53 protein-coding genes (1 of these 53 running past the window's edge) are annotated in these 56001 nt (G+C 73.2%); 19 read left to right on the top strand and 34 right to left on the bottom strand.

The annotated features are described in order from the left end of the window. Nucleotides 1-57 precede the first annotated feature (57 nt). Complete coding sequence (locus J4709_RS32230) at nt 58-1176, bottom strand: ROK family transcriptional regulator (RefSeq protein ID WP_208246346.1); 1119 nt, start codon at nt 1174-1176, stop codon at nt 58-60. A gap of 148 nt (nt 1177-1324) precedes the next feature. Between J4709_RS32230 and edd the strand changes: the two genes are divergently transcribed. The 4 genes from edd (at nt 1325) to J4709_RS32250 (ending at nt 5258) form a co-directional block, all read left to right on the top strand. Further along, entirely contained in the window at nt 1325-3142 is a 1818-nt protein-coding gene (gene edd, locus J4709_RS32235) for a phosphogluconate dehydratase (RefSeq protein ID WP_208246347.1), read from the top strand. A 50-nt stretch (nt 3143-3192) separates the two neighbouring features. Continuing rightward, nucleotides 3193-4176: a glucokinase gene (gene glk, locus J4709_RS32240; RefSeq protein ID WP_208246349.1), complete on the top strand. Its 984-nt coding sequence runs from the start codon at nt 3193-3195 to the stop codon at nt 4174-4176. Beyond that, nucleotides 4173-4799, top strand: a complete 627-nt coding sequence (eda, locus tag J4709_RS32245) for a bifunctional 4-hydroxy-2-oxoglutarate aldolase/2-dehydro-3-deoxy-phosphogluconate aldolase (RefSeq protein ID WP_208246351.1) — start codon at nt 4173-4175, stop codon at nt 4797-4799. The genes glk and eda overlap by 4 nt, the downstream gene beginning before the upstream one ends. 63 nt (nt 4800-4862) lie before the next feature. Continuing rightward, a complete protein-coding gene (locus tag J4709_RS32250) occupies nt 4863-5258 on the top strand; it encodes a PPOX class F420-dependent oxidoreductase (protein ID WP_208246353.1) in 396 nt (131 codons plus the stop codon). Here the strand turns inward: J4709_RS32250 and J4709_RS32255 are convergent. Beyond that, nucleotides 5234-5413 carry a hypothetical protein gene (locus J4709_RS32255; RefSeq protein ID WP_208246355.1) on the bottom strand — a complete coding sequence of 60 codons (180 nt, stop codon included), beginning with the start codon at nt 5411-5413 and terminating at the stop codon, nt 5234-5236. The genes J4709_RS32250 and J4709_RS32255 overlap by 25 nt on opposite strands. 73 nt (nt 5414-5486) lie before the next feature. Between J4709_RS32255 and J4709_RS32260 the strand changes: the two genes are divergently transcribed. After that, a complete protein-coding gene (locus tag J4709_RS32260; RefSeq protein ID WP_208246357.1) occupies nt 5487-6425 on the top strand; it encodes a LysR family transcriptional regulator in 939 nt (312 codons plus the stop codon). 42 nt (nt 6426-6467) lie between these two features. Here J4709_RS32260 and J4709_RS32265 read toward each other — a convergent pair whose 3' ends face one another. Beyond that, nucleotides 6468-6971 (bottom strand): DUF1707 SHOCT-like domain-containing protein, encoded by a 504-nt coding sequence (locus J4709_RS32265; RefSeq protein WP_307801726.1) that lies wholly within the window; start codon nt 6969-6971, stop codon nt 6468-6470. 4 nt (nt 6972-6975) lie between these two features. Beyond that, entirely contained in the window at nt 6976-7731 is a 756-nt protein-coding gene (locus J4709_RS32270) for a PadR family transcriptional regulator (protein WP_208246359.1), read from the bottom strand. Between the two features lie 209 nt (nt 7732-7940). Here J4709_RS32270 and J4709_RS32275 point away from each other — a divergent pair, with 209 nt between their 5' ends. Further along, nucleotides 7941-9947 carry a bifunctional phosphatase PAP2/O-acyltransferase family protein gene (locus tag J4709_RS32275; protein ID WP_208246361.1) on the top strand — a complete coding sequence of 669 codons (2007 nt, stop codon included), beginning with the start codon at nt 7941-7943 and terminating at the stop codon, nt 9945-9947. Here the strand turns inward: J4709_RS32275 and hpnH are convergent, their stop codons facing one another. From hpnH to hpnC, 6 genes are read right to left on the bottom strand one after another with little or no spacing between them, the layout of a single operon-like run. After that, nucleotides 9948-10952, bottom strand: a complete 1005-nt coding sequence (gene hpnH / locus J4709_RS32280; protein WP_208246363.1) for an adenosyl-hopene transferase HpnH — start codon at nt 10950-10952, stop codon at nt 9948-9950. It abuts the gene before it with no gap. Beyond that, a complete protein-coding gene (shc, locus tag J4709_RS32285) occupies nt 10953-12860 on the bottom strand; it encodes a squalene--hopene cyclase (protein ID WP_208246365.1) in 1908 nt (635 codons plus the stop codon). Continuing rightward, nucleotides 12860-13891, bottom strand: a complete 1032-nt coding sequence (locus J4709_RS32290; RefSeq protein WP_208246367.1) for a polyprenyl synthetase family protein — start codon at nt 13889-13891, stop codon at nt 12860-12862. The genes shc and J4709_RS32290 overlap by 1 nt, the downstream gene beginning before the upstream one ends. Nucleotides 13892-13946: 55 nt before the next feature. Beyond that, entirely contained in the window at nt 13947-15266 is a 1320-nt protein-coding gene (hpnE, locus tag J4709_RS32295; RefSeq protein WP_208246370.1) for a hydroxysqualene dehydroxylase HpnE, read from the bottom strand. After that, nucleotides 15263-16180 (bottom strand): presqualene diphosphate synthase HpnD, encoded by a 918-nt coding sequence (gene hpnD / locus J4709_RS32300; RefSeq protein WP_208246372.1) that lies wholly within the window; start codon nt 16178-16180, stop codon nt 15263-15265. The genes hpnE and hpnD overlap by 4 nt, the downstream gene beginning before the upstream one ends. 3 nt (nt 16181-16183) lie before the next feature. Next, entirely contained in the window at nt 16184-17041 is an 858-nt protein-coding gene (gene hpnC, locus J4709_RS32305; RefSeq protein ID WP_307801728.1) for a squalene synthase HpnC, read from the bottom strand. A 204-nt stretch (nt 17042-17245) separates the two neighbouring features. Here hpnC and J4709_RS32310 point away from each other — a divergent pair, with 204 nt between their 5' ends. After that, the gene (locus tag J4709_RS32310) at nt 17246-17794 is read left to right on the top strand and encodes a hypothetical protein (RefSeq protein WP_208246374.1); all 549 of its coding nucleotides are present in this window, start codon (nt 17246-17248) and stop codon (nt 17792-17794) included. Nucleotides 17795-17880: 86 nt separating this feature from the next. Then, nucleotides 17881-18861 (top strand): DUF2804 domain-containing protein, encoded by a 981-nt coding sequence (locus J4709_RS32315; RefSeq protein ID WP_208246376.1) that lies wholly within the window; start codon nt 17881-17883, stop codon nt 18859-18861. Here the strand turns inward: J4709_RS32315 and J4709_RS32320 are convergent. The 3 genes from J4709_RS32320 to J4709_RS32330 all read right to left on the bottom strand — a co-directional run bounded on the left by J4709_RS32320 (nt 18824) and on the right by J4709_RS32330 (nt 21256). Then, nucleotides 18824-18994: a hypothetical protein gene (locus J4709_RS32320; RefSeq protein ID WP_208246674.1), complete on the bottom strand. Its 171-nt coding sequence runs from the start codon at nt 18992-18994 to the stop codon at nt 18824-18826. The genes J4709_RS32315 and J4709_RS32320 overlap by 38 nt on opposite strands. An 85-nt stretch (nt 18995-19079) precedes the next feature. Then, complete coding sequence (locus J4709_RS32325; protein ID WP_208246378.1) at nt 19080-19691, bottom strand: acyl-CoA-like ligand-binding transcription factor; 612 nt, start codon at nt 19689-19691, stop codon at nt 19080-19082. After that, nucleotides 19688-21256 (bottom strand): MFS transporter, encoded by a 1569-nt coding sequence (locus J4709_RS32330; RefSeq protein ID WP_208246381.1) that lies wholly within the window; start codon nt 21254-21256, stop codon nt 19688-19690. The genes J4709_RS32325 and J4709_RS32330 overlap by 4 nt, the downstream gene beginning before the upstream one ends. A 200-nt stretch (nt 21257-21456) precedes the next feature. On the opposite strand from J4709_RS32330, the gene J4709_RS32335 reads away from it, so the two are divergent. Further along, nucleotides 21457-22158: an alpha/beta fold hydrolase gene (locus J4709_RS32335; RefSeq protein ID WP_208246382.1), complete on the top strand. Its 702-nt coding sequence runs from the start codon at nt 21457-21459 to the stop codon at nt 22156-22158. Nucleotides 22159-22758: 600 nt separating this feature from the next. On the opposite strand, the gene J4709_RS32340 is transcribed toward J4709_RS32335, so the two are convergent. The 3 genes from J4709_RS32340 to J4709_RS32350 all read right to left on the bottom strand — a co-directional run bounded on the left by J4709_RS32340 (nt 22759) and on the right by J4709_RS32350 (nt 25508). Continuing rightward, nucleotides 22759-24033, bottom strand: a complete 1275-nt coding sequence (locus tag J4709_RS32340) for an HNH endonuclease signature motif containing protein (protein ID WP_208246384.1) — start codon at nt 24031-24033, stop codon at nt 22759-22761. Nucleotides 24034-24447: 414 nt separating this feature from the next. Beyond that, on the bottom strand, nt 24448-24639 hold the full coding sequence (locus J4709_RS32345) for a DUF397 domain-containing protein (protein ID WP_208246386.1): 192 nt from the start codon (nt 24637-24639) through the stop codon (nt 24448-24450). Next, entirely contained in the window at nt 24627-25508 is an 882-nt protein-coding gene (locus J4709_RS32350; RefSeq protein ID WP_208246388.1) for a helix-turn-helix domain-containing protein, read from the bottom strand. Before J4709_RS32350 ends, J4709_RS32345 begins: the two co-directional genes overlap by 13 nt. 83 nt (nt 25509-25591) lie before the next feature. Between J4709_RS32350 and J4709_RS32355 the strand changes: the two genes are divergently transcribed. Beyond that, on the top strand, nt 25592-25999 hold the full coding sequence (locus J4709_RS32355) for an ATP-binding protein (protein ID WP_208246390.1): 408 nt from the start codon (nt 25592-25594) through the stop codon (nt 25997-25999). 250 nt (nt 26000-26249) lie between these two features. Continuing rightward, the gene (locus J4709_RS32360; RefSeq protein WP_307801729.1) at nt 26250-29015 is read left to right on the top strand and encodes an aconitate hydratase; all 2766 of its coding nucleotides are present in this window, start codon (nt 26250-26252) and stop codon (nt 29013-29015) included. Nucleotides 29016-29064: 49 nt separating this feature from the next. On the opposite strand, the gene J4709_RS32365 is transcribed toward J4709_RS32360, so the two are convergent. Next, complete coding sequence (locus J4709_RS32365) at nt 29065-29742, bottom strand: TMEM175 family protein (RefSeq protein ID WP_208246394.1); 678 nt, start codon at nt 29740-29742, stop codon at nt 29065-29067. 85 nt (nt 29743-29827) lie between these two features. Continuing rightward, nucleotides 29828-30547 (bottom strand): SDR family oxidoreductase, encoded by a 720-nt coding sequence (locus tag J4709_RS32370; protein ID WP_208246396.1) that lies wholly within the window; start codon nt 30545-30547, stop codon nt 29828-29830. Between the two features lie 98 nt (nt 30548-30645). Here J4709_RS32370 and J4709_RS32375 point away from each other — a divergent pair, with 98 nt between their 5' ends. Then, nucleotides 30646-31251 (top strand): TetR/AcrR family transcriptional regulator, encoded by a 606-nt coding sequence (locus J4709_RS32375; RefSeq protein WP_208246398.1) that lies wholly within the window; start codon nt 30646-30648, stop codon nt 31249-31251. 6 nt (nt 31252-31257) lie between these two features. Here the strand turns inward: J4709_RS32375 and J4709_RS32380 are convergent, their stop codons facing one another. Then, nucleotides 31258-31878: a LysE family translocator gene (locus J4709_RS32380; RefSeq protein WP_208246400.1), complete on the bottom strand. Its 621-nt coding sequence runs from the start codon at nt 31876-31878 to the stop codon at nt 31258-31260. 74 nt (nt 31879-31952) lie between these two features. Between J4709_RS32380 and J4709_RS32385 the strand changes: the two genes are divergently transcribed. From J4709_RS32385 to mug, 3 genes are read left to right on the top strand one after another with little or no spacing between them, the layout of a single operon-like run. Further along, entirely contained in the window at nt 31953-32891 is a 939-nt protein-coding gene (locus J4709_RS32385; RefSeq protein ID WP_208246402.1) for an aldo/keto reductase, read from the top strand. A gap of 45 nt (nt 32892-32936) precedes the next feature. Next, the gene (locus J4709_RS32390; protein WP_208246404.1) at nt 32937-33656 is read left to right on the top strand and encodes a sulfite exporter TauE/SafE family protein; all 720 of its coding nucleotides are present in this window, start codon (nt 32937-32939) and stop codon (nt 33654-33656) included. After that, nucleotides 33656-34255: a G/U mismatch-specific DNA glycosylase gene (gene mug / locus J4709_RS32395; RefSeq protein WP_208246406.1), complete on the top strand. Its 600-nt coding sequence runs from the start codon at nt 33656-33658 to the stop codon at nt 34253-34255. The genes J4709_RS32390 and mug overlap by 1 nt, the downstream gene beginning before the upstream one ends. Here the strand turns inward: mug and J4709_RS32400 are convergent. From J4709_RS32400 to idi, 5 genes are all read right to left on the bottom strand, one after another. Then, nucleotides 34206-34652, bottom strand: a complete 447-nt coding sequence (locus J4709_RS32400; protein ID WP_208246408.1) for an ASCH domain-containing protein — start codon at nt 34650-34652, stop codon at nt 34206-34208. The genes mug and J4709_RS32400 overlap by 50 nt on opposite strands. Nucleotides 34653-35004: 352 nt before the next feature. Further along, complete coding sequence (locus tag J4709_RS32405) at nt 35005-35871, bottom strand: carbohydrate ABC transporter permease (RefSeq protein WP_208246410.1); 867 nt, start codon at nt 35869-35871, stop codon at nt 35005-35007. Further along, a complete protein-coding gene (locus J4709_RS32410) occupies nt 35868-36788 on the bottom strand; it encodes a carbohydrate ABC transporter permease (RefSeq protein WP_307801732.1) in 921 nt (306 codons plus the stop codon). The genes J4709_RS32405 and J4709_RS32410 overlap by 4 nt, the downstream gene beginning before the upstream one ends. Then, nucleotides 36785-38092 carry an ABC transporter substrate-binding protein gene (locus tag J4709_RS32415; protein WP_232384366.1) on the bottom strand — a complete coding sequence of 436 codons (1308 nt, stop codon included), beginning with the start codon at nt 38090-38092 and terminating at the stop codon, nt 36785-36787. The genes J4709_RS32410 and J4709_RS32415 overlap by 4 nt, the downstream gene beginning before the upstream one ends. Before the next feature lie 176 nt (nt 38093-38268). Then, entirely contained in the window at nt 38269-38847 is a 579-nt protein-coding gene (gene idi, locus J4709_RS32420) for an isopentenyl-diphosphate Delta-isomerase (RefSeq protein WP_208246412.1), read from the bottom strand. A 148-nt stretch (nt 38848-38995) separates the two neighbouring features. On the opposite strand from idi, the gene dxs reads away from it, so the two are divergent. Further along, nucleotides 38996-40906: a 1-deoxy-D-xylulose-5-phosphate synthase gene (gene dxs / locus J4709_RS32425; protein WP_208246414.1), complete on the top strand. Its 1911-nt coding sequence runs from the start codon at nt 38996-38998 to the stop codon at nt 40904-40906. A gap of 27 nt (nt 40907-40933) precedes the next feature. Here dxs and J4709_RS32430 read toward each other — a convergent pair whose 3' ends face one another. The 5 genes from J4709_RS32430 to J4709_RS32450 all read right to left on the bottom strand — a co-directional run bounded on the left by J4709_RS32430 (nt 40934) and on the right by J4709_RS32450 (nt 47750). Then, nucleotides 40934-41299, bottom strand: coding sequence for a hypothetical protein (locus tag J4709_RS32430; protein WP_208246416.1), 366 nt, complete (start codon nt 41297-41299; stop codon nt 40934-40936). Nucleotides 41300-41384: 85 nt separating this feature from the next. Then, the gene (locus J4709_RS32435) at nt 41385-42734 is read right to left on the bottom strand and encodes an FAD-dependent oxidoreductase (protein ID WP_208246418.1); all 1350 of its coding nucleotides are present in this window, start codon (nt 42732-42734) and stop codon (nt 41385-41387) included. Nucleotides 42735-42872: 138 nt separating this feature from the next. Then, nucleotides 42873-44357 carry an amino acid permease gene (locus J4709_RS32440; RefSeq protein WP_208246420.1) on the bottom strand — a complete coding sequence of 495 codons (1485 nt, stop codon included), beginning with the start codon at nt 44355-44357 and terminating at the stop codon, nt 42873-42875. A gap of 106 nt (nt 44358-44463) precedes the next feature. After that, entirely contained in the window at nt 44464-46551 is a 2088-nt protein-coding gene (locus J4709_RS32445) for a 3-hydroxyacyl-CoA dehydrogenase NAD-binding domain-containing protein (RefSeq protein ID WP_208246422.1), read from the bottom strand. Beyond that, nucleotides 46548-47750: a thiolase family protein gene (locus J4709_RS32450; RefSeq protein WP_208246424.1), complete on the bottom strand. Its 1203-nt coding sequence runs from the start codon at nt 47748-47750 to the stop codon at nt 46548-46550. Before J4709_RS32450 ends, J4709_RS32445 begins: the two co-directional genes overlap by 4 nt. 232 nt (nt 47751-47982) lie before the next feature. Here J4709_RS32450 and J4709_RS32455 point away from each other — a divergent pair, with 232 nt between their 5' ends. After that, nucleotides 47983-49803: an AMP-binding protein gene (locus J4709_RS32455; RefSeq protein WP_307801733.1), complete on the top strand. Its 1821-nt coding sequence runs from the start codon at nt 47983-47985 to the stop codon at nt 49801-49803. Nucleotides 49804-49845: 42 nt separating this feature from the next. Here J4709_RS32455 and J4709_RS32460 read toward each other — a convergent pair whose 3' ends face one another. The 5 genes from J4709_RS32460 to J4709_RS32480 all read right to left on the bottom strand — a co-directional run bounded on the left by J4709_RS32460 (nt 49846) and on the right by J4709_RS32480 (nt 54436). Beyond that, nucleotides 49846-51048, bottom strand: coding sequence for a sensor histidine kinase (locus tag J4709_RS32460; protein ID WP_307801735.1), 1203 nt, complete (start codon nt 51046-51048; stop codon nt 49846-49848). After that, nucleotides 51045-51707, bottom strand: a complete 663-nt coding sequence (locus J4709_RS32465; RefSeq protein WP_208246425.1) for a response regulator transcription factor — start codon at nt 51705-51707, stop codon at nt 51045-51047. Before J4709_RS32465 ends, J4709_RS32460 begins: the two co-directional genes overlap by 4 nt. A 59-nt stretch (nt 51708-51766) precedes the next feature. Further along, nucleotides 51767-52558 carry an SAM-dependent methyltransferase gene (locus J4709_RS32470; RefSeq protein ID WP_208246427.1) on the bottom strand — a complete coding sequence of 264 codons (792 nt, stop codon included), beginning with the start codon at nt 52556-52558 and terminating at the stop codon, nt 51767-51769. Between the two features lie 100 nt (nt 52559-52658). Beyond that, entirely contained in the window at nt 52659-53531 is an 873-nt protein-coding gene (locus J4709_RS32475; protein ID WP_208246429.1) for an RNA polymerase sigma factor, read from the bottom strand. 143 nt (nt 53532-53674) lie between these two features. After that, a complete protein-coding gene (locus tag J4709_RS32480) occupies nt 53675-54436 on the bottom strand; it encodes an alpha/beta fold hydrolase (RefSeq protein ID WP_307801736.1) in 762 nt (253 codons plus the stop codon). A gap of 119 nt (nt 54437-54555) precedes the next feature. Between J4709_RS32480 and J4709_RS32485 the strand changes: the two genes are divergently transcribed. Both J4709_RS32485 and J4709_RS32490 read left to right on the top strand, forming a co-directional pair. After that, entirely contained in the window at nt 54556-55479 is a 924-nt protein-coding gene (locus tag J4709_RS32485; RefSeq protein ID WP_208246433.1) for a helix-turn-helix domain-containing protein, read from the top strand. A 104-nt stretch (nt 55480-55583) separates the two neighbouring features. Beyond that, nucleotides 55584-56001, top strand: the start of a protein-coding gene (locus J4709_RS32490) for a serine hydrolase domain-containing protein (RefSeq protein ID WP_208246436.1). 710 nt of this gene lie beyond the right edge of the window; only the first 418 of its 1128 coding nucleotides appear in the window; the start codon lies at nt 55584-55586; its stop codon lies beyond the right edge, outside the window.

Below are 56001 nucleotides of genomic sequence, written 5' to 3' on the forward strand. Positions count from 1 at the left end.
GCACCGCCCATGAACGCCACGGGCGGGCGGTTCTGCCGCATCGGCCGCACAACCGGGTCAGGACGTGTCGATGGCGGTGGGGGAGAGGATGTTGGACAGGACCATGGCGGCGCAGCCGGTGAGGCCGGCGGTCTCGCCGAGGCGGCTCGGCTCGATCCGCAGGCTGCGGGTCGCGAGGACCGTGGAGCGCTGGTAGACGACCTCGCGCAGGCCCGCGATGAGCGGCTCGTCGGCGCCGACGAGGTCGCCGCCGAGGACGACGACGGCGGGGTTGAGCAGGTTCACGGCGGTCGCGACGACCTCGCCGATGCGGCGGCCCGCCTCGCGCAGCAGCGCGACGGTGGCGGGGTCGCCGGCGCGGGCCATGGCGGCGAGCGCGGGCAGGTCGGCGGCGGACGAGCGGGCCAGCAGGGCGGTGCCGCCGGCGACGGCCTCGACGCAGCCGGTGTTGCCGCAGCGGCACGGCGCGTCCCCGGCGGACGGGACGGGGACGTGCCCGATCTCGCCGGCCGCGCCGAGCGCGCCGCGCTGGATGGCGCCGCCCGCGATGACGCCCGCGCCGATGCCGGTGGACACCTTGACGAACAGCAGGTCGCGGACGCCGGGGTGGGCCTGGTGCTCGCCGAGCGCGGCGGTGTTGACCTCGTTGTCGAGGTGGGCGGGGACGCCGAACCGCGCCAGCACGGGCGGGCCGACCTCTACGCGGTCCCAGCGCCCGGCGACGTGCTCGACGGCGTCGGGGACGCCGAGGCCGACGCCCCGGATCGCCGCGGGGTCGAGGCCGGACCCGGCGAGCAGGTCGGTCCACTGGTCGAGGAGGCGGGGCAGGGTCTCGCCGGCGGTGGGGCCGGCGGGCGGCGCGTCGGCCTGGGCGAGGACGCGGCCGGCGAGGTCGCAGACGGCGAGCTGGCCGCGGGACTGGCCGAGGTTGGCGACCAGCACGGCGCCGCCGGCGGCGTTGAACTCCAGCCGGGCCGGGGGGCGGCCGCCGGTGGACGGGCCGTCGGCGCGCTCGACGACGAGGCCGCGGCCGATCAGGTCGGCGACGCGGGTGGCGACTGCGGGCCGGGAGAGGCCGGTGACGCGGCCGAGCTCGGCGCGGGTGGCGACGCGGTCCTCGCGGATGAGGCGCAGCACGTCGCCGGTCGTGCACGGGCGGGTCACGGGGCGCGGCATCCGGTCAGTCAAGCACGCGTCTGTTCGGTGCGTCCAGTTGGCCGAACCGACGGACTTTTGTCAGTTGAAGTTCATAAGTCGGCTTGTATGGGTGACGTATGTCTCGATAGTTTGGCGATCTACCGATCCCCCTGGTCTGGAGCTTGCGATGGCCTTGCACCCCGTCTTGGAACGCGTCACACAGCGCATCGCCGAGCGGAGCGCCGCCCGGCGCACCGCCTACCTCGACCGCATCGGCGCCGCCCGCACGCAGGGCCCGGCGCGCGGCGGCATGGGGTGCGCGAACCTGGCGCACGGGTTCGCGGCCTGCGGCGTCCAGGACAAGCTGTGGCTGCGCGGGAACGTCACGCCGAACATCGCGATCGTGTCGGCCTACAACGACATGCTCTCCGCGCACCAGCCGTTGAAGGACTACCCGGACATCCTGAAGGCCGCGATCCGCCGCGCGGGCGGCACCGCGCAGTTCGCGGGCGGCGTCCCGGCGATGTGCGACGGCATCACGCAGGGCCGCGCCGGCATGGAGCTGTCGCTGTTCAGCCGGGACGTGGTGGCGATGGCGACGGCGGTGGCGCTGTCGCACGACATGTTCGACGGCGCGCTGATGCTCGGCGTGTGCGACAAGATCGTCCCGGGGCTGGTCATCGGGGCGCTGGCGTTCGGGCACCTGCCGGTGATCCTGGTGCCGGCCGGGCCGATGGCGTCCGGGCTGCCGAACGCGCGGAAGGCGAAGGTCCGCAAGCGGTACGCGGCGGGCGAGATCGGTCGTGACGAGCTGCTCGCCGCGGAGTCCGCGTCCTACCACTCGCCCGGCACCTGCACCTTCTACGGGACGGCCAACTCCAACCAGCTGCTCATGGAGGTCATGGGGCTGCACCTGCCGGGCGCGAGCTTCGTCCCGCCGGGCACGCCGCTGCGCGACGGGCTGACCGAGGCGGCGGGGCGCCGTGTCCTGAAGCTGACTGACCTGGCGGACGAGTACACCCCGATCGGCGAGCTGCTGGACGAGCGGGCGTTCGCCAACGCGGTCGTCGCGCTGCTGGCGACGGGCGGGTCCACCAACCACACGCTGCACCTGGTCGCCATGGCCGCCGCCGCGGGCATCGAGCTGACCTGGGACGACTTCGACGAGCTGTCGAAGGTGACGCCGCTGCTCACCCGGCTCTACCCGAACGGGACCGCCGACGTGAACCACTTCCACGCCGCGGGCGGCACCGCGTTCCTCATCGGCGAGCTGATCGACGCCGGGCTGCTGCACGAGGACGCCCGGACGGTCGGCGGCGCCACGCTCGCCGCGTACCGGCAGGTGCCGCGGATGGACGGCGGCCGGGTGGTCTGGGAGGACGCGCCCGCCGAGTCCGGCGACCCGGACGTCCTGCGTCCCGCCGCCGAGCCGTTCGACACCCACGGCGGCCTGCACACCGTGAACGGCAACCTGGGCCGCGCGGTGGTCAAGGTGTCGGCGGTCCGGCCGGAGCACCGCACGGTCGAGGCGCCCGCCCGGGTGTTCGAGTCGCAGGAGGCGCTGCAGGAGGCGTTCGCCGCCGGGGAGCTGGACCGGGACGTCGTCGCGGTCGTCCGGCACCAGGGGCCGCGCGCCAACGGGATGCCGGAGCTGCACCGCCTCACCCCGCCGCTGTCGGTCCTGCAGGACCGCGGGTTCCGGGTCGCGCTGGTCACGGACGGTCGTATGTCGGGCGCCTCTGGGGCGGTGCCCGCCGCGATCCACGTGTCGCCGGAGGCGGCGGCGGGTGGCCCGCTCGCCCGCGTCCGCGACGGCGACGTCGTCCGGCTGGACGCCGACAAGGGGCTGCTGGAGGTGCTCGTGCCGGACGAGGAGTTCGACGCGCGGATCCCCTCCGGCGCGGCGCCGTCCGCAGGGGAGTCGACGGGCACCGGACGGGAGCTGTTCGAGGTGTTCCGCCGCTCCGTCGGCGCGGCCGAGCTCGGCGCGGGGGTGTTCGCATGAGCGCAGCGAACCGGGGGGCGTGGGGGGTCGCCCCCCCACAAGAGGCTCGCATGACCGGGACCTGGCTGGTCGCCGACGTCGGCGGCACGAACGCCCGGTTCGCGCTGGTGGACGGCCCGGACGGCGCTCCGTACCGGGTGGGGTCGCTGCCCACCCGCGACCACGCGGGACTGGCCGAGGCGGCGGCGGCCTACCTCGACCGGTACGCGCCGGACGTCCGCCCGGCGGCGGCGTGCCTGGCGGTGGCGGGTCCCGTCGCGAACGGGGCCTACCACCTGACCAACGCGGGCTGGCCCAAGGGCACGCCGCGGCAGGTGCGCGAGCACCTCGGCGTCCCGCACCTGGAGGTCCTCAACGACTTCGAGGCGCTCGCCCTCGCCCTGCCCCGCCTGGGCCCCGGCGACGTGATCCCGATCGGCGCCGCCGCGCGGACCGGCGAGGCGGCGCCGCTCGCGGTCGTCGGCCCGGGCACCGGCCTCGGCGTCGCCGGGCTCGTCCCGACGCCGGCCGGGTGGGTGCCGCTGCCCGGCGAGGGCGGGCAGGTGGACATCCCGGCCGCGACCGACCGGGAGCTGGCGGTCGCGCGGCTGCTGCGCGCCGAGCACGGCGCCGCCCGCGCCGAGTCCCTGCTGTCGGGCACCGGCCTCGCCCGCATCCACCGCTACCTGGCGATGCTCGACGGTGTGCAGGCCGAACCCCTCGACCCCGCGCGGATCTGCGCGCACGGCGACGACCCGCTCTGCGCGGAGGCCGTCGGGATGTTCTGCGCCCTGCTCGGCTCGGTCGCCGGGAACGCGGCGCTGACGCTCGGCGCGCGCGGCGGCGTCCACCTCGGCGGCGGGATCCTCCCGCGCATCGCGGACGAGCTGCGCCGCAGCGACTTCCGCGTCCGGTTCGAGGCCAAGCCGCCCGTCGAGGACTATATGCGGGCGATCCCGACCTCGCTGATCGTCCATCCGAACCCGGCGCTCCTCGGCGCCGCCGCCCGGCTGGCGCAGACCCCCGCCGCCCTGGAGACACTGGAGACCGCATGATCACCGAAGAGCTGCTCGGGCTGGCGCCCGTCGTCCCGGTCGTCGTCCTGGACGACGCCGCCCACGCGGTGCCGCTGGCCCGCGCCCTCGTCGCGGGCGGCCTGCCCGCGATCGAGGTGACGCTGCGCACCCCCGCCGCCGCCGAGTCGATCGAGCGGATCGCCGCCGAGGTGCCGGACGCCGTCGTCGGCGCCGGGACGGTCGTCACCGCGCACGACGCCGAACGGTCGCTCAAGGCGGGCGCCCGGTTCCTGGTCAGCCCCGGATGCACGCCCCGGCTGCGCGCCGCGATGGCGGGCACCGGCCTGCCGTTCCTGCCGGGCGTCTCCAGCGCGTCCGAGGCGATGGCGCTGCTGGAGGAGGGGATCACCGCGATGAAGTTCTTCCCCGCCGAGCCGGCCGGCGGCGTCCCCTACCTCAAGGCGCTCGGCGGGCCGCTGCCGCAGATCACGTTCTGCCCGACCGGCGGGATCCGGCCCGGCAACGCCGCCGACTACCTCGCGCTGCCGAACGTCCGCTGCGTCGGCGGCACCTGGCTCACCCCGTCCGACGCCGTCGCCGCCGGGGACTGGGACCGGATCCGCGCGCTCGCCGCCGAGGCCGCCGCCCTGCGCCCGAACTGATGTCACGTCCGCGGGTCTCCCTCACGTCTCCTGGGCAGGAGCGAGAAACGAGGGAGGCCCGCAATGGACACCACGAACATCCGCGAGACGCTCGACGGCCTGGCGCGGCAGCGCACCGTCCTGCTCACCACCTACCGCAAGGACGGCACGCCGGTCGGGACGCCGGTGAACGTCGTCGTCCGCGGCGACCACGCCTACTTCCGCACCTACGACAAGGCGTACAAGACCAAGCGGCTGGCCCGTAACCCCGAGGTCGAGATCGCGCCGAGCACCTACAGCGGGAAGGTCACCGGCCCCTCGGTGCACGGCCGCGTGCGCCTGCTCAGCGAGGACGAGGCGAAGCCGATCCGCCGGATGCTGGCGCGCAAGCACCGCTTCCAGCAGGGCTTCGCCGTCCCCCTCCTTCACCGGGTGAAGCGCTACCGGACGCTGCACTACGAGCTGACGCTCGACGCCTGACCGCCGTCCCGGTGCGGGCACGGCCCGGCGCCCAGCCGGGCCCCGCCCGCCGCCGGGACGAGGTCCATCCGCAGCCGCCCGCAGGAGCAGCGGCTCCACACGACGACGCCGTCACTGGTGAGATGCCGGGAAAGGACCCTGTCGCGCTGTGTCATGACGGCAGTCTGCACAGGCCCGAACATTGCCGTCCATTTCACATTTCCGCACCCGTATGTGCAAGATGATTGCATGATCGACCTGCGGCGGCTGCACATGCTCCGGCTCGTCCACCAGTACGGGACGGTCACCGCGGCGGCGGACGCGCTGCACCTCACCCCGTCCGCCGTCTCCCACCACCTGCGCGAACTGGCGCGCGAGCTCAAGGTCCCGCTGCTGGAACCGCAGGGCCGCCGCGTGCGGCTCACCCCGGCCGCGCACCTGCTGATCGAGCACGCCGACGCCATGCTCGCCCGCTGGGAGGAGGCGCTCGCCGACCTGGAGTCGCACCGCGCGGGCGCCCATGGGCCGCTGCGCATGTGCGGGTTCACCACGGCGGTCGGCGGCCTGGTCGCCCCGGCCGCCGGCGCGCTGCTGCGCGCCGACCCGGCCCTGACGATCGAGATCCGCGAGTGCGACACCGACGTGGCCGTGGGCCTGCTCGCGGCGGGCGAGACCGACGTCGCGGTCATCGAGCCCACCGCGGACGCGCCGCCGCCCGGTGACCCGCGCTTCGACCGCGAGCCGCTGATGGCGGAGGCGCTCGACCTGATCGTCCCCGCCGGGCACCCGTTCGCGGGCCGCCGCGGCGTCCGGCTGGAGGACGCGGCGGCCGAGGCGTGGATCAGTGTCCAGCCCGCGGGCTGCGCCCACCACCAGCAGGTCATGGCCTACTGCGCGGCCGCCGGCTTCACGCCGCGGATCGCGCACAACGCCACCACCTGGTCGGTGATCTGGGCGCTGGTCGGCAACGGGCTCGGCGTGTCGCTGGTCCCGCGGCTGGCGGACGGGCCGGCCGGCGAGAAGGTCGTGCGCGTCCCGCTGTCCGGCGACGCCGTGCCGATGCGGCGGGTGCTGACCTGCGTCCGGCGCGGCAGCCGCGCGAACCCGCTGATCGCCCGCGCCCTCGGCGCGCTCCGCGACGCCGTCCCGTCCCGCTGCGCGCTCCCGCCCGAACGCCCCGCCGCCTAACGCCGGGACGGCCCGCCGCCGGAGCGGGCGGGCCGTCCCGGGTCAGGCGCCGGGGGTGAGGTGGCGGCGGGAGCGCCGGGCACCGGTCAGGAGCATGACCGCGCGGACCAGCCAGATCGCCAGCGCGATGTGCAGGACGGCCAGCGCCGCCGTGCCCACGCCCACGGTGAACGTGACCACGAGGAACACGGCCAGCATCAGCGGGAACGCGAAGTGCGGGCCGTGCCGGCGGTGGTGCGCCGGGTGGCGGTGGCGGCGGTGGTGCATGGGGTGCCCCGGGCCGCCGAACATGACCGCGTGGCCGACGCCCCAGGGGACGTCGCCGAAGGCCGCCGCCGGCCCGCCCGGTTCGGGCAGGCCGGTCGGCGCGGGCAGGTCGCGCACGAGGGCGCGCAGGTCGCCGCGCGTCTTGGCGGTCAGCACGGCGTCCAGCCGCTCGTCGAGTTCACCGCGGTCGAGCCGCCCCGCCGCGAAGTGGTCGTGCAGGGCGACCATCACGGCGTCCCGCTCGGCGTCGCCGATGCGGATGTCGTCCGGGCGAGTCACTGGTCTACTCCTCGTCGTCGGCGGCCGTCGGGCCCGCGTCGTCGCCGTCGGAGGCGCCGTCGGGGGCGTCGTCGGCCAGGATCCGGTACAGGTTCCGGCGCGCCTCCGACAGGACGTCCCGGGCCTGGGCGACCTGGTCGGGGGAGCCGGAGTGGACGATCTGCATGACCGCGGCCCCGGTCTGCGCGGCCTGCTTGAACAGCTCGGGGACGCCCTCGCCGAACTCGGGCGTCATCTCCGCCCACGGCTCGGCGAGCCGCTCGGCGTTCTCCTCGACGTAGGCGCGGCCCTCGTCGGTGAGGTGGAAGGTGCGGCGGCCGCCGCCCTCCTCGCCCGCGATGAGGCCCTCGTCGGCGAGCTGCTGCAGCGCCGGGTAGACCGCGCCGGGGCTCGGCTTCCAGGCGCCGCCGCTGCGCTCGTTGATCTCCTGGATGATCTGGTAGCCGTTGCGGGGCTCCTCGGCCAGCAGGACGAGGACCGCCGCGCGGACGTTGCCCTTGCGCGCCTTGGGCCCGCGGCCCCAGGGGCCGCGCCCGCGCGCCCAGGGCGCCCGGCCGGGCCCGAACCCGCCTGGAGGCCCCCAGGGGCCGCCGGGTCCGCCGCCGAACATCGGGCCGAAGCCGGGGAAGTCGCCCCGGAGGCCCGCTCCGTGCCCGTGCCCGTGGTGCCGGGCCGCCGCGTGGGCGGCCTTCGCTCCGAGCGCCGCCGCCGCGAACGCCCAGCCGAGGTCGGGTCCGCCGTGCCGATGTGCCGATCCCATGTTCTGCACCTTCCTTCTGAGATCTCTCTTTGATCCCTCGCGATACGACAACGATATATCGAAGACGGCTCGTCGGGCCAGAGAGTTCCCGAATCCGCCGGACCGGGGCGCGCGGCCCGCGGCCGCCGACATCCGGGACATGATCATCTATTCCGGTCATGGCCGTCTGACCGGCGGAAATGCTGGGTAAACAGCCCGGCGGGGGGACGATGGGGACTCAGGACGCGGTGACCGCGCGCGACGCGGTCCTCACCCGGGACGGAGCCGGAACGCGGGGGCGGGCGAGCGGCGAGGTGCTGCTCGGGCTGGCGCTGTTCGGCCTGTACTCCCTGGTGGCGATGCTGCCGGAGCAGGTCAGGGAGCACGCGGCCCGCCGCCACGGCGAGATGGTGCTCGGCATCGAGCGGGCCCTGCACCTCGACCTGGAGCCGGCGCTCAACGGCTGGCTCGCCGGACGGCCCGTCTGGCGCGTCCTCGCCGACTACGAGTACGCCACCACCTACGTCGCCGCGACGCTCGCGGTGCTGGTCTGGCTGTACCTGCGGCATCCCGAGCGGTACCGGACGGCGCGCAACGCGTTCGTGATGCTGAACGTCGCCGCGATCGCCTGCTTCGCGCTGTTCCCGGTGATGCCGCCGCGGTTCCTGGGCGACCTCGGGTTCGTCGACACCGTCCGGCTCGGCCGGACGTGGGGATCGTGGGGCTCACCGCTGATCGAGCACGCGGACCGGTTCGCGGCCGTCCCGTCCCTGCACATGGCCTGGACGCTGTGGGCGGGCGTCGAGCTCGCGCGGGCGCGTGCGCCGCGGCCGGTGCGGGCGCTGAACGGCGCGCACATCGCGGTGACCGCCTACGTCATCGTCGCGACCGCCAACCACTATGTGCTGGACGCGGTCGCGGCGGTGCCGCTGGTGGCGCTGTCGGTGGTCACCAGCGAGCGGCTGGCGGCGCGCCCGCCGGCGGCCGAGCGCGTCCCGGCGCAGGACGCGTTCTTCCTGGCGGTGGAGAGCGCCGCCGCGCCGCAGCACGCGGGCGGCGTCATCATGCTCGACACCTCCCGCCGCGCGCTCGGCCGGCTCGACCTGGTCCGGCTGATCGGCGACCGGCTCGACCGGCTGCCGCGGTTCCGGCAGCGGCTCGCCGACCGGGGCCGCTGGCGCCGGCCGGTCTGGCTCGACCATCCCGCCGTCGACTGGTCGTGGCACGTCACCGAGCGCACCGTCGACGGGATGGCCGGCCTGCGCGCGATGATCGCCGAGATCCAGGCCGAGCCGCTGCCGCGCGACCGCCCGCTGTGGCGGATGATCCTGGTCGGCGGGGCCGCGCCGGGCCGGACCACGCTGGTCTTCCTGATGCACCACGTCGTCGCGGACGGCGTCGGCGTCGTCGCGCAGGCGATCTCGCTGATGGAGCCCGCCGCGCCCGGCCCGCCCGGCGGGCGCGGGCCGGCGGCGCCGCCGCGCCGCCGCGTCCGGGAGGCGCTCGCCGGGGCCGTCGGCCTCGCCCAGCTCGCCGCGGACGGCGGGACGGGCGCCGCGCCGCGGCTGCCGTCCGCGGGGACCGCCGGGCGCCGCTTCGGCACCCTGCGCGTCCCGCTCGCCGAGCCCCGCGAGATCGCGCGGCGGCACGGCGCCCGCGTCTCGGACGTGGTGATGTGCGCGGTCGCGGGCGCCCTGCAGCGGACCGTCCGGTTCCCGGCGGGAGCGCCGCCGCGCGAGTGCCGCGTCGCGGTGCCGCTGATGATGCGGGCGCCCGGCGAGGGCATGGAGGGCAACCACACCACCGCCGTCATGGTGGACCTGCCGATCGGTGCGATGCCCGAACGCGAGCGCCTGGCCTTGATCGCCCGGCGCAGCCGCGTGCTGCGGTCGGGGACCCGCGCGCTGGCCGCGTGGTTCGTGATGCGGCAGGTCGGGAGGCTGATGCCGGGGCCGCTGCACGCCCGGTTCGCGCGGGCCGTCTACGGCGGCCGGTTCCTGCAGGGGATCGTGTCGAGCCTGCCGGCCAGCGGCGAGCAGATGCTGCTGACCGGCGTCCCGGTGACCGGCGTGTACCCGGTCGTCCCGCTCGCGCCCGGCGCGCCGCTCGCCGTCGCCGCGCTCGGCGTCGACGGCGAGCTGTGCTTCGGGATCTGCGCGGACACCGGCCTGGTCGACGACGCGGACGCCCTGACGGCGGGCGTCCGCGACGTCATCCGCGAGCTGCGGGACGGCTGATCACACGCTCCGGACGGCCCGGAGCGACTCCTTCAGCGAGCCCATCGTCGCGAACACGGCGGTGGGCTCGTAGCCGCAGTGCGCCATGCAGTTGGCGCAGCGGTCGTCGCGTCCCCGGCCGTAGGAGTCCCAGTCGGTGTCCTCCAGCAGCTCCTTGTAGGACTCGGCGTAGCCGTCCTCCATCAGGTAGCAGGGGCGCTGCCAGCCCTTCAGCGAGTACGACGGGATCGCCCACGCCGTGCACGGGAAGTCGGCCTTGCCCTCCAGGAAGTCCAGGAACAGCGGCGAGTGGTTGAACCGCCAGCGCTTGCGGTTGCCGTCGGCGAACGCCTTCTGGAACAGCGACCGCGTCTCCTGCACGCCGAGGAAGTGGTCCTGGTCGGGCGCCTTCTCGTAGGCGTAGGCGGGCGAGATCATCATCTGGTCGACGCGCAGGTCGTCGTTGAGGTAGTTGAGCACGTCGATGACGGTCTGCGGGGTGTCGGTGTTGAACACGGTGGTGTTCGTGGTGACCCGGAACCCGCGCTCCTGGCACATCCGGATCGCCGCGACGGCCTCGTCGAACACGCCCTCCTTGCACACCGACGCGTCGTGCCGCTCGCGGAGCCCGTCGATGTGCACCGCCCACGCGAAGTACCGGGACGGCTCGAAGTCGTCGATCTTCTTCGGGATCAGCGCGGCGTTCGTGCACAGGAACACGTACCGCTTCATCCGGATCAGCTCGCGGACCAGCTCGCCGATCTGCGGGTGCATGAGCGGCTCGCCGCCGGCGATGGAGACCATCGGCGCGCCGCACTCGCGGATCGCGGCGACGGCCTGCTCGACCGGCATCCGCTGCTTCAGGACGCTCGCCGGATGCTGGATCTTGCCGCAGCCGGCGCACGCCAGGTTGCAGGCGAACAGCGGTTCCAGTTCGACGATGAGCGGGAACTTCTTCCGGCCCGCCAGCTTGTTCCGCAGGACGTACCCGCCGACGCGCAGGCTCTGGCGCAGTGGCATGGCCATTCAGGAATCGATCTCCTTCACGTAGCGGCCCAGCGCCGACAGCGGGAACACCAGGCGGTACAGGTGGTAGTTGATGTAGAAGTCGCCGGGGAACCCGGTGCCGGTGAAGTGGTCCTCGTCCCACGTCCCGTCCGGGCGCTGGTGCTCGACGAGCCACCGCACGCCCCGTTCCACGGCCTGGCCGCGCTCCCCGGCCGCCAGCAGCGCCAGCAGCGCCCACGCGGTCTGCGACGCGGTCGAGACGCCGTGCCCGACCCATTCCGGGTCGCGGTAGGAGCGCAGGTCCTCGCCCCAGCCGCCGTCGTCGCGCTGGTGGCTCTCCAGCCACCGGACGGCCCGCCGGATCGCCGGCTTCTCGGGCCGGACGCCCGCCGCGACCAGCGCGGGCACCACGCTGCCGGTGCCGTAGACGTGGTTGGCGCCCCACCGGCCGAACCAGGACCCGTCGTCCTCCTGCGCCTTCAGCAGCCAGACGACGGCCCGCTTCACCAGCGTCGAGTCGGCCATGCCGCGGTGGCTGAGCGCCTCCACGACGTGCGCGGTGACGTCGGCGGACGGCGGGTCGATGACCTCGCCGAAGTCGCAGAACGGCAGCCGCCGGCACAGCGCGCGGGTGTTGTCGGCGTCGAAGGCGCCGAACCCGCCGTCCTTGGACACCATCCCCGCCATCCACCGCACGCCGCGCTCGATCGCCGGCTCGGCCTTCGGATGGTCCACCCGGGTGAGCGCGAGGACGGCCTCGGCGGTGTCGTCGGTGTCGGGGTAGTAGTCGTTGTCGAACTCGAACGCCCAGCCGCCCGGCGGCAGGCCGGGGCGGCGCACCGACCAGTCGCCCGGCCCCTGCACCTCCTCGCCGACCACCCACTCCGCGGCGGCCTCGAGCGCCTGGTGGCCGGCGGGCAGGCCCGCGTCGACCAGCGCGTTCATCGCCAGCACGGTGTCCCAGACGGGGGACTGGCACGCCTCCAGCCGGCGGCCTTTGGCGTCCCGGACGGTGAAGCGCTCCAGCCCGTCGAGGCCGCGCCGCACCACCGGATGGTCCAGGCCGTGGCCGAGCAGGTGCAGCGCGAGCAGCGAGTACACCCACGGCGGCTGGATGCCGCCCCACGACCCGTCCGGCTCCTGCCGCGCGATGATCCACTCGGCGGCGCGGCGCAGCGCCGCCGTCCGCAGGCCGCGCAGCGGCCGCCGCTCGTAGCCGCGCAGCACCCGGTCGAGGGCGGCGAACGCCTCGTCCCAGCCGGGGACCGCGTTCCGCCGGCGCCGCACGGCCCGTCCCGACCGCAGCTCCTCCAGCTCGAACGGCAGCGGCCGGACGGGGCGCTTCGCCGCGACGACCGTCAGCGGGACGATCGTCTGCCGCGCCCAGCACGCGAAGTCGTAGACGTTCAGCGGGAACCAGTGCGGCAGGAACACCATCTCCGGCGGCAGCGCCGGCAGCCGCTCCCACGGCCACTGTCCGAACATCGCGAGCCAGAAGCGGGTGAAGACGCGGGTGGCGGGGATCCCGCCCTCGCCGCGGACGAACGCGGCGGCGCGGCGCATGTGCGGGGCGTCCGGCTCGTCGCCGGCGAGCCGCAGCGCGACGTACGCCTCAACGGTCGTGGACAGGTCCGGCGGCCCGTCGTGGAAGTTCGCCCAGGTCCCGTCGGGCGCCTGCTGCGAGCGGATCCAGCGGGCCGCCTCGCGGGTGTCGTCGGCGGTGCGGATGCCGAGGAACTCCCGCATCAGCAGGTCCTCGGCGTCCATGGTCACGTTGGTCTGGAGCTCGCCCTTCCACCAGCCCTCGGGGGACTGGAGGCCGAGCAGGTGGTCGCGGGCCGCCGCCATCGCCTCGGCGGGCGTGCGCGCCGCGGTGCTCTCGGCGGTCCCTGCGGTCGCGGTCTCGGTGGGTTCGGTCGCGGTCATCAGTGGTCCCGGCGTGTGACGAAGGCGGCGATGTGCAGGAACTCGGCGCGGACGGGCTCGGGCAGCGCCGCGGACGCCAGGTGCGCGGTCGCGCTCGCGATCCGCTTGTCGGCCTCCGCCTCGGCCCAGGCCCGCCCGCCGGCGGCGTCGACGAGCGCGGCGGCCTCGGCGAGGTCGTCCTCGCCCGGGCCGTCCGGGCCGCCCGGGCCCGGCGGCTTCGCGTACAGTTCGGCGAGCCGCGCGCCCTCCGGCGTGCCGGAGGTCAGCGCGGCCACCACCGGCAGCGACATCTTCCGCGACCGCAGGTCCGACAGCGCCGGCTTGCCGGTCGTGGCGGGGTCGCCCCAGATGCCGAGCAGGTCGTCCACCAGCTGGAACGCCAGCCCCATGTCGGCGCCGAACGCCTCCAGCGCGGCGCACAGCGGCTCCGGCGCCCCGTCCAGCACCGCGCCGATCGCACAGGAGCAGGCCAGCAGCGCGGCGGTCTTGTCCGCCGCCATCGCCGCGCACTCCTCCAGCCCGACCTGGCGGCGCGTCTCGAACTCAAGGTCGAGCGACTGGCCCGATATGAGCCGCCGCGTCGCGACGGCCAGCGCGCGCGCCGCCCGCGCCGAGCCCTGTCCGGGCGCCTCCAGCAGCACCTCCAGGGCGAGCGCGAGGAGCGCGTCGCCCGCCAGGATCGCGGCGGGCTCCCCGAACACCGTCCACGCCGCGGGGCGGTGCCGGCGCGTCCGGTCGCCGTCCATGATGTCGTCGTGGAGCAGCGAGAACGCGTGCGTCAGCTCCACCGCCACCGCGCCCGGCAGCGCGCTCTCCGGCGGCGCCCCCGCCGCCCGCGCCGACAGCAGCGCCAGCGCCGGGCGCAGCGCCTTCCCGGCGGGCGCCGCGAGCGGCCGGCCCTCCTCGTCGGCCCAGCCGAGATGGTAGGCCGCGACCCGGTAGGTGCGCGGATCGAGCCGGCCCACCGCGGCGCGCAGCGCCCCGTCGACCAGCCCGCGGACATCGGTCATCGAGACCGGTACGGCCGTCATCGATCACACCTCTCCAAGCAGCGGTGGGTCGGGTGAGCCGTGGCGGACGCGGCGGTCACCGGTCCCTCACCCCCTCCAGGTGGCGGCGGACCAGGCGGGCGGCGGTCAGGCCGCTGCGCACCGCGCCCTCCATCGTGTCGGGCCAGCCCGTGTCGGTCCACGCGCCGGCCAGGAACAGGCCGCGGGCCCTCGTCGCCGCCCCCGGACGCGGCGACCGGCTGCCCGGCCGCTGCCGGAACGTCGCCCGCCGCTCCCGCGTCACGAACAGCTCCCGGACGCGCGCCCCGCGCGCCCCCGGCAGCAGCCGCGCCAGCTCCGGCACGAACTCCGCGCGCAGCGCCGCGGTGGGCCGGTCGATCCAGCGGTCCGCGGCCGACAGCGAGATCGCCAGGTACTGGCCGTCGCGCAGCCCGGCCACCCCCGACCGGTCGAAGATCCACTGGACGGGGGAGCCGACCGCCGCGGCGAACGGCTCGTCCAGCACCGGCCGGTCGTACACCACGTGCACGTTCACGATCGGGCTCGCGTCCAGCTCGTGCCAGCGCAGCGGCTGCGGCAGCGCCTCGGCGGGCAGCAGCCGCGCCGCCGCCTCGTGCGGGACGGCCAGCACCACCGCGTCCGCCGCGATCGGCACCCCGTCCACGATCACCTTCGGGTCGGTGGTGACCGCCTCGACCTTCGCCTTCAGCCGGACGGTGCCGCCCATCTCGGCGATCCGGCGCAGCGCCGGGCCGCCGTGCAGCTCCGCCAGCGGGACGGTCGGCACGCCGATGTCGGCGGCGTCCGGGCGGCCGAACAGCGCCCGCCGGCACACCATCGCCGACAGGCCGAGCGCCGCGTCGTCGACCTCGGCGTTCAGCGCGGCGGTGATGAACAGCCCCCACAGCGCCTCGCGCGCCCACGGCCGCTGCCCGCGCTCGGCCAGCCACGCGCCCGCCGACCGCAGGTCCAGCGCCGGGTCGTCGGGGTCGAGCCGCTGCAGCCCCGCCGACGCGAGCACCGCCCGCAGCCGGTCGGTGACCGGCAGGTGCGAGTACCGCGCCAGCGACGGCAGCATGTGCAGCGGGCTGGGCAGCGGCGACCTGCGCAGCCGCGCCGGCCGCGCGCCCGGCCGCAGCACCGCCACGTCGAACCGGTCCTGCATCCGCACCAGGTGCTCGGCGCGGAGCCGCCGCAGCAGCCCCTGGTAAGCGGTGCAGCAGCGCAGGTACACGTGCTGGCCGTTGTCGACGCTCAGCTCGTCGCGGCGGAACGAGTGGGTCGCGCCGCCGAGCCACGGGCGGGCCTCCACCAGCGTGACCGGGACACCCGTCTCCTGCAGGGCGATCGCGGTGCTGATGCCGGCCAGCCCGCCGCCGACGACGACGACGCTCACCGCTCCACCCCCGTCAGCGCGCGCGCCGCCACCACGGCCTTCTGCCACGTCGGCAGCGAGACCCGCGAGTTCAGCGCCGCCGCAGGGTTCGCGGCGATGCTCTCCAGCAGCCGCCGGTAGATCCCCGCCATCGCCGCCGTGCACGCGGCGCTGCGCCGGTCCAGCAGCGGCAGCAGCCGCAGCCCCTCCGCGTACCAGGCGCGGGCCCGCTCTGCCTGGAACCCGATCAGCTTGTGCAGCCGCCACGGCGGGTCGATGAACACGCCCGACTCGTCCAGCTCCAGCGTGCAGCCGAACTGCTCCAGGTCCTCGGCGGGCAGGTACACCCGGCCCGCCATCCGGTCCTCCCGGACGTCGCGCAGGATGTTGGTGAGCTGCAGCGCGACGCCCAGCGAGTCCGCCAGGCCCTCGGCGCGCTGCCGGCCGTCCGACCCGAACACCCCGAGCGACAGCCGGCCCACCGTGCCCGCGACCTGCTGGCAGTAGCGCAGCAGGTCGTCGAACGTCTCGTAGCGCGCGCCCCGCACGTCGCTCTCGCAGCCGTCGATCAGTTCGTCGAACGCGGCGAGCGGGATCGGGAAGCGGCCCGCCGCGTCCGCCAGCGCCGTCAGCACCGGATGGCCCTCCAGCGCCCGCACGTCGCTGCGCCGCCGCAGCACCTCCTGGACGGTCGCCAGCCGCTGCCGCGACCGGTCCAGCAGGTCCAGCCGCACGCACGCCGGCTCCGGGCCGTCCCCGATGTCGTCGACGCCGCGCGCGAACGCGTAGATCGCGCTCATCGCGCGGCGCTTCGGCGGCGGCATCAGCCGTATCCCGTAGGAGAAGTTGCGGGCCTCCTCGCGCACCACCCGCTCGCAGTGCCGGTACGCCCCGGCGATCTCGTCGGTGCGCTCACACGTCTCTGAAACCGTCATCGCTCAGCCCCTTCCCAGTGCGCGCGCCCACCCGGCCAGAACGGCGGCCCGGCGGGGACGCGGCGGATGCGCGAGCACGTCGTAGCGGGCCTCGGCGAGCGCCGCCAGCGTCGCCCGCCCGCCGGCCACGTAGCCGCCCACGGCGACCCGGGCCCATCCGGACAGTCCCTTCAGCAGCGGCGCGGCGCCGCGGTCCAGCAGGTCGCGGGCGCGCCCGGCCTCCAGCGCCAGCACCCCGCGCAGCCGCGTCGGCGTCGCGCGGCGCGCCAGGTCGGCGTCCTCGCAGCCGAACCTGCGCAGGTCCTCGGCCGGCAGGTAGACGCGGCCGTCGCGGTGGTCCTCCGCGACGTCCTGGCAGTGCTCGATGATCTGCAGCGCCGTGCAGACCCGGTCCGACGCGCCCTCCAGCCCGGCGCCCTGGGCGCCGAACACGTGCAGCACGATGCGGCCGACCGGGTCGGCCGACAGCGCGCAGTACTCCACCAGCTGCTCGAACGTCTCGTAGCGGTGGACGACCTGGTCCTGCCGGTTCGCCTCGACCAGCCGCCGGAACGGCTCGGCCGGGATCGCGTGCGCGTGCACCGTGCCGGCCAGCCGGCGCAGCTGCGGCAGCTTCGGCGTCCCGCCCTTGAAGACCAGGTCCAGGTCGTCGTCGACCAGGGCCAGCAGGTCCGCGCGCTGCTCGCGCGGCGCCTCGTCCCCGATGTCGTCGACGAGGCGCGCGAAGCCGTACACGGCCCGCAGGTCGGCGCGGTGCCGGGCGGGCAGCAGCCGGGCGGCGACGGGAAAGTTCTCCCGGGCCGCCAGCGCGTCCAGCATGCGGTCGTGGTCGAACGCGCTCCAGGGTGAATCGGTGATCACCTTTGTGAGATTCGCCGGTCCGGCACTAAAGAAACTCTGGCCGAGGTATGGACTTATTGAAGCGCCGCGTGTCCCGGGCCGAACCGATCCGGAGTCCCTGGCGTCTGGGTCATTGAGCAGCCCATCATTCGCGTAAAGGCCGTTCAGAGAGGAAGTCCGGACATGCGGGGAACCGGCATACGTTGGGGGACCATGGTGGGGCTCATGGGGGTGAGCGCGGTCCTGGTCGCGGGCTGCGGGGGGTCCGGGGGGACCTCGCACGCGGCCACCAAGAGCACGGGGGCCAAGAGTACGGCGCCGGCCGCGCCTGCCGCACGGAAGCTGACGTTCGACCTGGTCAAAGGGGTGGGCGAGACCGCCCTCGGGGGCGACAGCGCGTGCGGTTACGGTGAATGGAACGACGGCACGTTCGCGATCGACAAGCCGTACTCCAAGCAGACGACGTTCTACCGCGAATACAGCTGCTACGAGAAGAAGGGCGAGCTGTTCCCGAACGCGGCGGGACAGATGTCCTACGCCGAGTTCGGCTCGCCGGCGCAGGCGACCGCCTACGGGAACTACACCAAAACCAACATTTCGGCCGTCGCCGTGCTGGTTTCGGACAATGCGGCGGTCACGGTGAACATCGGCTATCTCACCCTCAACAAGATGACGCTGCTGAAGCAGGTCCAGCAGTCCTGCGGCGGCTGCGGCACCGTCATCGCGGGCCCGCACGCCTCCGACCCCGTGCCGGGCCACGTCGACAAGTCCTGACCGCGGCCGCGCCCGTCCCGCCCCCGCCGGGACGGGCGCCCGCCGGCGGCCGATCGTCGCCCCGGAACGGCGGTTAGTCTCAGGGAATGCCGACGCACGAGCGCGAGATCACCGAGCCCGTCGACCTGTGCCTTTCCGGCGGGCATCTGAACCCGGCGGCCGTCGGCTGGACGCGCCGGCCCCTGCACCGCGCGAACCTGCGCGGCTGGGGCCGCACGAAGCGCTGGGAGTACTGGGGCGTCGTCACACCGCGGCACATCATCGGGCTCGTCGCGTCGTCACTGGACTACGCGGGCGTGCACGGCATCTACGTGCTCGACCGCGAGACCGGCGAGGAGATCGCGAGGGACGCGGTGGTCCCGTTCGCGCGGGGCGCCGCGTTCCCCGAGCGCAGCGGCGAGGGCGAGGCCGCCGTCCGCGGCGGGGGAGCGGCGGTCGGCATCCGGCAGCGCCCGGACGGCACGTCCCTGCGCGCCGCCGCGCGCGGCGTCCGGATCGAGCTGGAGATCCCGCTGCCGGACGGCCACGAGTCGCTCGGCGTCGTGATCCCGTGGAGCGACACCCGGTTCCAGTACACGGTCAAGGACGTCGGGCGGCCCGTCCACGGGCGACTCGTCCTCCCGTCGGGCGAGCACGAGGTCGGCGAGGGCGCCTTCGCCGTCCTCGACCACGGCCGCGGCCGGTGGCCGTACCGGATGACGTGGAACTGGGCGGCCGCCGCTGGCCCCGGCATCGCGCTCCAGCTCGGCGGCAAATGGACCGAGGGCACCGGCATGACCGAGAACGCGCTGATCGTCGACGGCCGGCTGCACAAGATCGGCGACGAGCTGGAGTGGACCTACGACCGGTCCGGCTGGACCCGCCCCTGGGCGATCACCGGCGACCGCGTCGAGGCGGAGTTCCGCCCGTTCCACGAGAAGGTCTCCCGGGTCGAGCTCGGTCTCGTCGGCAGCGAGACGCACCAGTGCTTCGGGCACTTCAGCGGGCGTGCCCGCACCGACGACGGCGCCTGGGTCGAGTTCGACGGGCTCACGGGATGGGCCGAGGAGGCGCGCCAGCGCTGGTGAGGCGGTCGTTGACCGCGCGCACGAGCCGTCCGGGCAGCTTGAGGTGGCCGTCGCGGACGGGCTGCGGCCGCGGGTACTCCGGCAGGACCGCGTCGAGGTCGAGGTCCCGGCCCCACCTGGTGAGCAGCGTCATCGCGCGGCCTCCTCCAACGTCGGGGCCCGGCGGTTCAGCGCCGGCACCGGGACGATCAGCACCAGGACAGCCGCCCCGGCGCCGGCTACAGGCGCAGGCCCTCGAACAGGGTGGTCAGCTGGCGGTCGTACAGGGCGGTGAGATCCTCGGCGCCGCCGCCGTCCACCCAGTGCCGCATCACCGTCATCGAGACCGCGATGATCGCCGCCGCCGCGCACCGCACGTCCAGCTCGGCGGCGTCCCGGCCGGTCCGGTCCGCGATCGCCGCCGCCACCGCGTCCTGGTTGCGCAGCTGCTCGTCCATCGCGCGGGCCCGGATGCCGGGGTCGGTGAAGGACAGCCGGATCCGGGTGAACAGCTCCTCGCGGTCGGCCTCCAGGACGAGCCCCAGCGAATCCGTCATCGAGTGCCGGAGCGACAGCAGGACCGGCTCGTCCGCCGGGCGCGCGGCGAGCGCGTCGACGAGCGCCGAGTCGTACTCGTCCGACAGGATCACGTCCTCCTTCGCCGGGAAGTAGCGGAAGAACGTGCTGGGGGAGACCTCGGCCGCCTCGGCGATCTGGTCGACGGTCGTCGCCTCGTAGCCCCGCTCGGCGAACAGCCGGTACGCCGCGCGCCGGATCGCCAGCCGGGTCTTCGCCTTCTTGCGCTCGCGCAGCCCGCACGCCTTGCCGGCCGGGGCCTCCCTGGTGCTCATGCCGGCAATTCTCCCGCGCGCACGGCCGCCTGCGGTGCCGCGGCCTCGCCTCGCTCCGCCTGCGCGGCGCCGGTGCGGCCGGGCAGGAAGGCGACCGCGAGGACGGCGGCGACGAGCGCGGCCCCCGCGCAGACCAGAAGCGTCAGGTCCATACCGTGGACGAACGCGCCGTGCGCGGACGCCGCCAGCGCCTTGTCGTGCAGCTGGGCGGCCACCGCGTTCGCGCCGGTCACCGAGCCGCGCGCCGCGTCCGCCGCCGTGCCCGGGAGTCCCGTCACCGACAGCCGCGCCAGGTAGCCCGCGTTCAGGACGCTGCCGAGCGCCGCGACGCCGAGCGCCCCGCCGAGCTGCTGGATCGTCTCCAGCAGGCTCGTCCCCGTGCCGGGACCGTCCTGCGGCAGCGTCCCGAGCACCATGCTCGTCGCCGGGACGATCGCCAGCCCGAACCCGAGACCCGCCACCGAGAGCCACCCGGCGGTGAGGCCGTAGCCGTCGCCGGGGCCGGTGGCGGCACCGAGCAGGGCGCCGCCTGCCAGCAGCAGCAGTCCCGCCGGGATCACGACGCGGGCGCCGAGCCGCGGGACGAGCGGCTCGGCCAGCGTCGCCGCCGCCATCAGCCCGCCGATCAGCGGCAGCAGCCGCAGCCCGCCGCCGAACGCGCCGTTCCCCAGCACCGCCTGCAGGTACTGCGGGACGACGAACAGCAGCCCCATCACCGCGAAGTTGACGAAGACGGCGATGATCGCGCCCCACCGGAACGTCCCGTCCGCGAACAGCCCGAGGTCCACCAGCGGCGCGGCGGCCCGCCGCTGCCGCCGCACGAACAGGACCATCAGCACGGCGCCGGCGGCGAGCGGAGCCAGCACGGACGGGCTGCCCCAGCCGTGCCCAGGCACCTGGATGGTCCCGTAGACGAGCGCGACGATGCCGAGGGTGCCGAGCACCGTGCCGAGGTGGTCGAACGGCCTGCCGTCCCGGGCGCGCGGGCCGTCCGACGGGAGGAGCCACAGGCACGCGACCGCGGCGAGCGCCGTCACCGGCACGTTGAACAGGAAGACCGACCCCCACGGGAAGTGGTCGAGCAGCCAGCCGCCGACGAGCGGGCCGATCGGCATCCCGACCGCCGTCGCCGCCGTCCACACGCCGATGGCGCGCGGCAGCTCGTCCCTGCCGAACACCTTCGGCAGGATCGCCATCGACAGCGGCGTGATCATCGCCGCGCCGAGGCCGAGGACGGCGCGCGCCGCGATCACCTGCCCGGCCGTCCCGGCGAGCGCGCCCACCGCGGACGCGAGCCCGAACAGCGCGATCCCGCCGACCAGCAGCCGCCGGTGGCCGTACCGGTCGCCGAGCAGCCCCGCCGGGAGCATCCCCACCGACAGCGCCAGCAGGTAGCCGCCGCCGATCCACTGGAGTTGCGCGCTGGTCGCGCCCAGCTCGTCCGAGAGCGTCGGCAGCGCGACGTTGATGATCGTCCCGTCCAGTCCCACGATCAGCACGCTCAGCGTGAGCGCGGCCAGCGCCCACCACCGCCGCGCCGGCCGCCCGGGGTGCGTCGTCGTCATGACGTCCTCCTCAAAGTGAAAGCTCGCTCTATTTTGATAGTGCACTGTCAGTTGATAGTCGTCAATCGTTTTCTTAACCTTCCCGCCTCGGGGCCGGCACCTTGGCGGCGAAAGGGCATCAGTCGGCGCTCTATCGGTGGTCGGCCACGCCGCGGTCTCGTGAGACTGCCTTCAGGCAGGCTGGAGAGAGGGAGAAATCCATGGCGACGTTCGTTCTCGTGCCCGGCGGTTGGCGCGGCTCCTGGACGTACGAGGCGGTGGTTCCGCTGCTGGAACGGGCCGGTCATACCGTTCACGCGCTGACCCTGACCGGTCTGCGGCCGGACGACGACGAGGCGACCGTCGCGACCGCCAACCTCGACACGCACGCCGGTGACGTCCTGCGGCTCCTCGACCGCGCCGGCGTCACCGGCGTGACACTGGTCGGGCACAGCTACGGCGGGATGGTGATCTCCGCCGCCGCGGACCGCGCCGCCGGGCGGGTCGCACGGCTGGTGCATCTCGACGCCTACGTACCGCGCCACGGCGAGTCGTGCTGGTCGTCGACGACCGAGCGCTTCCGCGAGGTGTTCGCCGCCGGCGCCGCGTCCACCGGCTACGCGGTCCGGCCGCCGGGCGACGGCGACCCGCGCCGCCGTCCGCATCCGCTCGCGTCGTTCCTGCAAGCGGTCCGGCTCACCGGCGCGCTCGCCCGGATCCCTCGCCGGGAGTTCGTCTACTGCTCGGGATGGGAGGAAGGCACGCCCTTCGCCGACCTCCGCAGCCGCCTCCGAGCCGATCCGGGGTGGCGGGTCCACGACCTCCCGACCGGCCACGACGCCATGCGAGAGGCCCCGGACGCGGTTGCCGCACTCCTGCTCGACGAGCACGACACGGTGACGGCGAGGCCCGCGGACGCATAGAGGCAGAGGGCCACCGGGAAGCCTCGACGAATCCGCGCGGGCGTCATCGAGGCGGGCGTCATCGAGGCGGTCGCGCGGGGTGGTCGTGCGGGGGTGGTCGCGTGGGGGTGGTCGTGCGGGGGTGGTCGCGCCGAGGTGCTCGCATCGGGGTGGTCGTGACGGAGGGGCGTGCTGAGGGTGGTCGTGCCGGGGTCGTCGTATCGAGGACGGCATTGGGGCGGGGGCATTGAGGCGGGGGCATTGAGGTGACGGCATTGAGGGGGTCGCGATCGGTGTGAGGGGTTGTTCCGGAGATGGAGCAAGAGGGGTGTTCGGGTGGTGGGGTGGCGCTTGCGTACGGGGCCGCCCCTCCAAAGTCAAGGGCGCCTTCGGCGTCGCTGCGCGATGGACTTCGTCCACCCTTGACTTTGGAGCCTCTGCGGCCCCTGGGCAGGTGATGGGGGCAGGCTCCGCCTGCCCCGCCCCCGGGTCGCGCCACCCCACCACCCCCCTCCGTACGCGTGCTCTGTTCCAGGTGATGTGGGCATGCCGGAGCCGCCCGGGATCCAGTTGGGATCCGGGCGGGCCCGGGTAGTCGTACGGTCGTACTGGTGGGGTGGGTTATGCAGCCCAGTCGAGCGCCGGATCAGGCGGCCCGATGTCACTCGGTGGCGAATGGCCTCCCGAAGATGGTCGGGCGTCGGGCGGCGGCAGCAGCCGGTAGACGTAGCGTCCGTCATGATCCTTGGTGATCTGGATCTGGTCGGGGCGGGTGTGCTTGAACCGGTTGTGCCATCCGCAGGCGAGTGCGAGCTGGTCGATGTCGGTGGGCGATTCCCCGAGTGCCCATCCGTGCACGTGGTCGACCTCGCACAACGTCCCCGGCAGCTCGCATCCCCGTACTGTGCATGACGGGTACAGCGTTTCGAGGACCTGCCGTTGTGCAGAGGAGGCGAACCGTTCCCGCCAGCCCAGATACAGCGGGGTGTTCCCCTTCCCGAGGAGGAGGGGCGACACTCCGGCCGACAGGGCGATGCGGCGGGCTTGGGCGGCGGGGATCGGGGTGCCGTCGGTGAGGCGGGCGGGGGTGTTGCCGCCGGTGAGGGTGTCCAGGTCGCAGATGACGGTGACCTTGGTGGCCTTGTGCCCGCCCGACAGGACGCTGGACAGTGCTGCCGCTGTCCGCTCGGCGACGTCGCGGCGGTCGTCGGGCCCGGCCGGCTTGGCCAGCGGTGCCAGGGTGCCGTCCCAGATCGCGGCGTCCTCTGGGTTCAGCCAGCCCTTGACGTAGCGGCCGCCGTCCAGAGAGCGGGTGGTCGTGATCCACGACTTGTCGTAGCCGCGCTTGGTGTCCTCATCGGGGGCGTCTTCAGTGTCGTCGCGTTCGGCGATCAGGTCGCGGATGCGGCGGCCGAACGCGGCGACCTTCCCGGGCGAGAAGCCCTGGTCGACGAAGCCGAGGAGGGTCGTCTCGGCTTCGGCGCAGTCGGTGTCGTCCAGGCGGGCGACCGAGTCGGCGATGGTGGTGGCGTAGCCGTAGGGCAGGTCACCGGAGGCGAGTTGGGCGCAGACCTGGGGCAGGCGGTGGCGCTGCCGGGCGAGGGTGAGGCGCTCTTTGGCGCGGTTGTCTCGCATGCCCAGGCGGGAGCGGAGCCACGCCTGGGGCGAGGGATATCCCCACCGTGCTTGTTCCCCGGCGGCGTCGACTCGGCCGATGAAACCGGCCAGCACACTTTCCTGGATATCGGAGGCCGCCGCGAGAGTTTCGGTCAGTTCCAGGCATGCGGCTGCTGATTCGGGGACGCCTCGGCTGGCGAGTTCAGTGGCGATGGCGGAGAGCGCGTTCACCAGTTCCATGGTGGACGCGGCCTCAAGCTCGACCGTCACTGAATGCATACCTAGATAATACCCGCTGTGACCGGCAATTGCATCTTGAATTCGATGCTTCAACGCGGATACTTTCCGGTACTTGAATGGCGGCTATTTGCGTCGCGCCATCGGTTGCCGCGTTCATTGGAACACGCGTACGGAGGGGGGTGGTGGGGTGGCGCGACCCGGGGCGGGGCAGGCGGAGCCTGCCCCTAACGCTGCCTCAGGGGCCGCAGAGGCTCCAAAGTCAAGGGTGGACGAAGTCCATCGCGAAGCGACGCCGAAGGCGCCCTTGACTTTGGAGGGGCGGCCCCGTACGCCAGCGCCACCCCACCACCCGAACACCCCTCTTGCCGGCGAATTCGTTACGGTATGCCGACTGGTCGCTCTTCTAGACCCGGCCCGGCCTAACCCGGCGTAGCTTCGCTCAAAACGCGGACGTCACCGCTGCTTCAGCCGAGCGAGCAATACGTCCAGGCCTTGACGGCTGATGTTGATGTGACCGCCACACGGATCCTTGCTGTCGCGGACGCCGATCGTCCCGCCGAGATCGGCCAACTCGACGCAGTTGTCGCCTTGCGAGCTGCTGTAGCTGCTCTTGCGCCACCCGGGGTGAGCTCTCATGACTTCCATGCTTCGTCTGCAATCTCCCTGATCAGCGCGGCCGACAAGTCAGCCGGAAGCGCGTAGGTGGCGATGTCCGCGAACCGCTCGTTCAGCCGTTCAACGTCGGAGCGCCCATCGAGGATCCTTCCCTGCGGCTCGGATGCAGCGTAGGCGATACGTGAGTCTCCCGGCAGGGTGGCGACGACAAACGCCCCGGAGTTCCCCGGGTGCGGTGCGCCGTCGGGAATGACCTGAACGGACAGGCGCGGCGACACCGCGTCGGCGAGGTGATGCAGTTGCTCGTACATCACGGCCAGAGTGCCGACGCGTGACCGCAGGACCCGCTCTGGAAGCAGGTAGATCAGTCGCGGCGGCAGCGGTTCCTTGCGGGACAGGACTCCTTGCCGTTCCATTCGCGCTTGGACGGCCTTCTGGTCGCCGTACAAGAGCACGTCTGCATAGCCTGGCGTCTGCAACAAGCCGTAAATCACGAGCGGCTCGTAGGCGCGCAGGGTCTCAGCCTGCCCTTCGTATTCGGGCCAGTCGGCGAACCACGCCGGATACGCGGCGCTGCGGCCGTCGAAGAGCCCGTCATGGAGGTGGGCGAGGGCATCGCGGGTGTCGAGGACGCGGTCGCAGTCCTCGGCGAAGCCGCGGTCGCAGCCGGACTCGCCGCGCTCGATCTCTCCGATCGTGGACGGGGCGTAGGGGATCTGCTCTGCGAGCTGGGCCAGCGACAGTCCCGCCATCGTCCGATACCGCCGCACCTCGGATCCGAACAGGTCGAGCGGCCCTCGTGACGGTGTGAGTCGCTTCGGGCGTTGCGGCATGTCCACCTCCAGTGGTGACCGGGTGATGACCGGTGATGGACGCGAAGTCGCGGCGATGCCTGCCACCTCGCGCTTCTCCTGCCCGCAGCATCGCCGCGGGGAGACGCTTCGGCCACAGGAATCCATGGAGTCTTCCGAGGTGAACCGGTATGTCCGCTATGGCGCTCGCGCCCGAAGGTCCGCGCACGCTCGTCCTCGAACCGACCGTTCACGCGCCCTTGCTCGCGCGGCGGTTTCTTGCCGGGTGCTTCGCCGAGTGGGGGATCGCCGGCGACCACCTCGGGCGGCTGGTCGTCTGCGAGCTGGTCACCAACGCCTGGCGGCATGGCGAGGGGCCGATCGTCGTCCGGTTGTACCTGGACGAGCGGGACGGGCGGCCGGTGGTCGAGGTGTGGGACTCGGGGGCGGGCCGCCCGGTGGTGCGGCCGCCGGACGACGGGGCGGTGTGCGGGCGGGGGCTTCTGCTGGTCGCCGGGTTCGTGCGGGGGTGCTGGGGCGTCCGGCCGCTGAACGAGGGGGGCAAGGCGGTGTGGGCGAAGCTGCCGAGGGCAGAGTAGCTTGATGTCGAGATAAATTGGATGTATCTTGACATCAAGAAAAATCCTGCGGAAGTTAGGCGGACCCGGTTCCCGGTCAGGGGCTTGACTAGGGCAGGATCAAGGTAGACGAGCACACCCGCCTCGCCGCGTGCCGCGCCGCCCGACCCGCGCCGGCCGCGAGGGCGGGCGCACATTGAACATCACGATGAACGTCGCCGCGCGGTCATGTCCCGGACCCGACGCGCGGCGTGCGACGGAGGAGGAGTCCGTGTCCGCGAACAGCTTCGGCAGCCTGAGCAAGCTGCAGGTGGGCGGCAAGTCGTACGACATCTACCGGCTGGACGCCGTCGAGGGCTCGGCCCGTCTCCCGTACAGCCTGAAGGTGCTGCTGGAGAACCTGCTGCGCACCGAGGACGGCGCGAACGTCACCGCCGAGCACATCCGCGCGCTCGCCCAGTGGGACGCCAAGGCGCGGCCCAGCAAGGAGATCCAGTTCACCCCGGCCCGCGTGATCATGCAGGACTTCACCGGCGTGCCGTGCGTGGTGGACCTGGCGACGATGCGCGAGGCCGTGCGGGACCTGGGCGGCGACCCGACGAAGATCAACCCGCTGGCGCCCGCCGAGATGGTCATCGACCACTCCGTCATCGTCGAGTACTTCGGCTCGCCGCAGGCGTTCGAGCGCAACGTGCAGGTGGAGTACGAGCGCAACAAGGAGCGCTACCAGTTCCTGCGCTGGGGGCAGACGGCGTTCGACGAGTTCAAGGTCGTCCCGCCGGGCACGGGCATCGTCCACCAGGTGAACATCGAGCACCTGGCCCGCGTGGTGTTCGACCGCAACGGCGTCGCCTACCCCGACACCTGCGTCGGCACCGACTCGCACACCACGATGGAGAACGGCATCGGCGTGCTCGGCTGGGGCGTCGGCGGCATCGAGGCGGAGGCCGCGATGCTCGGCCAGCCGATCTCCATGCTGATCCCGCGCGTGGTCGGCTTCAAGCTGACCGGTGAGCTGCCCGCCGGCACCACCGCGACGGACCTGGTGCTCACCATCACCGAGATGCTGCGCGAGCACGGCGTCGTCGGCAAGTTCGTCGAGTTCTACGGCGAGGGCGTGCACGCGCTGCCGCTGGCCAACCGCGCCACCATCGGCAACATGAGCCCCGAGTTCGGCTCCACCTGCGCGATCTTCCCGATCGACGACGAGACGCTGAAGTACCTGCGGCTGACCGGCCGGGACGACGAGCAGATCGCGCTCGTCGAGGCCTACGCCAAGGAGCAGGGCCTGTGGCTGGACCCGTCGGTCGAGCCGGAGTTCTCCGAGTACCTCGAGCTGGACCTGTCCACGGTCGTCCCGTCGCTGGCCGGCCCGAAGCGCCCGCAGGACCGCATCTCGCTGTCGGACGCCAAGCAGACCTGGCGCCGCGACGTGCAGAACTACGTCAAGAGCGTGATGGGCCCGGCGGACGAGGCGTCCAACGAGTCCTTCCCCGCCTCCGACTCGCCGGCCATAGAGCACGACGGCGCCGGCGACAAGCCGCGGCACGTGGACGCGAGCGGCTCGGGCCGCCCGCACAACGTGGTGCCGGTGACGCTGGACGACGGCACGAGCTTCGAGCTGGACCACGGGCACGTCGCGGTCGCGGCGATCACGTCCTGCACCAACACCTCGAACCCGTACGTGATGATCGGCGCGGCGCTGCTGGCCAAGAACGCCGTCGAGCGGGGCCTCACCCGCAAGCCGTGGGTGAAGACCTCCCTCGCCCCGGGCTCGCAGGTCGTCACCGACTACTACGAGCGCGCGGGCCTCACCCCGTACCTCGACAAGATCGGCTTCAACCTGGTCGGGTACGGCTGCACCACCTGCATCGGCAACACCGGCCCGCTGCAGCCGGAGATCTCCAAGGCCGTCAACGACAACGACCTGGCGGTCACCGCGGTGCTGTCCGGCAACCGCAACTTCGAGGGCCGCATCAGCCCCGACGTGAAGATGAACTACCTGGCGTCCCCGCCGCTGGTCATCGCCTACGCGCTGGCCGGGACGATGGACATCGACATCCTCAACGACCCGATCGCCGAGGGCACCGACGGCCCGGTCTACCTGCGCGACATCTGGCCCGAGCCGGACGAGGTCTCGGCGATCGTCGAGTCGTCCATCGGGCAGGAGATGTTCGCGCAGAGCTACGCCGACGTCTTCAAGGGCGACGACCGCTGGCGCGGCCTCGACATCCCGACCGGCGACCTGTTCGAGTGGGACGACGCGTCGACCTACGTCCGCAAGGCGCCGTACTTCGACGGCATGGGCGCCGAGCCGGAGCAGGTCTCCGACATCCACGGCGCGCGGGTGCTCGCCAAGCTCGGCGACTCGGTCACCACCGACCACATCTCGCCCGCCGGGTCCATCAAGGTCGGCACGCCCGCCGCGCAGTACCTGCAGGACAACGGCGTCGCGGTGAAGGACTTCAACTCCTACGGCTCGCGCCGCGGCAACCACGAGGTGATGATCCGCGGCACGTTCGCCAACATCCGGCTGCGCAACCAGCTGCTGGACGACGTGGAGGGCGGCTACACCCGCGACTTCACGCAGGACGGCGCGCCGCAGGCGTTCATCTACGACGCCGCGCAGAACTACGCCGCGCAGGGCACCCCGCTGGTGGTCCTGGCGGGCAAGGAGTACGGCTCCGGCTCGTCCCGCGACTGGGCGGCCAAGGGCACCGCGCTGCTCGGCGTCCGCGCCGTCATCGCGCAGTCCTACGAGCGCATCCACCGCTCGAACCTGATCGGCCTCGGCGTCCTGCCGCTGCAGTTCAAGGAGGGCGACTCCGCCGAGTCGCTCGGCCTGGGCGGCACCGAGACGTTCGACATCACCGGCGTGACGGGCCTCAACGAGGGCGGCATCCCGAGCGAGGTGACGGTGAAGGCGGACGGCAAGGAGTTCAAGGTCGACGTCCGCATCGACACCCCCGGTGAGGCGGACTACTACCGCAACGGCGGCATCCTGCAGTACGTCCTGCGGAACCTCATCCGCAAGTAACGGCCGCCGTGAAACGGGCCGTCTCCCCGGGAGGGGAGGCGGCCCGTCGTCATTCGCCGGAGGCGGCGGGGATGCGGGTGCGGGTGGCGGGGGCGCGGCGCCCGACGATGAAGTACAGGACGATCGCGGCGCTGAGCACCAGCGAGCCGACCGGGCTGAGCAGCGCGACCAGCGCGGCGACCGCGTAGCCGACCGGGCCCAGCAGGGACCGGGCGCGGGCGCGCCGCGCTCCGTCGCGCGCCCGCGGATGCATCAGCGCGGGGCGGCGGCACAGGTGGTGCCAGAACAGCGTGAACCACAGCGAAGCCGCCGCCATGGACATCGAGTAGAACACCGCCGCGGCGGGCGCGTCGCCCCTGCCGAGGTGGTTACCGAGGGTGGCGGCCGGCAGGGGCAGGAACGAGATCGTCGCGAGCATCCCGAGGTTGAGGAACAGCAGCCCCCGGTCCACCTTCCGCACCTGGTGGAACAGGTTGTGGTGGTGGATCCAGGCGATCCCGATGATGAGGAACGAGACCGCGTAGGCGTCCAGCGCGGGCCACTCGTGCCGCAGCCCGGACCAGACGCCCTCGTCCGCGGCCGGCGGCTTCACCTCGAGGATCAGCAGGGTCGCCGCGATCGCGAAGACCCCGTCGCTGAGCGCCCGCAGCCGGTCGGGGGAGATGTGCTGCTCGTCGTCCTCCCCCGGTGCGGCGGCGGGCGGGTCGGTGGGGAAGTCGGCGGCCACGGTCGTCTCCTCGCGCTGTGATCGGCAGGCGACAGAGTAGGGCAGCCGGGACGAACCGGCGAGCGGCGCGGTGCCGGGGAGGCGGTCAGCGGCCGGTCGGCAGGCTGAGGCCGCCGTTGCACTCGATCACCTGGCCGGTGACGAACCCGTTGGCGGCGGCGAGCAGGACCGCCTGCGCGACGTCCTCGGGGCGGCCGACCCGGCCGACCGGCAGCGCGGCGGCGTGCGCGGCGAACATCGCGTCCCGCTGCTCGGCGGGCATCCCGTCCCACCAGGGCGTCTCGATGACGCCGGGGGAGACGGCGTTGACGCGCAGCGGCGCCAGCTCGGTCGCGAGCGGCCGCACCATCGCCTCCAGCGCGCCGTTGATCGCGGCGAGGCCGGCGGTGCCGGGCAGTGCGGCGCGGGCGGACGAGGCGGTGATGAAGGTGACCGAGCCGTCCTCGGCGAGCCGCGGCAGCGCGGCCTGGACGATCCGCAGGTGCAGCCAGAACTTCGCCTCGAAGCCGCCGCGCAGGTCGGCGAGGTCCAGCGTGGCGAACGGGCCGGCCCCCGATCCGCCGCTCAGCGCGAGGATCAGGTGGTCGTAGCGGGCCTCCTCGGCGAAGAGGCCGGTGACCTCGTCCGCGGACGAGGCGTCGACGCGGCGGGCGGTGAGCCCGCCGGCCGCGGCCTTGGCGAGGCGCTCCTCGTCCCGGCCGGTGATCGTGACGTCGGCGCCCTGCGCGGCGAACAGCGCGGCGGTGGCCGCGCCGATGCCGGAGGTGCCGCCGAACACGAGGGTGTGCTTGCCGGTGAGCGACATGCCTGGCTCCTTGGTGGTGAACCTCAGTTGTTGAGACCTTCTGTCTCGACAAGTATTCATCGAGACCATCGGTCTCGTCAAATGGGTAGGGTGGTGCCATGAGTGACAGCCGACGGCCCCACACCGGGCGGCGCCGCAACGAGGCCGCGCGGCGCGCGATCCTCGACGTCGCCGTCGACCTGCTCGCGCGCGACGACGGCACCCCCGTCACGATCGACACGCTCGCCGCCGCGGCGGGCGTCGGGAAGCAGACGATCTACCGCTGGTGGCCGTCCAAGGGCGCGGTGCTGCTGCAGGCGATGGCCGAGCGCGCGGGCACCGACATCCCGGTGCCCGACACCGGCACGCTCCGCGGCGACCTGGAGGCGTTCCTGACCGCGACGTTTCGCGGCGCCGGCCAGCGGCTCACCGCGTCCGTCCTGCGCAACGCGATGGCCGAGGCGCAGCGCGACCCGCACGCGCGCGAGCACATGCGGGCGTTCGCCGAGACGCGCCGCAACGTCCTGGCCGGGCTGCTGGAGCGGGCGCGCGACCGCGGCGAGATCGCGCCCGAGGCCGACCTCGCCCTGATGGTCGACCAGGTCTACGGCGTGCTCTGGTACCGCATCCTCGTCGAGCACCAGCCGCTCGGCGACGCGCACGCCGCCGAGCTGGCCCGGGCCCTGTCCGACCAGGCGGCCGCCCGCCTCACCGGCGGGGAGTGACGCCGCTCAGCGGTCGGTGACGAGGCGCAGGCCGAAGCCGATGAAGGCGAGGCCGGTGAGCTGCTGGAGGCGCCGCTTCACGGCCGGGCGCGCGAGCGCGCGGCGGGCCGCGCCCGCGGCGCCCACCACGAACCCGAACCACAGCAGACCCTCGGCGGTGTGGATCCCCGCGAACGCCATGCTCGTCCGGAACACCGGCGCGCCGTGCGGGACGAACTGCGGCAGCAGGCTCATGTAGAACACGCCGATCTTCGGGTTCAGCAGGTTGGTGCCGAACCCGGTGCGGAACGCCGCGAGCCCGGAGACCGGCGCCTCCGGCTCGGCGGCGCGCTCGTCCGGCGCGCGGCGGGCCCGCCACAGCGCCTGCGCGCCGAGCCAGAACAGGTAGCAGGCGCCCGCGACGCGCAGCACGTCGAAGGCGAGCCGGGACGCGGCGAGCAGCGCGGTCAGCCCCGCGGCGCTCGCCACCGCCCACGTCAGGCAGCCGGACGCGACGCCGGCCGCGGCGAGGTAGCCGGTGCGGCGCCCGGCGGTCACGGTGGTGCGGACGACGAGCATCGTGTCCAGGCCGGGGGTGACGGTGACGACGGCCGCCACCGCGGCGAAGGCAAGACAAGCGGCGAGCATTCGGACATTCTGCCAGGAATGTTCCCGCGCGCCGCGGGAACGGCGGTCCGGGCACCCTTTGATTGGATCGGAGCATGACCGACACCAAGAAGATCGGCGGCCTGGACGTCCACCCGCTGTCGCTCGGCGGCAACGTGTTCGGCTGGACGGCGGACCGCGACCTGTCCTTCGAGATCCTCGACGCCTACGCGGCGGCCGGCGGGAACTTCGTCGACACCGCCGACTCCTACACGGCGTCTGCGCCGGGCAACGTGGGCGGCGAGTCCGAGACGATCATCGGCGAGTGGATGCGGAGCCGCCGCAACCGCGACGAGGTGGTGGTCGCCACGAAGGTCGGGCGGCACCCCGACCGGCGCGGCCTCGCGCCCGCGAACATCCGCGCCGCCGCCGACGACTCGCTGCGGCGGCTGCAGAGCGACCGCATCGACCTGTACTACACGCACTTCGACGACCCGTCCGTCCCCGTCGAGGAGATCATGGGGACGCTCGACGAGCTGGTGCGGGCGGGCAAGGTCCGCGAGATCGCGGTGTCCAACATCGAGCCCGACCGGTTGCAGGCTTCGCTGGAGTTCAGCGAGCGTGAGGGCACGGCCCGGTACGTCGCGATCCAGCCGCACTACAACCTGGTGTCCCGCGACACCTACGAGGGGCCGCGCCGCGACCTCGCCGAGAGGTACGGGCTGGCCTGTGCCCCGTACTACGGCCTGGCGTCGGGCTTCCTGACCGGCAAGTACCGTCCGGGATCCGAGGTGGACAGCGTGCGCGCCGGACGGGCGGGGGAGTACCTGAAGACCGAGCGCGGGCGAAAGGTGCTGGCCGCACTCGACCTCGTTGCCGAGGAGCAGGGCGCGCCCGTCGCGACGGTGGTGCTGGCTTGGCTCGCCGCGCAGCCGACCGTCGCCGCGCCGATCGCGAGCGCCCGCACGCTGGAGCAGCTCCAGCCGCTCCTCCAGGTGGCCGGCACGACGCTCACCGACGCGCAGCTACAGGCGCTCACCGACGCGTCCGCCTGATATCCGGTCGCAGGTCGGAAAAGTCGGGATGTACCGTTCCATGGCGTGCCTCCACCCGAGTTCCTGCTGATCGGCGGCCTGGCCGCGCTGCTCGGCGCCATCGTGCAGGGCAGCGTCGGCCTCGGCGTCGGCCTCGTCGCCACCCCGATCGTCACGATGCTGTTCCCGTCCCTGATGCCCGGCGCGATCCTCGTCATCGCGCTCGCCCTGCCGGTCGCGACCCTCGTCCAGGAGATCCGGCACGCCGAGCTGCGCGGCCTCGGCTGGGCGTTCGGCGGCCGGCTCGCCGGCACCCCGATCGGCGCCTGGCTGGTGGCGGCCGCCCCCGGCCGCGTCCTCGGCGTCGCCATCGGCGCCGTCGTCCTCGCCGCGCTCGCCGTCACCACCTGGACGCGCGAGGTGCCGCGCAACCCCCGCACCCTCGCCGTCGCCGGCGTCATCTCCGGCACCACCGGCACCGCCTCCGGCATCGGCGGACCCCCGATGGCGCTGCTCTACCAGCGCGAGAGCGGCCCCCGCGTCCGCGCCACCCTCGCGCTGTTCTTCATCGTCGGCGCGCTGCTGTCGCTCGGCACCCTCACCGCCGCCGGACGGCTGCCCGTCCGGCAGGTCACCGCCGGGCTCGCGCTGCTCCCGTTCGTCTACGCCGGCTTCTTCGCCGCCGGCCCGCTGCGCCGCTACCTGGACGCCGGGCGCCTGCGCCTCGCGCTGCTCATCGTCGTCGGCACGTCCGCGACCGTCCTGATCGTCCGTAACCTGATCTGATGCGCCCCACCAAGGCCGACCTCGAGGCCGCCCGCGACCGCCTGATCCCCGACGTCCTGCCGGCGGACGGCGAGCCGCTGCGGGTCCTGTTCAGCGGCATCAACCCGGGCCTGTACTCCGCCGCGACCGGCCACCACTTCGCCCGCCCCGGCAACCGCTTCTGGCCCGCGCTGCACCGCTCCGGCTTCACCGACCGGCTGCTCCACCCGTCCGAGCAGGACCTGCTGCCCGGCTACGGCCTCGGCATCACCAACCTCGCGCCGCGCGCCACCGCCCGCGCCGACGAGCTGACCGGCGAGGAGCTGCGCGAGGGCGGGCGCCGCCTCACCGCGCTCGTCGAGCGGCACCGCCCCGCCTACCTCGCCGTCTGCGGCGTCACCGCCTACCGCACCGCGTTCGGCCGCCCCGGCGCGGAGATCGGCCCGCAGGACGAGACGTTCGGCCCCGCGCGGCTGTGGATCCTGCCGAACCCGAGCGGGCTCAACGCGAGCTGGCAGCCCGACCGCCTCGCCGCCGAGTTCGCCCGGCTCCGCGAGGCCGCCGGCGCCGTCAGGACGACGAGTGGTCGAGCGCGGCGGTCGCCGCGAACATCGTGCTGATCTCGCCGACGAGCGACGGCTTCGGCTCCCACAGCCCCGGGCTGCGGCCGAGCGCCACGATCGGGCGCGGCAGGGCGCGGACGCCGCCGAGGTGCCAGTGGTGCGCCGCCGGGGCCGCCCACGGCCCGCAGTCGCACGAGCCGCCGCGCACGGCCGCGGAGCAGACCCCGTCGAGCTCGGCGACGGCGATGATGGCGCCGATGGTGGCGAGCGGGTCGCGCGGGTCCCAGCCGGCCGCCTGCACGAGCGGCGAGTCGCACGCCTTCAGGTCGACGCGCATGGACGCGTGGACGAGGAGCGGGCCGCGGTAGCCGGTCGGCAGGCTCTCGTTCGAGACGGTCTTCCCGCCACGCGCGATCGCGAACGCCCATGGCTGCTGAACGCTCAGCGCCTGCACGCGGTCACCTCCTGTCGGCCCGAACCGTGATCGCGCGGGGCCGGCGGGACGCTCGCCGCCGGGTCGCCGCGCGATGATGCCCGAGAGGCTAGGCGCATCTCCGCCCGATTGCCAATGCGGGAGGCGAGAGGCCGTCCGATCCCCTTCGATCACCTGTGTGACGCCCGAGGACGGTGTGAGGTTGACGGGCCGGCGGGACGCGGGAGGCGGTCCCGGGGAAACCCGGAGACGGCGCGGGGGCACGGCACGGCAGAGCGCGGACACGGCACGGCGATGCGCGGGCACGGCGATGCGCGGGCACGGCGGAAGGGCGCCCCGGCCCGACCGCCGGGGCGCCCCGTCCGACCGCGGGTCACCCCTTGAGGGCGCCCGCCATCAGCCCGCGCATGAAGAACCGCCCGAGCAGCAGGTACACCAGCAGCGTCGGCAGCGACGCCAGCAGCGCCTCGGCCATCTGCTGGTTGTACTGGACGGCCGTCGCGCCGGACCCGGCGGTGTTGTTCAGCATCACCGTGACCGGCCAGCTGTCGGGCGCGCCGAGGAACACCGCGAACAGGAAGTCGTTCCACATCGAGGTGAACTGCCAGATCACCGTGACCGCGAACGCGGGCCCCGACACCGGCACGATGATCGACCGGTACGTGCGGATGATGCCCGCGCCGTCGACCCGGGCCGCCTCGATCAGCTCGTCCGGGATCGTCACGTAGTAGTTCCGGAAGATCAGCGTGCAGATCGGCAGGCCGTAGACGACGTGCGCGAGGACCAGCCCACGGATCGTCCCGACCAGGCCCATGTTCGTCAGCAGCCCGGCCAGCGGGATCATGACCGCCTGGTACGGGATGAACATCCCGAACAGGAACAGCGTGAAGACGGCGTCGGAGCCGGGGAAGCGCCATTTCGACAGCACGTACCCGTTGAGCGAGCCGAGCGCCGCCGAGATCAGCGAGCCCGACACCGCGATCTTGACGCTGTTCTCCAGGCCCGGCTTGAGGGCGTTCCACGCCGAGCTCCACCCGGAGGTGCTCCAGTGGTGCGGCAGGTTCCAGGCGCTGCTCGGGTCGGCCTCCTGCAGCGGCTTGAAGCTCGTCACGACCAGGACGTACACCGGGATGAGGAACAGGATCACGAACGCCAGCAGGACCACCGGCCGGGCGATCCGCAGCGTCCGGGCCGCGGCGCCCGCGCCCGCGGGGGGCCGGGCCGTGCTCGCCGCGGTCATCGGGTCCGCTCCGACCGCACCGACCACACCAGGTAGGGGATCACCAGCAGCGCCACCGCGAGCAGCAGGTAGGTGGCGATGGTCGCGCCGTTCGCGGGGTCGTGCCGGTCGAAGATCTCCACGTACGTCGCGATGGCCGGGACGTAGGTGATGATCTGCTTGCCGGCGATCGCCATGATCAGGTCGAACACCTTCAGCGAGATGTGCCCGAGGATGATCAGCGCCGACAGCGTCACCGGGCGCAGCTGCGGGAAGACCACGTACCGGTACACCTTCCACTCGGACGCGCCGTCGACGCGTGCGGCCTCGCGCAGCTCCTCCGGGACGCTGCGGAACCCGGCGAGGTACAGCGCCATGACGTAGCCGGACATCTGCCAGATCGCGGGGAGCGCCATCGCGGCCATCCCCCAGTGCGGGTCCTGCCACCAGTCGTTCGCCAGCCCGCTCAGGTGCAGCTTGTCGAACAGCTGGTTGAACCCGACGGCGCGCTGCGGCGGCGCCGGGTTCATCAGCCACCGCCACACCACGCCGCTGGCGATGAACGACACCGCCATCGGGAACAGGTAGACGACCCGGAAGGACGCCTCGCCCCGGATCCCCTTGTCCATCAGGAACGCCAGGAACGCGCCGAGCAGGAGCGCGCCGAGCACGAACACGGCCGTGAACAGCAGCGCGTGCTTCACCGCGCCCGGCCAGCTCGGCTCGTGCCACAGGTCGACGAAGTTCTTGCCCTTGTCGAACCCGTACGGCGACACCTCGTCGTGCTTGCCGCTCACCGCGACCCTCGTGTTCCAGAAGATCAGCCCGTACACGAACAGGCCGATCGCCACGATGGACGGCGAGACCAGCAGCAGACCCGGCAGCCACCTCCTGCTGCGGCGCAGGTTCCAGCGGCGTCCCTTGGCCCCTCCCGTCACTGACCGCTGTTCTTCGCGGCGGCGACGAGCTGGGACTGCAGCTTCCCGACGTCCTTGCTCTGCAGGAACAGGCCCACCGCGGTGTCGATGTCGGTGTGCTGCTTCTTGCTGGCGTTGACGCCGTGCCAGAACGATCCGGCGAGCTTGGTGGCCGGGTTGTTCCACTGCTCGAACGCGTACTTCAGGTAGCCGGTGCTGTAGAGGCTCTTGTCGGCGTCCTTACGGGCGGGGACGGAGCCCTTCTTCGGGTTGAACAGGTCCTGGCCCTCCCGGCTGGACACCTCCTTCAGCCAGGCCAGCGCGCCGGCGCGGTGCGGGGCGCCCTTCGGCAGCGTGAAGCTGTCCGACAGCCACAGGTAGGTGCCGTCGGTGCCGGGCGTCGGCGCGTACTTGAAGTCGGTGTCGAGCTTCTTGCCGAGGCCGTTGGGGGCCGGGTTCACGAAGTACCCGTACGCCCAGTCGCCCATGATGTTGAACGCGGCCTTGCCGTCCACGACGGCCTTCGCGGCGCCCTGCCAGTCGGTGGACGCGGCCTCGACCGTCGTGTACTTGATGATCTCGGCGTAGTCGTTCAGCGCCTTCGTCATCGCCGGGGAGCTCCAGTCGGCGCCCGGCTTCCACAGCGCGTTGTAGGCGTCGGTGCCGAGGTCGCCGAGAAGGACGTTCTCCAGCAGGTGGTCCGCCGTCCACTGCGCGCCGAGCGACAGCGGGACGTTCTTCGTCTTCTGCTTGACGGCCTTCAGATCGGCGATGAACTCGGGGATCGATTTCGGTGCGTCCGATATCCCCGCGTCCTTGAGGATCTTCGGGTTGTACCAGAGCATGTTCGACCGGTGGATGTCGACCGGCACCGAATAGATGTGGCCCTTATAGCTGATCTGCTGCAGGAGTTGCTGCGGGTAGACCGACTTCAGGTTGTTCTGGTCGTAGAAGGAGTCCAGCGGCTCGATCTGCCCGGCCTTGATGTAGTCGAGCAGTTCCGCGCCCGCGTGGCCCTGGAAGGAGTCCGGCGGCTTGCGGTTCTGCAGCCGGCTGGCCAGCACCGCCTGCGCCTGCGTGCCGGAACCACCGGCGATCGCGGCGTTGACGAACTTCGTGCCGGGATTCTTCTTCTCGAAATCGGCCTTCAGCGCGGCCAGTCCGTCGGCCTCGCCTGGACCGGTCCACCACGAGAAGACCTCGACCTGGGACTTGTCGTTGTTGCCCTTGCTGCCATTCCCGCCGCACGCCGACAAGGCGAGGGCACCGGTCATCGCGACGGCCGTGAACGCCGTCCAGCGGTGCCGGGGAGCACGTCCTAGCATCGTCCGTCCCTTCGGTAACCCCCGGGTTAAGCAAGCGTCCGTTCGGGAGTGTGAGCGGGTCAACACCGGGGACGGAAAAGTGATCACTCGGTTACCGGCCAGGGGCCGGACGCGCATCGCGCGTCCGGCCCCTGAGGAACGGCTCTATTCACGTGTTCCAGGTGCGCTCCCGGCGGCTACCAGGTGAGGGCCGGCGGAAGTGTCGCGGAGCCGGCGTCCGGCCAGTCGAGCGGCGGGCCCAGCGGCGCCAGCTCGGCGAGCTGCAGCCGGTACCACGGCGAGGACTCCGGCCGCCCGGCGAGGTCGAGGCACTGCCGCCACGTCCACCACTCGGCGTCCTCGACCTCGTCGGGGTTGCGGCGGACGGACGTGCCCGCCGGGACGCCGGCGCGCACCACCGGGCAGCGCTCGTTCTCGAGCGTGCCGTCCTCGGCGACCGCCCGGTACTGGAACGCCGGCAGGACGGATGTCAGGGACACGCCGGAGATGCCCAGCTCGTCCTGCAATCGCCGCAGCACCGCGTCGCGCAGCCCCTCGCCGGGGCCGGGGTGCCCGCAGCAGCTGCCCGTCCAGACGCCCGGGAACGTGCGCTTCGACAGGGCGCGGCGAGTGATCAGAACGCGACCCTCCGTGTCCACCACATAGCAGGAAAAAGCCAGGTGGTACGGCGTGTCCCTATGGTGGCTCGCGGCCTTGGGGGCGGTTCCGACCGCCTCGTCATCCGCGTTGAGCAGTACGATCTCTTCGACGGCCATGCTCTTTTCCTACCCCATCGGCACCTGCGGGGTCAGTCGTTTCACACCCCGGAGGCAGGTCCCCTCCGGCGCGTCGCGGGCGAACCGGGATTAAACTCGGAACGGCCCGAGCCAGGGGAACCGGTCCCCGACGGAGGAGTTGACACGCGTGAGCCTGCTGGAGTCGATCAAGGGTCCCGACGACCTCAAACGACTGGACGCCGCGCAGCTGTCGAGCCTCGCGGACGAGATCCGCGAGTTCCTGATCGACGCGGTCGCCAAGACCGGCGGGCACCTCGGCCCCAACCTCGGCGTGGTCGAGCTGACCATCGCGCTGCACCGGGTCTTCGACTCGCCCCGCGACAAGATCCTGTGGGACACCGGGCACCAGTCCTACGTGCACAAGCTGCTCACCGGCCGGCACGACTTCGCGCTGCTCAAGCGGCGCGGCGGCATCTCCGGCTACCCGAGCCGGGCCGAGTCCGAGCACGACGTGATCGAGAACTCGCACGCCTCCACCGCGCTGTCCTACGCCGACGGGCTGGCCAAGGCGTTCGAGCTGCGCGGCGAGGGCGACCGGGTGGTCGTGCCCGTCGTCGGCGACGGCGCGCTCACCGGCGGCATGTGCTGGGAGGCCCTCAACAACATCGCCGACGGCAAGGACCGCAAGGTCATCATCGTCGTCAACGACAACGGCCGGTCCTACTCGCCGACGATCGGCGGGCTGGCGAGCCATCTGGCCGCCCTGCGCGTCACCCCGACCTACGAGCAGGCCCTCGACCTCGTCAAGCGGACCGTTCCACGGGCGCCCGTCGTCGGGAACGTCGCCTACGAGGCGCTGCACGGCATCAAGAAGGGCCTCAAGGACATCCTGCAGCCGCAGGCCATGTTCGAGGACCTCGGCCTGAAGTACATCGGCCCCATCGACGGCCACGACGAGCAGGCCGTCGAGCACGCGCTGCGCAAGGCGCACGCGTTCGGCGGGCCGGTGATCGTGCACTGCATCACCCGCAAGGGGCACGGCTACTCGCCCGCGGAGAACGACGAGGAGGAGCAGTTCCACTCGCCGGGCCCGTACGACCGCGAGACCGGGGTGCAGAAGCCCAAGGGCCGCATCTGGACCAACGTGTTCAGCGAGGAGATGGTCGAGATCGGCCGGGAGCGCCGCGACGTGGTGGGGATCACCGCCGCGATGCTGCACCCGGTCGGGCTGGCCGAGTTCGCCGCCGCCTACCCCGACCGCATCTACGACGTCGGCATCGCCGAGCAGCACGCGGTGACGTCCGCCGCCGGGCTCGCCCTCGGCGGCCTGCACCCGGTCGTCGCGGTCTACGCCACATTCCTGAACCGGGCGTTCGACCAGGTGCTGATGGACGTCGCGCTGCACGGCCAGGGCGTCACGTTCGTCCTCGACCGGGCCGGCGTCACCGGCGACGACGGGCCGTCCCACAACGGCATGTGGGACCTGTCGCTGCTCCAGCTCGTGCCCGGCATGCGGATCGCCGTCCCGCGCGACGGCGCCCGCGTCGCCGAGCTGCTGCGCGAGTGCCTGGCGGTCTCCGACGCCCCGACCGCGCTGCGCTTCCCGAAGGGCGCGGTGGCCGCCGACCTGGACGCGGTCGACCGGATCGGCGCGATGGACGTGCTGGCCCGCCACGAGGGCGCCAACGGCGCGGACGTGCTCATCGTCGCCGTCGGCGCGATGGCGACGCCCGCGGTCGAGGTCGGCGAGCGCCTCGCCGCGCAGGGCATCGGCGCCACCGTCGTCGACCCGCGCTTCGTCAAGCCGCTCGACCCGGCCCTGCCGGCCGCGGCCGCCGCGCACAGCATGGTCGCCGTGGTCGAGGACAACGGCCGCGTCGGCGCGGTCGGCGACGCCGTGGCCCGGCTGCTGCGCGACGAGGGCGTCGACGTCCCGGTCCGCACCTTCGGCATCCCGCAGGAGTTCCTGGACCACGCCAAGCGCGACCTCATCCTCGCCGACTGCGGCCTCACCCCGCAGGACCTGGCCCGCGACATCACCGAGGCGGTCGCCCGCGTCACCGCGTCCGACGCGCACGAGCCCGCCACCTCCGACTGACCGCCCCCCGGAGCGCTCCGCCGGGGGTCAGATGCCCTCGGCGGACAGCAGCTGCCAGAAGTGCTGGATGGACGCGGCGCGGGTGCCGAGCTCGCGGCCGGAGTAGGTCCACCGGCCGCGCAGCCGCCACGGCCGCCCCGCGCCGTCCTGCACGTAGACCTGGAGCGGGAAGCAGGCGTCGTGCGCGCGGATGACGCCTGCCGGGTCGACGGACGGGGCGAGCCGGGGCTCGCCCTCGCACCGCACGCCCATCACGGACGTGCGCGGGTCCTGGCGCAGCAGTCCCTGCGTCAGGTCGTACACGAGTACGGAGACGTAGTCGGGTCCGAGCCACCTGAGGTCTGGCACCGTCTCGGGCGGGGGGAACCCGTACAGTTCTGGACCGACGGTCACAGCCCGCACGGTAGCGCTCCGTGCACGCTTTCGTCACTAGTTTCCCAGCGGGTTCTTGCGCCGCGGGGCCCCGGCCGGGCGGCGGCTACTCCGTCCCGCGGCAGGCGGCCCGCATCGCCTCCCAGCCGGCGAGCTTGACGCGTTCGCCGCGGTCGAGGCTGCGGGCGAGGGCGATCTCGGCGGCGTCGAGGTTGAGCCAGCCGGCGTAGGTGACGACGGGCAGCCCGCGCGCCTCCAGCAGCTCCTCGATGGTGCGCTTGGGCGCCGTGTCGGTGCCCTCCAGGTCCGCCAGGAGGTTACGGACCGTCTCCGCCGCGTCGGACTTGTTGGTGCCGACGACCCCGGACGGGCCGCGCTTGATCCAGCCGGCGACGTACTCGCGGGGGACGGGGGAGCCGTCCGCGGCGAGGATGCGGCCGCCGTCGTTCGGCACGGTGAAGGACTTCTCGTCGAACGGGACGCCCTCCAGCGGGACGCTCTGGTAGCCGACCGAGCGCAGCACCAGCCCGACCGGCAGCGTCTCGAACTCGCCGGTCCCGGTGACGCGGCCCGACTCGTCCAGCGCGGTCTTCTCCAGCCGCAGGCCCTCGACGCGGTCGGTGCCGAGGATCTCGGCGGGGGCACGCCAGAACCGGACGTCGATGTGCCGGGTGCGCCCGGCGGCGGGCTCGCCCGTCCAGCCGTTCAGCACCTTGATGTTGCCGCGCACGTGCCGGTCGCTCTCGGCGAGCTCCGCGCTGGCGGGGTCGAGGTCCATGTCCTCGGGGCTGACGTGGATGCTGGCGTTGTCCAGCTCGCCGAGCTCGCGGGCCTCCTTGGTGGTGAACTTCGCCTGCGCGGGGCCGCGCCGCCCGATCATGTGGACGCGCTTCACCCGGCTCTTGCTCAGCGCGTCGATGACCTGCTCGGGGACGTCGGTGGCGCGCAGCTCCTCCGCCGTCTTGGCGAGGATCCGCACGACGTCGACGGCGACGTTGCCGACGCCGATGACGGCGGCCTCCTCGACCGTCAGGTCGAAGGCGTGGCCGGCGGCGTCGGGGTGCCCGCAGTACCAGTTGACGAAGTCGGTGGCGGCGATGCTGCCGGGCAGGTCCTCGCCGGGGATCCGCATCTGCCGGTCGACCATCGCGCCGGTGGAGTAGATGACGGCGTCGTAGCAGTCGAGCAGGTCGGCGCGGGTGACGTCGCGGCCGAGCTCGACGCAGCCGAAGAAGCGCACCGCGGGGTCCTCCAGGACCCGCTGCAGGTACTTGGCGATCGACTTGATCGACGTGTGGTCCGGCGCGACGCCGTAGCGGACCAGGCCGTACGGGGTCGGCAGCCGGTCGAACACGTCCACCCGGACGTTCCCGCCGGTCTGCTTCACGAGGGCCTCGGCGGCGTAGATGCCGGCGGGCCCGGAGCCGATCACCGCGACGAGCACAGGGGTAGCCATGCGCGTATTGTGCCGACCCGCACGCCAAAAGAACACCGTGACACCGGTCACGAGAACCCCTCGGACCGCCCGTCAGGCCGGGACGGGCGCGGTGTGGGGACTTTCCGGGCGAGGTGCCGGGGCTTTCCGGGTGCGGTGTCAGGACTTTCCCGCGGCGGTGGCGAGCCCGACGCGGCTGTGGTGGCGGCCGTAGGCGAAGTAGATGATCGCGCCGATCACCATCCAGGCCAGGAACCGGTACCAGGTCTCCAGCGGCAGGTTGATCATGACGAAGAGGCAGCCCAGCACCGACAGGATCGGGATCACCGGGACGAGCGGGGTGCGGAACGCGCGCGGCAGGTCGGGGCGGGTGCGGCGCAGGATCAGCACGCCGACCGAGACCAGCAGGAACGCGAACAGGGTGCCGATGTTGACCAGCTCGGCGAGCTTGGCCAGCGGGATGAACCCGGCGAGCACGGCGACGACGCCGCCCATGATCACCGTGGACAGCCAGGGGGTGCCGAACCGCGGGTGGATGACCGACAGCCACGGCGGCAGCAGCCCGTCCCGGCTCATCGCGAAGAACACCCGGCTCTGCCCGAGCAGCAGGATGAGCACGACGGCGATGAGGCCGACGACGGCGCCGACGTCGATGATCGTGGCGAACACCGAGTGCCCGACGGCCTTGAACGCGTCCGCGAGCGGCGCGGCGTCGGAGAGCTTCTTGTAGTTCTGCATCCCGGCGACGACGGTCGACACCGCCGCGTAGAGGATCGCGGTGATGACGAGGGAGCCGATCAGCCCGATCGGCAGGTCGCGCTGCGGCCGGCGGGCCTCCTCGGCGGCGGTGGCGACGATGTCGAAGCCGATGTAGGCGAAGAACACGATGGCGATCGCGGCGAAGATGCCGAGCCAGCCGTAGCTCACCGGGGTGATCCCGAAGATCACCTGCATCAGCGGCGCCGCCGCGCCCTTCACCGACGGGTTCGGCTGCGACGGCGGGATGAACGGGTGGTAGTTCTCGCCCTTGATGAAGAAGGCGCCGGCCACGATGACCAGCAGGACGACGGCCACCTTCACCACGACGACGACCGCGTTGACCCGGGAGGAGATCTTCACCCCGAGGACGAGCAGCGCCGTCACCACCAGCACCAGCGCGATCGCCGGGACGTTGACGACGCCGCCGTTGCTGCCCGGCGGGTTGAGGATCGCCGCCGGCAGGTGCACGCCGGCGCTGTCCAGCAGCGAGGCGAAGTACCCCGACCAGCCGACCGACACCACTGCCGCGCCGAGCGCCAGCTCCAGGATGAGGTCCCAGCCGATGATCCAGGCGGGGAACTCGCCGAGGGTGGCGTAGGAGAAGGTGTAGGCCGAGCCCGCGACCGGGACGGTGGAGGCGAACTCGGCGTAGCACAGCGCGGCCAGCGCGCACACGACGGCGGCGAGGATGAACGACAGCGCGACCGCCGGGCCCGCCTTGTCCTTGGCGACCTGGCCGGTGAGGACGAAGATGCCGGTGCCGACGATGACGCCGATGCCGAACACGACGAGGTCGAGCGCGGACAGGTCGCGGCGCAGCCGGTGCCCGGGTTCCTCGGTGTCCTTGATCGACTGTTCGACCGACTTGGTGCGCAGCAGGTTCATCGTCGGCTCCTCGGCGTCACGTCGTTGTGACACCCCTATGCCCGCATGCGCGCCGCTTATGATCGCCCACCGCCCGCGGTCGCGCGGGCGGTGGGCGGTCCGCGGCTCAGGCGGGCAGGGAGGCGACGCCGGGCGCGAGGAAGCGGCGGCCGGCCGCCTTCTCGGCGACGCCCGACCGGTCCAGGTACGGGGTGATGCCGCCGAGGTGGAACGGCCAGCCGGCGCCGAGGATCATGCACAGGTCGATGTCCTCGGCCGCCGCGACGACGCCCTCGTCCAGCATGATCCGGATCTCGTCGGCGAGCGCGGCGAGCGCCCGGCCGAGCACCTGCTCCTCGGTGGACGGGCTCGTCCCGCCGCCGAAGATCGCGACGACCTCGGGGTCGAGGGAGAAGTCGGGCAGATAGACGCCCCGCTTGCCCGCCGCGACCATCTTCGCCAGGTTCTCCGACAGCGGGAACCGGTCCGGGAACGCGCCGTGCAGCGTCTCGTTGACGTGCAGCGCGATCGCCGGGCCGACCAGCCCCATCAGCACGAACGGCGGCATCGGCAGGCCGAGCGGCGCGGCGGCGCGCTCGGCGACCTCGATCGGCGTGCCCTCGTCGACCGTCTGGACGATCTCGGCGAGCAGCCGCAGCAGGACGCGGTTGACGACGAACGCCGGGGCGTCCTTCACCAGCACGCAGGACTTCTTCAGCGCCTTGCCGGTGGCGAACGCGGTGGCGAGGGCCGCGTCGTCGGTCTTCTCGCCGCGGACGATCTCCAGCAGCGGCAGCACGGCGACCGGGTTGAAGAAGTGGAAGCCGACGACCCGCTCGGGGTGCCTCAGCTTCGACGCCATCTCGCTCACCGACAGCGAGGAGGTGTTGGTGGCGAGGACGCAGTCGGCGGAGACGTGCTCCTCGACCTCGGCGAACACCTTCTGCTTGACCGACATCTCCTCGAACACGGCCTCGATGACGAAGTCGGCGTCGGCGAACGCGTCCTTGGTCAGCGAGCCGGTGATGAGCGCCTTCAGCCGGTTGGCCTTGTCGGGGGAGAGGCGGCCCTTGCCGAGCAGCTTGTCGATCTCGCCGTGCGCGTAGCCGACGCCCTTGTCGAGGCGCGCCTGGTCGAGGTCGGTCAGCACGACCGGCACCTCCAGGCGGCGCGCGAACAGCAGCGCGAGCTGCGAGGCCATCAGGCCCGCGCCGACGACGCCGACCTTGGTGACCTTGCGGGCCAGGGACTTGTCGGGCGCCCCGGCGGGACGCTTCGCCCGCTTCTGGGTGAGGTCGAACGCGTACAGCCCGGCGCGCAGTTCGTCGCTCATGATGAGGTCGGCGAGCGCCTCGTCCTCGGCGGCGAAGCCCTCGTCGCGGCTGCGGTCCTTCGCGGCGGCGACCAGGTCGAGCGCGCGGGTGAAGGACGGCGCGGCGCCGTGCAGCTTGCCTTCGAGGTTCCAGCGGGCCATCGCGACGGCGTCGTCCCACGCCTTGCCCTTGTCGACCGCGGGCCGGGTCACCGTGATCTCGCCGTTGAGGACGCGGGCCGTCCAGGCCAGCGACTCCTCCAGGAAGTCGGCCGAGTCGAAGATCGCGTCGGCGATGCCCAGCTCGTAGGCCTGCCGGCCCTTCAGCATCCGGTTCTGCGCGAGCGGGTTGTCGATGACGACCTGCAGCGCCTTCTCCGCGCCGATCAGGTTCGGCAGCAGGTAGGTGCCGCCCCAGCCGGGCACCAGGCCGAGGAACGCCTCGGGCAGCGCGAACGCCGGCACGCCGGACGAGATCGTCCGGTAGGCGCAGTGCAGGCCGATCTCGACGCCGCCGCCCATCGCCGCGCCGTTGTAGTAGGCGAACGACGGGACGCCCAGCTCGCCGAGCCGCCGGAACACCTCGTGCCCGAGCTTGCCGATGGCCCGCGCGTCCGCGTGGTCCGCGATCAGCGGCACGCCCTTGAGGTCGGCGCCGACCGCGAAGATGAACGGCTTGCCGGTGACGCCGACGGCGGCGATGTCGTCGCGCCCGGCGATCCGGTCGAGGGCCGCGTCCAGCTCGGCGAGGCCGTTCGGGCCGAAGGTGTTCGGCTTGGTGTGGTCGTGGCCGTTGTCGAGCGTGATCAGCGCGAGCGTGCCCGCGCCGTAGGGCAGCGCCACGTCCCGGACGTAGGCGTGCGTGACGACCTCGTCGCCGAATACTTCTGCCAGGCTGCTCACTTGGCGCCTTCCCAGTTCACGTTCTCCCACAGGACGGTCCCGCCCATGCCCATGCCCACGCACATCGTCGTCAGCCCGTAGCGGACGTCGGTGCGCTCGCCGAACAGCCGGGCCAGCTGGTTCATCAGCCGCACGCCGGACGAGGCGAGCGGGTGGCCGAGCGCGATCGCGCCGCCCCACGGGTTCACCCGCACGTCGTCGTCGGAGATCTTGAAGTGCTCCAGGAACGCCAGCACCTGTACCGCGAACGCCTCGTTGATCTCGATGAGGCCGATGTCGTCCATGGTCAGGGAGTTGCGGGCGAGCAGCTTCTCGGTCGCGGGGACGGGCCCGACGCCCATCACCTCCGGCTCGACGCCGGCGAAGGAGAAGTCGACCAGCCGCATCCGCGGCGCGAGGCCGAGGTCGCGGGCGACGTCCTCGGCCGCGAGCAGGCAGGCGGTCGCGCCGTCGTTGAGGCCCGCGGCGTTCCCGGCGGTGACGTTGCCGTGCACGCGGAACGGGGTCTTGAGCCGGGCGAGGTCGTCCATCGTGGTGCCGGGCCGCGGCGGCTCGTCCTCGGTGGCGAGGCCCCAGCCCTGCTCGGCGGAGCGGATCGCGGTCGGGACCAGGTCCGGCTGGATCTTCCCGGCGGCGTAGGCGGCGGCGACCTTCTGCTGGCTGCGCACCGCGTAGGCGTCGGCGCGCTCCTTGGTGATCTGCGGGAACCGGTCGTGCAGGTTCTCCGCGGTCGAGCCCATGACCAGCGCGGACGGGTCGACGAGCCGGTCGGCGAGGAACCGCGGGTTCGGGTCGACGCCCTCGCCCATCGGGTGCCGGCCCATGTGCTCGACGCCGCCGGCGATGGCGACGTCGTAGGAGCCGAACGAGATGCCGGCGCCGGTGGTGGTGACGGCGGTCATCGCGCCCGCGCACATCCGGTCGATGGCGAAGCCGGGGACGCTCTTCGGCAGCCCGGCGAGCACGGCGGCGGACCGTCCGATGGTCAGGCCCTGGTCGCCGGTCTGGGTGGTGGCGGCGATCGCGACCTCGTCCACCCGCTCGGGCGGGAGGGACGGGTTGCGCCGCATCAGCTCGCGGATCGCGCGGACGACCAGGTCGTCGGCGCGGGTCTGCGCGTACTGGCCCTTCGGGCCGGCCTTGCCGAACGGCGTGCGTACGCCGTCGACGAACACGACGTCGCGTGCGGTGCGAGGCACGGGTCGTCCTCCCTGCGGATGGGCGGTGTGGTGGAAGCGTCGAGCCCCGTGCCGCCCGGCGCGTCCGTCTGGAGCGGATGGCCGTCGATCGGGCGGCACGAGTGCCCGCACCCGCGATGCTACTCGCTGGTAACCGCAAAGGCTACTCGTCAGTAACCACTGACGCGCCGGTGCCCTTGTTCGGCCGCCCGACTCGTGGGTAACGTGGCTCGAAATCACCGGAGGAGGCGCGGTGACGCACGCGAGGCCCGTATACCGGCCGGGACTGCGCCGGCGGATCGGGCACGTCCGCGACCTCGCCGCCCTCCTGCTGCGCACGGGACTCCTGCTGTCCGGCGGGCCGCGCCGCGTCGGCCGCCAGCTCGGCGCGCTGCGCCGCTGGGGCACCACCCTCGCCGGCGTCCTCGCCGCCGCGGCCGCGCACTCGCCCTCCCGCCCCGCCCTCATCGACGACGAGGGCGTGCTCACCTTCGGCGAGCTCGACGACCGCACCACCCGCCTCGCCATCGGGCTGCCGCTGCACGGCCCCCGCCCCCGCGTCGGCGTGCTGTGCCGCAACCACCGCGGCATGGTCGAGACGCTCGTCGCGTGCAGCAAGCGCGGCGCCGAGGTCGTGCTGCTCAACACCGGCTTCGGCACCGGCCAGCTGCGCGCCGTGCTCGGCGAGCTGCGGCCCGCGCTGATCGTCGCGGACGCCGAGTTCGCGCCGCTGCTGGCCGGCGTGCCGATCGCGCTGCGCCGCACCGTCCTGTGGGCCGACCGGCGGCCCCGCCCGTCCGCCGGGCCCGGTGCACCGCTGGCCGCGCCCGTCGCCGCCCCGCTCGCCACGGCCCCACCCCGTCCGGGCTCCGCCGCCGACGCGCCCGCCGCCGCCGAGACCGGGCCGAGCATCGACGAGGTGATCTCCGCGGTGCCCGCGCCCGAGACCGCGCCCGGACCGCCGCAGATCCAGAGCCGGACGATCATGCTCAGCTCCGGCACCACCGGCCGCCCCAAGGGCGCCCGCCGCCCGCCCCGCCCCGGGCTGTGGCCGCTGGCCTCGATGACCTCCCGGATCCCGCTGCGCACCCGGCAGACCATGATCATCGAGGCGCCGCTGTTCCACACCTGGGGCTACGCCGCGCTCCAGATGGCGTGGGCGCTGCGCGCCCCGATCGTCCTGCACCGGCGGTTCGACCCGGAACGGACGCTGCGCGCCATCGCCTCCCACCGCGACGCCGCCGTGTTCGCCGTCCCCGTCATGCTGCAGCGGATCCTGGAGCTGGCGCCGCAGATCCGCGAGCTGTACGACACCTCGTCGCTGCGGATCGTCGCGCTCAGCGGCGCCGCCCTGCCCGGCGACCTCGCCACCCGGTTCATGGACGCGTTCGGCGACCGGCTCTACAACGTCTACGGGTCCACTGAGGCGTCCTGGGTGTCCATCGCCACCCCGCGCGACCTGCGGACCGACCCGCGCACCGCGGGCCGCCCGCCCCGCAACACCTCGCTCGTCATCGTCGGCGCCGACGGCCGCCGCGCCGGCCGCTCCACCATCGGGGAGATCTTCGCCGCCAACGAGTTGCTCTTCGAGGGGTACACCGGCGGCGAGCCGATGCAGGTCCGCGACGGGCTGCTCGCCACCGGCGACCTCGGCCACATCGACCACCGCGGCCTGCTGTTCGTCGACGGCCGCGCCGACGGCATGGTCGTCTCCGGCGGCGAGAACGTCGTGCCGCGCGACGTCGAGGACGCCATCCTGCGGCTCCCCGAGGTCCACGAGGCCGCCGTGATCGGCGTCCCCGACGACGACTGGGGCCAGCGCCTCGCCGCGTTCATCGTGCTGCGGCCCGGCGCCCGCCTCGACGCCGAGGCCGTCCGCGCCCACGTGCACGAGCAGGTCGCCCGGTACGCGGCGCCGCGCGACGTCCACTTCATCCCCGAGCTGCCGCGCAACGCCACCGGCAAGGTCGTGCACCGCTGGCTGACCGCCGGCACCGAGCGGCCCCGCCCCGAGGGCCGCGTCGACTGGCCGCAGCCGCCGCCCTGGCCGCTGCCCGCCGAGAACGCCGGCTGACGCCTCACGCGGGCACGGCTGCGTCACCCGGGCACGGCGGCGTCATGCGGGCACGGCGGCCTCCCGCTCGGCCGCCGGCAGCCGGACCGTGATCGACAGCCCGCCGCCCCGCCGCGGCACCGTCTCGATCGTCCCGCCGTGCGCCCCGACCACCGCCCGCACGATCGACAGGCCGAGGCCCGCGCCCTCCGCCGACCCCACCCGGTCCGCCCGCAGCCGCCGGAACGGCTCGTAGATCCGCTCCGCCTCGTACCCCGGGACCGCCCGCCCCGTGTTCACCACCTGCAGGAACGCCTCCCCGCCCCGGACGCCGGTGCGCACCCACACCCGGCCGTCCCGCACGTTGTACTTCACCGCGTTCTCCAGCAGGTTCATCGCGCACCGCTCCAGCAGCACCGGATCGCCCGCCACCTCCGCCGGCGCCAGCCGCGCCTCCACGTCCACCTCGCCGGTCCGGCCGTCCAGGTCGCCGAGCGCGCCGCGCACCACGTCCGGCAGCGGCGTCGGCGTGCGCGCGGTGAGCTCCCGCTCCGACCGCGCGAGCAGCAGCAGGCCCTCGATCAGCCGCTCGTGCCGCTCGGTGTTGCCGAGCAGCACGTCCGCGAGCGCCTTGGTCTCCGGCGGGTTCCGCCGGCTGGCGAGGGCGACCTCCAGGACCGTCCGGTTGATCGTCAGCGGCGTGCGCAGCTCGTGCGAGGCGTTCGCGACGAACCGGCGCTGCGCGTCGAACGCCCGGTTCAGCCGGTCCAGCATCCGGTCGAACGTGTCCGCCAGGTCCTTGATCTCGTCCTGCGGGCCGTCCAGCGCGATCCGCTCGTGCAGGGTGCTCTCCGACAGCCGCCGCGCCGTCGCCGTCACCTTGTTCAGCGGGCGCAGCATCCGCCCCGCCACCAGGTACCCGATCACCACCGCCAGGACGCCGAGCACCACCATCGTCAGCAGCGACGTCTGCAGGAGCCCTTCCAGCACGTCGTGCTTCTGCTGCGCCAGCCGCCGGTCCGCGTCCGCCTTCACCGCGAGGATCTGGCTGAAGTCCTTCGACGCCACGAGCACCCGCAGCTTCGCGGCGACCTGCGGGTCCACGCTCGTCCGCTCGGGCAGCCGCTGGTCGAGTGTCCGCGCCGTCAGGACGTACATCACCGCGACCAGCACCGCCGACGTCACCAGGAACAGCGCCCCGTACACCAGCGTCAGCCGCGTCCGGACGCTCAGCCGCGGCGCCCGCACCCTCCCGCGCACCGTCACGGCGCCTCCAGCCGGTACCCCGACCCGGTGACCGTCTCGATCACCGCGGGCGCGCCCAGCTTGCGGCGCAGCGTCGCCATCGTCACCCGGACGATGTTGCTGAACGGGTCGATGTTCTCGTCCCACGCCCGCTCCAGCAGCCGCTCGGCGCTCACCACCCCGCCCTCCGCGCGCAGCAGCTCCTCCAGCACCGCGAACTCCTTGTTCGTCAGCCGCAGCTCCCGGCCGTCGCGCGCCACCCGCCGCCGGTGCGGGTCCAGCCGGATCCCGCGGCCCTCCAGCACCGGCGGCACCGGCGCCCCCGACCGCCGCGCCAGCGCCCGCACCCGCGCCACCAGCTCGCCGAACACGAACGGCTTCGGCAGGTAGTCGTCGGCGCCGAGCGACAGGCCGGCCACCCGGTCCTCGACGTCCCCGGCCGCCGTCAGCATCAGGATCCGCGCCGGCGCGCGCCGTCCCGCCAGCTCCCGGCACACCTCGTCGCCGTGCACGGTCGGCAGGTCCCGGTCCAGCACGACCACGTCGTACTCGTTGTAGGACGCCCGGTCGAGCGCGTCGTCCCCGTCGTACACGACGTCGACCGCCATGGCCTCTTCCCGCAGGCCCTCGGCGATCGTGTCCGCGAGCACCCGCTCGTCCTCCACGATCAGCACACGCATGCGGCGAGCATGACCGAACCAGGGTTAAACCCGGATAAGAGCGGCGCGCCGCCCCGCGGTCAGGGCTTGCGCGCGACGCCGCCCGCGCAGGCCACCGGGGCGACCTCGCCCTCCGGACCCGGGTCGGGGCGCCACCGCGTCACCGACACCACCCCGGGCGGCAGCACGTCCAGGCCGTCGAGATAGCGGGCGATCTGCCGGGGGCTGCGCGGCGTGTACGGGACGGCGCCGCTGCCGGCGTTGAACGCCTCGATGGCCTGCATGTACGCCGGATCGTCGTTCGTACCGTCGTAGACCGCCACGTAACTGCCCGACGTCAGCGGCTCCACCAGCCGCCGGACGATGCCGCGGGCCTGGTCGTAGTCCTGCACGAGCCCGAGGATGCCCATCAGCATCAGCCCGACCGGCTCCTCGAAGTCCAGCGTCCGCGCCGCCCCGGCCAGGATCGGGTCGGGGTCGCGCACGTCCGCCTCGATGTAGTCGGTGGCGCCCTCGGGACTGCTGGTCAGCAGCGACCGGGCGTGCACCAGCACCAGCGGGTCGTTGTCGACGTACACGATGCGCGCCTCGGGCGTGATCCGCTGCGCGACCTCGTGGGTGTTGTCCATCGTCGGCAGCCCCGTGCCGATGTCGAGGAACTGCCGGATCCCCGCCTCGGCGGCCAGGAAGCGCACCACCCGCGTCAGCATCTGCCGGGAGCGGCGCGCCATGTCCACCATCCCGGGGAACGACTGGAAGACCTGCTCGCCCGCCTGCCGGTCGACGGGGAAGTTGTCCGTGCCGCCCAGCAGGAAGTTCCAGACCCGCGCCGAATGCGGCACGGTCGTGTCGATCTCGGGTCGTGGCTCCATGCCAGCTCCTCGGTCCCGGAACGCGCGTCGGCGGCCCCGACCGGATCGTTCCCTGATCGGGGCCGGGATACCCGCCAAGCGCAACGCCGGGGCCGCCGGGCTAGCGCCGCCAGCAGGTGTAGGAGATCGTCGCGGTCCCGCCCGGCGCGAACGCGACCGACCCGCCGCCGCCCCCGCCGACGTAGCAGAGCACCGTCGGCCGCACCACCACGCTCACCGTCGTCGAACGCCCCGCCTTGAGCGTCCCGCCGCCGGACGCGCTGACCCGTCCGCCCCGCGACCGCACCGACGCCACCGCCCAGTGGACCGTCCCGCCCACCGCCGTCAGCCGCACCGGGCACGACCGCGGCAACCCCGCCACCCCGATCCCGTGGCACCCGCCGTCGCTCACCGACAACCGCCCGGCCCCGCCGCCGCCCCCGCCCCCGTGCGGCGCGCGCCGGGTCGGCTTCTCGGCGGCGGGCGCGTCCTTCCCCTTCTTCTTCTCGCCCTTCCCCTTCCGCCCGTCCTTCTGCGGCGGCGACGGCGTCACCGTCGCAGGCGGACTCGGCTCCTCCGTCGTCGGCGCCGTCGCCGCCGCCTGCGGCGCGGGCCCGGGCTTCGCGTCCCCGCCCCCCGACTCGAACGCCACGACCAGCCCGGCCGTCAGCACCGCCGCTGCCGCCGCCCCCATCACCACGATCCGCCTGCGCCCCCGCACGGGCCTGCGGCATTCGTCGCGCACCACCTCGTACAGCCAGTCCCGGAACGTTCCCGCGTCCGGGACGTCCGCCCCCTTCGCCCGCAGCGCGAGCAGCGCCGACCGCACCGCCTGCACCGCCCGGTCATGCTCGCCGAGCAGCCCCTCCGCGTACTCGACGAGCTCGGGCCCGTACACGTTGTAGACGTGGCCGACCGCTCCGGGCCGCTGCGCCCGGAGCCCCTCGACCAGCCGGAAGTCCTCGTTCAGCGGGGGCGCGGCGTTGCTGGGCACGAACGGATTATGGCCGACCGCGCACGCAGGGTTATGTGCCCTAACTGCACACTCCACCCCGCCCCTTTATCACCAAACCAAAACCTCGGCCCTTCCGCCGCGACGGGCACCTTCCGCGTGACCCTGCCGAGCCGGATCGGTGATCAGGTCGTGTCGAGGGAGTTCAGGAAGGCGGTCATCTCGTTCGCGACGAGATCGGGCCTTTCGAGACCGCACAGGTGGCCGAGTTCGCTCAGCAGGACCGCGCGGCCTCCGGGGATCCGCCGCACGTCATCGAGCTGTTTCGCCTGGTCCACGACGACGTCTTTGCCGCCGAGTATGTAGCAGGTCGGTACGCGCAGCCCGGGCAGTTCGTCGGCCTGGCTCGTCAGGGCGCCTCCGGCGAGCCAGCCGTGCCACATCTCCTCCGTCACGGTGAGCATGCTGTCGGTCAGGCGTGACGTCTTCGACGGGTCCACGGAGATCGCCGCGACTCCTTGCGCGAGGGCCTCGGCGTCGCCGTACACGGCGTCGAACCCGGCGATCACCTCGTCCTCGGCGGTCGTCCCGGCGGCATTCCACGGGACGATGCCGATCAGCGCCCGCACCTGGTCCGGATGGTCGAGCGCGAGGCGCAGCGCGATCGCACCGCCGAGCGAGCAGCCGGCCAGGTGGTAGCCGTCGGCGCCCGCCTCCTTGATCGCGTCGTGCAGCGTCGCGGCCAGCGAGGGCAGCATCCCGTCCGCCGGTGCGTTCCTGGACCCGCCATGTCCGGGCAGGTCGAAGACCAGGACGCGGAGCCCGCCCAGGTGACGCGCGATTCCGGTCATCAGTTCGGCCGAGGCGCCGAATCCCGGCAACATGACGAGCGTCTGCGGACCCTGGCCATGCTCTTCCCAGTAAATGCCTGAACCGCTGTGCGGCATCGCATTCTCCTCAGCTCGGTGGAAGTCCCGTCAGGTGGTCATCGGCCCACTTTCGCCGCAGCCGGAGACCGGCGGCTTGTACGAATGTCCTTCGTCCTCCGCTCGCCTAGCATGGGGCGATGCGGTCCACCGTGCACGGAGGCGACGACGCGGCGGTGTGGGACGTCGCCTACCCGGCGCGGCCCAGCCGGATGGCCGGTGTCGCCTTCGCGGGGTTCAGCCGGGGCGGGAGCGCGGCGGACCACCGGCTCGTTCCGCACGCGAGCGTGATCGTCGCCCTGGACTTCGGTGCCGGCCCGCCCCTCGTCGAGGACGCCGCCGGCCGGCGGTTCCAGGGAAGCCTCGTCGGCGGTCTCGGGTACAGCGGCTCGGTCTGGGTGCGGGGCGAGAACATCCAATGCGTGCAGGTCCGCCTGTCCCCGCTGGTCGCCCGCGCGGTCCTGGACGTCGGCCCCGTCGACCTGGACGGCTCGGTGGTGTCGTTGGGCGACCTGTGGGGCCGGCAGGCGTCGCGGCTCAGCGAGCGCCTGCACGATCTCTCCTCCTGGGAGGACCGCTTCGCGCTGATCGAGGCGTCCGTCGCCGACCGGTACGAGACGGGGCCGGCGCTGGACCCGGAGGTGGTCCGAGCCTGGGACCGGATCGTCGCCGGCCGCGGCCGGGTCAGGGTCGAAGCCCTGGCCGCCGAGCTCGGATGGAGCCGCAAACGCCTGTGGGCCCGGTTCCGCGAGCAGATCGGGCTGCCGCCCAAGCGCGCCGCGAAACTGGTCCGCTTCGACCATGCCGCGCACCGCCTGTCCGTGGGCCATGACCCCGCGCGGGTCGCGGCCGACGGCGGTTACACCGACCAGTCCCACCTGCATCGGGACGTCATGGCGTTCGCCGGGACGACCCCGGCGGCCCTGGCCGAGGAGAGCCGCCGGACCACGGCGGCGCTCGCGGAATCGGCCGGACCTCTGAAGAGCCCCGCCCCTGCCGAGCCCGCGAACTCCAACGCGGTGGTGGCAAGGCCGGGACCAGCCTGGGCCATGTGCAACCAGTGACCTCGGAGCAGCGGCGCTGACCACTCGAGCGGAACATTTCTCCAATACGGCCGGCTGCGCGGTTGCGATTGTGGCGCCATGTCTGGTCATGAAGGAGAACGCTCATGCGGTTGAAGCGTTGTGCCGCCCTCGTCGCCGCCGCGCTGATCGGGGTCGCCCCCTCGGCGCCTGCGCACGCGACGGGCGGACCGTCCCGTGATGCCTCGTTGCGGGCACAGATCCAGAACCTCGTCAACGCCGACGGCATCCCTGGCGTTGTCGCGGTCACAAGCCGCGACGGGCGCCTGGTCCGGACGGCCGCGGGCCTCGCGGACATCCCGTCACGCCGGACGATGCGCCCCGGCGACCGATTCAGGATCGCCTCCATCACCAAGACCTTCGTGGCCGCGGTGGTCCTGCAACTGGTCGCGGAGCACAAGCTCGCCCTCGACCAGCCGATCGCGGGGCTCCTGCCCGAACCGGTACAGCACGCCGACCAGATCACCGTGCGGGAACTACTCGACCACACCAGCGGACTCTTCG

This window comes from Actinomadura violacea (genome assembly GCF_017573465.1).
Classification (GTDB): Bacteria; Actinomycetota; Actinomycetes; order Streptosporangiales; family Streptosporangiaceae; genus Spirillospora; species Spirillospora violacea.

What these genes read in the sequence shown, in the direction of transcription:
- J4709_RS32230 (WP_208246346.1), bottom strand. Translation starts at nt 1,176, where the DNA reads ATGCCGCGCCCCGTGACCCGCCCGTGCACGACCGGCGACGTGCTGCGC.
- edd (WP_208246347.1), top strand. Translation starts at nt 1,325, where the DNA reads ATGGCCTTGCACCCCGTCTTGGAACGCGTCACACAGCGCATCGCCGAG.
- glk (WP_208246349.1), top strand. Translation starts at nt 3,193, where the DNA reads ATGACCGGGACCTGGCTGGTCGCCGACGTCGGCGGCACGAACGCCCGG.
- eda (WP_208246351.1), top strand. Translation starts at nt 4,173, where the DNA reads ATGATCACCGAAGAGCTGCTCGGGCTGGCGCCCGTCGTCCCGGTCGTC.
- J4709_RS32250 (WP_208246353.1), top strand. Translation starts at nt 4,863, where the DNA reads ATGGACACCACGAACATCCGCGAGACGCTCGACGGCCTGGCGCGGCAG.
- J4709_RS32255 (WP_208246355.1), bottom strand. Translation starts at nt 5,413, where the DNA reads ATGACACAGCGCGACAGGGTCCTTTCCCGGCATCTCACCAGTGACGGC.
- J4709_RS32260 (WP_208246357.1), top strand. Translation starts at nt 5,487, where the DNA reads ATGATCGACCTGCGGCGGCTGCACATGCTCCGGCTCGTCCACCAGTAC.
- J4709_RS32270 (WP_208246359.1), bottom strand. Translation starts at nt 7,731, where the DNA reads ATGGGATCGGCACATCGGCACGGCGGACCCGACCTCGGCTGGGCGTTC.
- J4709_RS32275 (WP_208246361.1), top strand. Translation starts at nt 7,941, where the DNA reads ATGGGGACTCAGGACGCGGTGACCGCGCGCGACGCGGTCCTCACCCGG.
- hpnH (WP_208246363.1), bottom strand. Translation starts at nt 10,952, where the DNA reads ATGGCCATGCCACTGCGCCAGAGCCTGCGCGTCGGCGGGTACGTCCTG.
- shc (WP_208246365.1), bottom strand. Translation starts at nt 12,860, where the DNA reads ATGACCGCGACCGAACCCACCGAGACCGCGACCGCAGGGACCGCCGAG.
- J4709_RS32290 (WP_208246367.1), bottom strand. Translation starts at nt 13,891, where the DNA reads ATGACGGCCGTACCGGTCTCGATGACCGATGTCCGCGGGCTGGTCGAC.
- hpnD (WP_208246372.1), bottom strand. Translation starts at nt 16,180, where the DNA reads ATGACGGTTTCAGAGACGTGTGAGCGCACCGACGAGATCGCCGGGGCG.
- J4709_RS32310 (WP_208246374.1), top strand. Translation starts at nt 17,246, where the DNA reads ATGGGGGTGAGCGCGGTCCTGGTCGCGGGCTGCGGGGGGTCCGGGGGG.
- J4709_RS32315 (WP_208246376.1), top strand. Translation starts at nt 17,881, where the DNA reads ATGCCGACGCACGAGCGCGAGATCACCGAGCCCGTCGACCTGTGCCTT.
- J4709_RS32320 (WP_208246674.1), bottom strand. Translation starts at nt 18,994, where the DNA reads ATGACGCTGCTCACCAGGTGGGGCCGGGACCTCGACCTCGACGCGGTC.
- J4709_RS32325 (WP_208246378.1), bottom strand. Translation starts at nt 19,691, where the DNA reads ATGAGCACCAGGGAGGCCCCGGCCGGCAAGGCGTGCGGGCTGCGCGAG.
- J4709_RS32330 (WP_208246381.1), bottom strand. Translation starts at nt 21,256, where the DNA reads ATGACGACGACGCACCCCGGGCGGCCGGCGCGGCGGTGGTGGGCGCTG.
- J4709_RS32335 (WP_208246382.1), top strand. Translation starts at nt 21,457, where the DNA reads ATGGCGACGTTCGTTCTCGTGCCCGGCGGTTGGCGCGGCTCCTGGACG.
- J4709_RS32340 (WP_208246384.1), bottom strand. Translation starts at nt 24,033, where the DNA reads ATGCATTCAGTGACGGTCGAGCTTGAGGCCGCGTCCACCATGGAACTG.
- J4709_RS32345 (WP_208246386.1), bottom strand. Translation starts at nt 24,639, where the DNA reads ATGGAAGTCATGAGAGCTCACCCCGGGTGGCGCAAGAGCAGCTACAGC.
- J4709_RS32355 (WP_208246390.1), top strand. Translation starts at nt 25,592, where the DNA reads ATGTCCGCTATGGCGCTCGCGCCCGAAGGTCCGCGCACGCTCGTCCTC.
- J4709_RS32370 (WP_208246396.1), bottom strand. Translation starts at nt 30,547, where the DNA reads ATGTCGCTCACCGGCAAGCACACCCTCGTGTTCGGCGGCACCTCCGGC.
- J4709_RS32375 (WP_208246398.1), top strand. Translation starts at nt 30,646, where the DNA reads ATGAGTGACAGCCGACGGCCCCACACCGGGCGGCGCCGCAACGAGGCC.
- J4709_RS32380 (WP_208246400.1), bottom strand. Translation starts at nt 31,878, where the DNA reads ATGCTCGCCGCTTGTCTTGCCTTCGCCGCGGTGGCGGCCGTCGTCACC.
- J4709_RS32385 (WP_208246402.1), top strand. Translation starts at nt 31,953, where the DNA reads ATGACCGACACCAAGAAGATCGGCGGCCTGGACGTCCACCCGCTGTCG.
- mug (WP_208246406.1), top strand. Translation starts at nt 33,656, where the DNA reads ATGCGCCCCACCAAGGCCGACCTCGAGGCCGCCCGCGACCGCCTGATC.
- J4709_RS32405 (WP_208246410.1), bottom strand. Translation starts at nt 35,871, where the DNA reads ATGACCGCGGCGAGCACGGCCCGGCCCCCCGCGGGCGCGGGCGCCGCG.
- J4709_RS32415 (WP_232384366.1), bottom strand. Translation starts at nt 38,092, where the DNA reads ATGCTAGGACGTGCTCCCCGGCACCGCTGGACGGCGTTCACGGCCGTC.
- idi (WP_208246412.1), bottom strand. Translation starts at nt 38,847, where the DNA reads ATGGCCGTCGAAGAGATCGTACTGCTCAACGCGGATGACGAGGCGGTC.
- J4709_RS32435 (WP_208246418.1), bottom strand. Translation starts at nt 42,734, where the DNA reads ATGGCTACCCCTGTGCTCGTCGCGGTGATCGGCTCCGGGCCCGCCGGC.
- J4709_RS32440 (WP_208246420.1), bottom strand. Translation starts at nt 44,357, where the DNA reads ATGAACCTGCTGCGCACCAAGTCGGTCGAACAGTCGATCAAGGACACC.
- J4709_RS32465 (WP_208246425.1), bottom strand. Translation starts at nt 51,707, where the DNA reads ATGCGTGTGCTGATCGTGGAGGACGAGCGGGTGCTCGCGGACACGATC.
- J4709_RS32470 (WP_208246427.1), bottom strand. Translation starts at nt 52,558, where the DNA reads ATGGAGCCACGACCCGAGATCGACACGACCGTGCCGCATTCGGCGCGG.
- J4709_RS32480 (WP_307801736.1), bottom strand. Translation starts at nt 54,436, where the DNA reads ATGCCGCACAGCGGTTCAGGCATTTACTGGGAAGAGCATGGCCAGGGT.
- J4709_RS32485 (WP_208246433.1), top strand. Translation starts at nt 54,556, where the DNA reads ATGCGGTCCACCGTGCACGGAGGCGACGACGCGGCGGTGTGGGACGTC.